The following is a 55,016-nucleotide window of genomic DNA, read 5'->3' on the forward strand; positions in this document are numbered from 1 at the left end:
GGAGACGGCGCGGTCAGGTGCTGGCGGGCGAACTCCAACGCGGCGCGCAGGTCCGCCTCGCGCACCGCCCGGCTCTTCGCGCCCCGGGTCGCCACCTCCACCGCCACTGCTCCGGAGAAGCCCCGCCCGGCCAGCGAGGAGAGCAGCTCCCCGCAGGGTTGGGTGCCGCGCCCGGGCACCAGGTGCTCGTCGCGACCCTCACCGGTGCCGTCGCCGAGGTGCACGTGGGCCAGCCCGGCGCCCATCCGGTCGGCCATCTCCAGCGGGTCGCTGTGCGACGCCGCGCAGTGCGACAGATCCAGGGTGTACGACGGGTACCCGGTGTCGGTCGGATCCCAGCCGGGCACGTACGGGACGAACCGCCGGCCCGCCATCCGCACCGGGTACATGTTCTCCACCGCGAAGCGCAGCCCGGTGAACCGGTCCTCCACCTCGGCGAGCCCCTCGGTGAACCGGCGCGCGTAGTCGCGCTGCCAGGTGAACGGTGGGTGCACCACGACGGTCGGTGCCTCCAGCGTTTCGGCCAGCTCGGCGGCCTTGCGCAGCCGCTCCCATGGGTCGGGGCTCCACACCCTCTGGGTGACCAGCAGGCAGGGTGCGTGCACCGAGAGCACCGGCACGTCGTAGTGGGCGGAGAGACCGCGCAGCGCGCCCGCGTCCTGACTGACGACGTCGGTCCAGACCATCACCTCGACCCCGTCGTAGCCGAGCGCCGCGGCCAGCTGGAACGCCGCCGCGGTCGGCTCGGGGAAGACCGACGAGCTGGACAGGAGCACCGGAACGCGGGAAGTCACATCAGCCAGGGTAGCCCGGCTGCGCCGTCGCCATCGTGACGAGCGCCGGCAAACCACCCGTTACCGCCCGCCCCGGTCACATCGGTGCGAGTTGATCGAGCCGGCGGAGGATGACCCCCTCGCGCAGCGCCCAGGGGCAGATGTCCAACGACTCCAGATCCAGACGGCGCATGACCGCCTCGGCGACCACCGCGCCGGCCAGCAACTGATGGGCCCGGCCCGTACTGACCCCTTCCAGCTCCATCAGTTGGGCCGGCGGGATGTGCCGGATGAAGCCGATGACCTGCCGCAACCCGGCGCGGGTCAGGCTGCGCCGCGCCCAGAGCCCGGCCCCGGACGGCGCCGCCCCGGCCAGCCGGGCAAGGGTGCGGAACGTCTTCGAGGTGCCCACCGCCCGGTCCCAGCCGACGCCGGTCATCTGGTCGACCACCTTGTCCAGCCGGCCGTCCACGTACTCCCGCAGCTTGTCGACGGCCTCCGCGGACGGCGGCGCCGCGCTCGCCGGGTCGACCTGCAACCGCTCCCGGGTCAGTCGGCCGGCGCCGAGTGGCAGCGAGACCGCGACGGTCGGGTCCTCGTCGATCCCGGCGGCGATCTCCAGCGAGCCGCCGCCGATGTCCAGCACCAGCAGCCGACCGGCCGACCAGCCGAACCAGCGCCGCACCGCCAGGAAGGTCATCCGCGCCTCGTCCGCCCCGGAGAGCACCGCCAGCCGTACGCCGGTCTCGTCGCGGACCCGCGCCAGCACCTCGGCGGCGTTGGTGGCGTCACGCACCGCGGAGGTGGCGAACGCGATCAGGTCGTCGGCCTCCAGCCCGGCGGCCGCCGCCTTCGACATGCCGACCGCCTTGACCAGACCGTCCGCGCCCGCGTCGGTCAACGCTCCGTCGGGGCCGATCTGCTCGGCCAGCCGGAGCACCACCTTCTCCGAGTGCGCCGGCCACGGGTGCGCGCCGTGGTGCGCGTCCACCACCAACAGGTGCACCGTGTTGGATCCGACGTCGAGGACACCCAGTCGCATGGTGAAGACCCTAGGTGCAAGACGTTTGCGCGGCTCGCCGGCCCGCAGAGGGGACCGCGCGTACGCTGGGCCGGGTGACGATGGAGCTCCGCGTAGTGGTGGACGATCCGGGTGACCCGCGCAGCCGCGAGGTGCCGCTGGACTTTCCCCGGGAGTGGATCGAGTTCGCCGACCCCGCGGACGAGGCCCACCTGATCCGGGCCGACCTGACCTGGTTGCTCTCCCGCTGGACCTGCATCTTCGGCCGGGGCTGCCACGGCATCATCGCCGGCCGGTCCGCCGACGGCTGCTGCTCGCACGGGGCGTTCTTCACCGACTCGGACGACGAGAAGCGGGTCCGCAACGCTGTCAAGACGCTCACCCCGTCGACCTGGCAGCACTTCCGGCGAGGGTTCAAGAACTGGACCGACAACGACACCATCGACGGCAAGAACCCGGCCCGCCGGACCGCGACCCAGGGTCCCGACGGTCCGTGCGTCTTCCTCAACGACGCCGATTTCGCTGGCGGGGGTGGCTGCGCGCTGCACGCCCAGGCGCTGCGCGACGGCGTGCACCCACTGGAGTACAAGCCGGACGTCTGCTGGCAGCTGCCGATCCGACGGGACCAGGACTGGGTCAAGCGTCCGGACAATAGCAAGGTGCTGGTCTCCACCCTGTCCGAGTTCGACCGGCGGGGCTGGGGTGCCGGCGGGCACGACCTGGACTGGTGGTGCACCTCCTCGACGGACGCGCACGTCGGCGCCGAGCCGATGTACCTGTCGTACGGGCCCGAGTTGACGGCGCTGATTGGCGCGGCCGCGTACGAGCGGCTGGCCGAGCTGTGCGCGGCCCGAACGAAGCAGGGCCTGGTCGCCCCGCACCCCGCCGACGAGGTCTGACCGGCATCGCCCTGGACGTGGCTGGTCTGGCGTCCGTACCCCGTGGGCCCTGTCGACCTGCCCCACATGTGGGGCTGACCGCGCGTCGCGCCGCGGGCCCGTCAAGCCTCACCGAGAGCCGCGCGGTTGGTGGCTGCCGGGCGGCTCTCGGGGGGTTGGGCGGTCCCACATCTGGGGCAGCTCTACAGGTGGGGAGGGTGATCTCCCCGGCCGGTCTGGCCCCACCGAGCGCGGGCCCTTTCGGGTACGCCGATCACGGCTCGAACTTGTAGCCCAGGCCCCGGACGGTGACGATGAAGCGCGGCGCGGACGGCTCCGGCTCGATCTTGGACCGCAGCCGCTTGACGTGCACGTCCAGCGTCTTGGTGTCACCGACGTAGTCGGCGCCCCAGACCCGGTCGATGAGCTGACCCCGGGTCAGCACCCGGCCGGCGTTGCGGAGCAGCAGCTCCAGCAGCTCGAACTCCTTGAGCGGCAGCTGCACGGCACCACCGTCGACGGTCACCACGTGCCGCTCGATGTCCATCCGCACCGGCCCGGCGGCCAGGGTGGGGGCACCCGAGTCGGCCACCTCCGGGCTCTGCCGGCGCAGCACCGCCCGGATCCGGGCCACCAGCTCGCGGGGCGAGTACGGCTTGGTGACGTAGTCGTCGGCGCCGATCTCCAGGCCGACGACCTTGTCGATCTCGCTGTCGCGGGCGGTGACCATGATGATCGGAACGGCCGACCGCTGCCGGAGCTGGCGGCAGACCTCGGTCCCCGACATCTCCGGCAACATCAGGTCGAGCAGCACGATGTCGGCGCCGGTTCGGTCGAACTCGGTGAGGGCGTCGGTGCCGGTCGCGGCGACCGAAACCTCAAAGCCCTCCTTGCGGAGCATGTACGACAGGGCGTCGGAGAACGACTCCTCGTCCTCGACCACCAGAACGCGGCTCAACGGGGATTTCCTTTCCATTGCTGTCAGACCTGCCGTAGCTCGGCCGGACCGGCCTCGATCCCAGCCGGCGGCAGTGTCGCCAGCAGGTCGTCCGGTGGACGGGCGGGCAGCCGGAGGGTGAACGTCGATCCACCACCAAGAGTGCTCGACACCTCCACCCGTCCGCCATGGTTGCTCGCGATGTGTTTGACGATGGCCAGGCCGAGCCCGGTGCCGCCGGTGGCACGCGAGCGGGCCTGGTCGGCCCGGTAGAACCGCTCGAAGATCCGGTCCACGTCCGTCGGGGCGATGCCGATGCCCTGGTCGGCGACGGCGATCTCGATGTGCTCGTCGTCGCCGTGGATGGCGACCTGGACCGTGGTGTCCGCACCCGAGTAGTTGATGGCGTTCTCCACCAGATTCGCCACCGCGGTGGCGAGTTGGGTGTCGCTGCCGTACGCGGTGAGGCCGCGCTCCCCGGTCACCGACACCTCGACGCCCCGGGCGGAGGCCGTGGTGCGGGTCCGGTCGACCACCTCGGCGATCACCCAGTCCAGCGCCACCGGTTCCGCCGGCGGCTGCGGCTCGGCGCCCTGCAACCGGGTCAGCTCCAGCAACTCCTGCACCAGCCGACCCAGCCGGGTCGACTCGTGCTGGATCCGTTCGGCGAACCGGCGGGCGGCGACCAGGTCCTCGGAGAGGTCGGGTGCCGCGGCCTCGGCCGGCTCGGTGGCGTCGAGCAACGCCTCGGCAAGCAGTTGAAGCGCCCCGATCGGTGTCTTGAGCTCGTGGCTCACGTTGGCCACGAAGTCACGTCGCACCCGCGTCAGTCGGTGCGACTCGGTCACGTCGACCGCCTCCACGGCGATGAAGCCGTTGCCGAGACCCATCGCCCGCAGGTGCACGCCGAGCGGGTTCTCCCCGGCGCTGTCGCGACCCCGGGGCAGGTCCAGCTCGATCTCGCGCCGCACCCCGGTGCGCCGCACCTGGCCAGCGAGGGTACGGATCAGCGGGTGTGCGGCTATCGAGCCCGGGGTGCTGCCGGTGCGCAGCAGACCCATCGCGCGGGCGGCCGGGTTGATCAGCACGGGCACGTCGTCGTTGTCCAGCACCACGACACCGGCCCGGAGCGAGTCGATCGTCCGGCGGCCGAGCCCGGTCTGCTGCTCGTCGGCTATCGCGGGCCTCCCCCTGCTCCAGCGGGAGCCTGCGCCCCCCGTCGACGTGGAGAGGCCCTCCCGCGCCGGCAGGAACCGGGACAGCAGGAAACCGGCGGCCAACCCGGCCACCAACGCCACGGCCACCACGACCGCCACCGCCCACTCCACCCGGCGATCGTAGGGTCATTGTTAACCTGGCTACCACACAGACCAGGACGAACCACCCTCACTTTCGCGAATGTTCACCCCCGCGTCTGGCGTCGTTCACCGGGGTTCATCAACGGTCCGCCCGCGCCACCTACCGTTGGCGGCGCACCTGCTCAACCCCTGCGCCGACACCCGTCGGCGGCGACCGACCACAGGACGTGATGATGCGCGACGAGTTCCGGGCCGATCTCCAGATCGTCAGCCAACTACTGGTGGACATGGCGGAGGGCGTCCGCGCCGCCATGCGCCAGGCCACCCGGGCCCTGCTCACCGCCGACCGGCAGGCCGCCGAGACGGTCATCGAGCGGGACGCCGAGATCGACGACCTCTACCGGCACGTCGAGGAGAGGGTCTGTGACCTGCTCGCCCGGCAGGCGCCGGTCGCCTCCGACCTGCGAGCCATGATCACCGCACTGCACGTGGCCGCCGACCTGGAGCGGATGGGCGACCTCGCCGACCACGTGGCGAAGACCGCGCTGCGCCGGCACCCCTCGCCCGCCGTACCGGCGGAGCTGCGGACGATCTTCACCGAGATGTCGGACATCGCCGACCGGATGGCGGTGAAGATCGGCTCGGTGCTGGCGAAGCCCGACGCCGACCTCGCCGGCGAGCTGGACCGCGACGACGACGCGATGGACGAGCTGCACAAGAACCTGTTCGCCATGCTGCTCGGCGACGACTGGCCGTACGGGGTGGAGACCGCTATCGACGCCACGTTGCTCGGCCGCTTCTACGAGCGCTTCGCCGACCACGCGGTCAACGCCGGTGAGCACGTGGTCTACCTGATCACCGGGGAGACCGCCCCCACCGCCAGCTGACGTGCAAGGAAGGGCCTCTTGTTATCGCTTTTCGCATAACAAGGGGCCCTTGCTAACGTCTCAGCGGCCCTGGTTGGCGACCGCGGCGGCGGCCGCCTTGGCGGCCGTCGGGTCGAGGTAGGTGCCGCCCAGGGTGAGCGGGCGCAGCTGCGGGTCGAGGTCGTAGCGCAGCGGTATGCCGGTCGGGATGTTCAGCTTGGCGATCGCCTCGTCGGAGATCTGGTCGAGGTGCTTGACCAGGGCCCGCAGCGAGTTGCCGTGCGCGGCGATCAGCACCGTCCGGCCGGCCAGGACGTCCGGCACGATCGAGTCGTACCAGTAGGGCAGCATCCGCTCGACGACGTCCTTGAGGCACTCGGTGCGCGGCATCAGCTCGGTCGGCAGCAGCGCGTACCGCGGATCGCCCACCTGCGACCACTCGTCGTCGTCGGCGATCGGCGGCGGTGGGGTGTCGTACGACCGGCGCCAGAGCATGAACTGCTCCTCGCCGTACTCGTCCAGGGTCTGCTTCTTGTTCTTGCCCTGCAGGGCGCCATAGTGCCGCTCGTTGAGCCGCCAGGACCGGCGCACCGCGATCCAGTGCCGGTCGGCGGCGTTCAGCGCCAGCTCGGCGGTGCGGATCGCCCGGCGCATCACGCTGGTGTGCACGACGTCCGGCAGCAGGCTGTGCTCGCGCATCAGCTCGCCGCCGCGCCGCGCCTCACCCTCGCCCTTCTCGGTCAGGTCGACGTCCACCCAGCCGGTGAAGAGGTTCTTGGCGTTCCAGTCGCTCTCGCCGTGCCGCAGCAGGACCAGCGTCCCGACGGTGGGCCCCTCGCTCGCAGTCATGCGGATCATCCTGCCTCAACCGCTGCGGGGACACGCGGGCACCCGTCGTGACGACCACCACGTGAAAAAGCTGGTGACCAGCGACTCCGCGCCCGACTAGGTTGTAAGGCGCTCAAGTCACATCGGTCATTACTTGCAAGCGGGGGCACCACGTGCGGACGATGCGGAGCTGGTTCCGGGATACCACCGGCGGCCTGCCAACCACTTTCTGGTACCTGTGGACCGGCACGCTGATCAATCGGCTCGGCTCGTTCGTCCTCGTCTTCCTCGCCATCTACCTCACCCAGGAGCGCGGTTTCTCCGCCTCCCAGGCGGGCCTGGTGCTCGGGCTGTGGGGCGTCGGCGGCGCGGTCGGCACCACCGCTGGCGGCACCCTGGCCGACCGGTGGGGCCGGCGACCGACGTTGCTCACCGCGCACGTGGGCGCGGCCGCCATGATGCTCGGCCTCGGGCTGGCCAAGGACCTCTGGGCCGTGGCGTTGGGCGCGCTGCTGCTCGGCTTGTTCGCCGAGGCGGCCCGGCCCGCGTTCGGGGCCATGATGATCGACGTGGTGCCGGCGAAGGACCGGTTGCGCGCCTTCTCGCTCAACTACTGGGCGATCAACCTGGGCTTCGCCTGCGCCGCCGTCCTCGCCGGCCTCGCGGCGCAGGCCGACTACCTGCTGCTCTTCGTGGTCGACGCGGCCACCATGCTGATCACCGCGCTGATCATCTTCACCCGCGTGCCGGAGACCCGGCAGAGCGGCCGTGCGGCCACCGCGGCGAAGGCCCCGCGCGGCGCCCTGCGGACGATCCTCAGCGACCGGGTCTACCTCGGCTTCGTGGCGCTGAACCTGTTGGCCGCCCTGGTGTTCCTCCAGCACATCTCGATGCTGCCGATCGCCATGAGCGACGACGGCCTCAGCCCCGCCACCTACGGCTCGGTGATCGCGCTCAACGGCGTCCTGATCGTGATCGGCCAGCTCTTCGTGCCCCGGCTGATCCGGGGCCGGAGCCGCTCGCACGTGCTCGCGCTGGCCGCCGTGGTGATGGGTGCCGGGTTCGGGCTGACCGCGTTCGCCGGCACCGTCTGGCTCTACGGGCTGACCGTGCTGATCTGGACGGTCGGCGAGATGCTGAACTCGCCGTCCAACTCCACCCTGATCGCCGAGCTCTCCCCGGCCGAGCTGCGCGGGCGCTACCAGGGCGTGTTCTCCCTCTCGTGGCAGATCGCCGGTGCCTGTGCGCCGATCCTCGGCGGCCTGGTGCGCGAGCATGCCGGCAACGCCACGCTCTGGCTCGCCTGTGCCGCGATCGGCGTCGTGACCGCGGTGGCACACCTGGTGTCCGGCCCGGCCCGGGAGCGACGCGCCGCCACCCTGCGCCGCACCGGCGAGGCGCTGGCACCGATCAGCGCCACGCCGCCGCCCGCGGCACAACCCGCGGAGGCGGCGACCGTCTGACAGGCGGACCGATCGCTGTGACGAAGAGCCCATGATCAGGTAATCGGGTAGCGGGACCCTGGTCGATTTCCTACCGTTCAGAGGAAACAGTTAGGAAACCGAACTATCGGGAGGTCGGGTGCACGCCCTGCGGCGCTGGTGGCACGACACCGCGGGTGGGCTTCCCGCCACCTTCTGGTACCTCTGGGCCGGCCTGCTCATCAACCGAGCGGGCGCGTTCGCCATGCTCTTCCTGTCGCTGTACCTCACCGACGCGCGAGGGGCCAGCGAGGCGCTGGCCGGCACGGTGGTCGGCGCGTACGGGGCCGGCGGGGCGGCCGGCGTGCTGCTCGGCGGGGTGCTGGCCGACCGGTGGGGCCGTCGGTCCACCCTGCTCGCCGCGCACCTGGTCACCGCCGTCCTGATGGTGGCGCTGGCCTTCAGTCGACCCCTGCTGTTGATCGCGGTGCTCTCGGCACTGGTCGGCGTGGTGCACTCCATGCCGAGCCCGGCCTTCGTCGCGGCGATCGTGGACGTGGTGCCCGCGCAGCGCCGCTCACGCGCATTCAACCTCCAGTTCTGGGCGTTCAACCTGGGCATGGCGGTCGCCTCGGTGCTCGCCGGGGTGCTGGCCGAGGCGAGCTTCACCGCGCTGTTCCTGGTCGACGCGGCCGCCACCCTCACCGCCGCCGCCGTGATCGGCTGGAAGGTGCCGGAAACCCTGCGGCGCAGTGCGACGACGCCGACCGCACCGCCCGCGGACCGCTCCGTCCGGTCCCGGGGACCGGGTCTGCACACCGCGCTCACCGACCGGACCTTCCTGGTCTTCGTCGGGCTCACGTTCGTGCTGGCCGTGCTCACCCTGCAGACTCAGACGATCATGCCGCTGGCCATGCGCGCGGACGGCCTGGGCCCCTCGGCGTACGGGCTGGTCGTGGCGCTCGGCGGCGCGCTGATCGTGCTCGGGCAACTGTTCGTACCCCGGCTGATCGACCGGCACCGCAAGGACGTCGTGCTGGCGGCCTCGACCGCCCTGCTCGCGGTCGGCTTCGGCGTACTCGCGGTCGCCGACGAGCTGGCCGTCTACCTGGGCGCCGCGGTCGTCTGGACGGTCGGCTCGATGCTCGCCGCCCCGCCCAACGCGCAGATCAACGCGGATCTGGCACCGCCGCAACTGCGCGCGCGGTACCAGTCGGTCTTCTACCTGACGTTCCCCGCCGCGGCGTTCGTCGCACCCACGCTCGGCGGGGTGAGCCTCCAGTACCTCGGCGACCGGCACTGGCTGATCGTGGGTGGGCTCGGCCTCCTGGCCGCGTTCGGGCATCTGCTGGCCGGGCCGTCCCGGGAGCGGCACGTCGCCGCGCTGCGCCGGGCCGCCGACCGGGAGCCGACACCGCCCGGGGACCGCGTGCCGGCCGCCTGATCGGGCCGAACCCGCCACGGGGTACGACACACGCAAAGCGCCCACCACGACCAAAGGTCGTGGTGGGCGCCCGCCGGCGGGGCCGGCGGCGGCGGGCAACACTCACCCCCGTAAGCGTCGCCCGCTCGCGCCGCCGGTCCAAACAGGTGGGCACCGTCCCCCAACGGTTGATCCACCCGTCCCCTCGCGCCTCGCCTGGTGCGCGGATCTGATCGATCCGCCGCTCCCCCGAACGTTTCCAAGCGTGGCGCGGTGCAATAAAGTTAGTTCGCCCGGATTCTGGATTCAACCCAGACCACTGTCTTGCCGGTCACAACTGGCGAGTATCCGCAGTTCGGGCCTCGGTTTGTGGCAACAGCCGCATACCCCTCGCGCATTCCCGCAAACACCTCAACCGTCCTCCCGATCGGGTGATTCGGTCCGGAAGAAGTTGCTCTGCCGGCCGTCCCGCATCTGCTCCTGGTAGATCAGGTTCAGCCGGCGCAGGTCGAAGGTGTGGAACCAGGCATCCCAGGTGATCTCACGGATCCGGCTGCTCTCCCGGTAACCGGGGATGTTGAAGGTCAGAACCCCCGCCCGGCCCTCCCGCTCGGTGCCGGCGATGGTCGCCGGCTTCGCCCCGCGCTCGCGTGCCCAGCGCTGGATCACCTCGTGGTTCGCGGTGATCAGGCTCCGTCCCGGGCGCTCCGGCCGGTCCGCGATCGACGAGATCACCTGCGAGCTGCGAACCGACCGTCCGGTGCCCCGGCCCGTCCGGATCCCGCCAGCCGTCGTACCGCCGCCGGCCGGCCGGGCCGTCGCAGCACGCTTGGCGGGCGCGGCCCGCTTCGCCGCCGACGGCCGCGCCGGGGCCTTCTTGGCCGGGGCCTTCCGCGCGGGAGCGGTCCGGGCCGTCGTCTTACGTGCGGCCGTCGTCTTGCGTGCGGCCGTCGTCTTACGTGCGGCCGCCGTCTTGCGGGCGGCCGCCGTCTTGCGGGCGGTCGTCGACTTCGCCGCGGTCGTCTTCTTCGCCGGCGCCGTCGTCCTCTTCGCGGCGGTCGTCTTCTTGGCGGCCTCCGTCGTCCTCTTCGCGGCCGTCGTCTTCTTGGCGGCCGCCGTCGTTTTCTGCGCGGCCGTCGCCTTCTTGGCCGCGGCCCGCTTCGCGGGGGCGCTCTTGTTCGCCGGTGCGGCCTTCGCGCGGCTCGGCGCCGCCCGCGCCGCCGACTTCTTCGTCGCGGCGGCACGACCCGCCGACGCCCGGGTGCCGGCGGCCCGGCCGGCCGGACCGGTGCTGCGCCGGCCCGCGCCACTGCTCTCGGCGCGCAGCGAGCGCACCAACTGTTTCACCAGGTCGGGCTTGCGCAGTGCGGAGATCCCGGAGACCCCGCGTTTGCGCAGTTGCCCGCGGATGTCGTCCACCCGCATCCCGGAGATCTCCGACTCGGAGATTCCGGGAGTGTTCGGCGTCTGGTTGCCGGTCTGTCGTTTCGTCCTGGTCGCAGTCCCGCCGCGACCTGAGCTGTTCCGCTGAGCCATGGGACGCTCACGCTCCTCGACACTCCGTCCTCGGCGCGCGGGGGTCCCTTGCCGCACCGCGCGGTGCGGCATACCCGTCAGGACCGCTCCGAACCACCAGCCGGCAACCCGCCTCCGGGCGCTGGGGTCGAGCCGGGGCGCGACGGGCGGTCAGGCCGGGTCGGAGCCGGAGGGTTCGAAGAGGTGCGCGAAAGCGGCCAGGTTGGCGGTCGACTCGCCGCGCTTGACCCGCCACTCGTACTCCCGGCGGATGGAGCTGCCGAAGCCGATCTCCAGCATGGTGTCGAAGGACTCGTCGGCGTACGTGAGCACCGCACCGAGGAGCCGGTCCAGCTCGTCGGCGTCGACTCCGGCCGGGTTGACCCGCCCGGTCAGGTACACGTCGCCGACCGCGTCAGTGGAGAAGGACACCCCGTACATCCGGGCGTTGCGCTGCAACAGCCAGGCCCACAGCTCCTCACGCCGCTCGTCCGGCTGGCGCATCACGAACGCCTCGATCCGCAGCGCGTGCTCGCCGACGATCAGGTTGCAGACCGTCTTGAGCTTGTGGGTGCCCGGCAGGGTCACCGCGTACGAGCCCGGCCCGGTCGACTCGCAGGTCAGCTCGCGCTCGGCACAGACGGACTCGATCAGGGTCGCAAGATCGCTCTGTGGGCTCACCGGACCCACTCTACGACCGGCCCGGCCGGAGCACCGGGCGGCGACCAGCGCCCGGTCACCAGGAGCAGGAGAGCGCGGGGTTGCCCGCGAGGTCCGCGACGAGGCGGGCCCGGTGCGCGGCGGTCGCCTCGCCGTAGACGGCGAGCAGGCCGGCGACCGTGCGATCCCAGGAGAAGTGCCGGGCGTGCTGCGCGGCGCCTCGGGCCAGCGCCGCCCGCAGGGCCTGGTCCGGCAGCAGGCGAGCCAGCGCGAGGGCCCAGTCCACCGGGTCGTGCCCGTCGATCAGCACCCCGCTCACCTGATCCCGTACGGCGGTGACCAGCCCGCCGACGGCGGCGGCCAGCACCGGCGTACCGGAGGCCTGCGCCTCCAGGGCGACCAGCCCGAAGGATTCGTTGTGCGACGGCACCGCGACCAGGTCGGCCGCCCGGTACAGGGCCGGCAGGTCGTCCCCGGTCTGCGGCGGCAGGAAGCGCACCCGGTCGGTGACCCCGAGCGCGGCGGCCAGCTCGATGAGCGCGGTCGGCCGGTCCAGCCCGCTGCCGCTGGGCCCGCCGCAGATTGCCACAGTCACCTGGTCGGCCAACGCCGGATCGCGCTCCCGCAGCGCGGCGACCGCGCGGATCAGCACGTCGGGTGCCTTGAGCGGCTGGATCCGACCGACGAAGGCCACCAGGTACCCGTCGACCGGAAGTCCGAGCCGTTGGCGGGCGGCCCGGGCGACCGCGGACCGGTCGCCCGGCGCGGGCCGGAACCGGTCCAGGTCGACGCCCGGCTGCACGACGGCGACCTGGTTGGGGTCCGCGTCGTACCGCTCGACGAGGTCGCGGGCCTCCACCCGGGTGTTGGCGACCAGCCGGTCGGCCTCGGCGACCACCTGCTCCTCGCCGATCACCCGGGCCTTGGGCTCCGGCCGGTCACCGGCCGCGAGCTGGGCGTTCTTGACCTTGGCCAGGGTGTGCGCGGTGTGCACCAGCGGCACCCCCCAGCGCTCCTTGGCCAGCCAGCCGACCTGGCCGGAGAGCCAGTAGTGGGAGTGGATCAGGTCGTAGTGGCCGGGCGGGCGGGACGCCTCGGCGCGCAGCACCCCGGCCGTGAAGGCGCAGAGCTGACCGGGCAGCTCCTCCTTGGTCAGCCCCTCCAGCGGGCCGGAGGTGATGTGCCGGACCTGCACGCCGGGGGCCATCTCGACCACCGGGGGCAGGTCGCCGGAGGTGGCGCGGGTGAAGATCTCCACCTCGACGTTGGCCTCGGCGAGCCGCCGGGCGACCTCCAGGATGTAGACGTTCATTCCCCCGGCGTCGCCCGTGCCGGGCTGGTGCAGCGGGGATGTGTGCACCGACAGGGTCGCGATGCGGCGGGGCCGAGGCCACGGTTGGGCACCTCGCTGACGACCGACGCCGGTGTGCAGTTCCGCCACGTCCGCTCCTCTTGTAACGGTTAATGCCGCCTCGCACGACCGGCGCTTCTCGGTCAACCCGTACGCCGGATCTCATCTTCCCCATCGGCCTACGGAAATTCGTCGGCGCGGCCCCCCGGCGTGACGGACCTCATCACCGCTCACCCCCCATGCCCGCTGCCGACAGCCGTCACGCCCGCCCGGACCGGGCTGGAGGGCCGGGGTGACAATGACGGGATGACCTCTGTCGCCATCGTGACCGGAGCCTCCAGCGGGATCGGCGCGGCCACCGCCCGCCGGCTCGCCGCCGAGGGTTTCCACGTGCTCGCCGCCGCCCGCCGCACCGACCGGCTCGCCGACCTGATCGCCGAGATCGCCGCCGCCGGCGGGCAGGCCACCGCGGTGACCTGCGACGTCACCTCGGACGAGTCGGTGGCCGGGCTGGCCGAGGCCGCCGCGCGGGCACCGGGGCCGGTCACCCTGCTGGTCAACAACGCCGGCGGCGCGCGCGGGCTGGACCCGGTGGAGTCCGGTTCGATCGACGACTGGCAGTGGATGTACGACGTCAACGTGCTCGGCACGCTGCGGGTGACCCAGGCGCTGCTGCCGGCGCTGGAAGCGTCCGGGGCGGGCACGATCGTGGTGGTCTCCTCCACCGCCGGCCTGACCGTGTACGAGGGCGGGGGCGGCTACGCCGCCGCGAAGCACGCGCAGACCGCCATCGCCGGCACGCTCCGGCTGGAGCTGTGCGGGCGACCGCTGCGGGTGATCGAGATCGACCCGGGCATGGTGAAGACCGACGAGTTCGGGCTGGTCCGCTTCGACGGCGACGCGGACCGGGCGGCCGCCGTCTACGCCGGTGTGCCCGACCCACTGGTCGCCGAGGACGTGGCGGACTGCGTCGCCTGGTGCGCCACCCGCCCCGAGCACGTCAACGTGGACCGGCTGGTGGTCCGGCCGCGCGCGCAGGCCGCCCAGCACAAGGTGCACCGGGTCGGCCAGTGAAGCGCGAGGAGTGAGCCGATTTTGCGAGCCCCGCAGTCGCGAGCCGAGGGCCGCAGTGAAGCGCCGGGAGTGAGCGGGGCGGCGCGGCGGCGGCCGCTCGGCGTGGTCACCCGGGGGACGACGAATCCGAACCGACTCCGCCGGGTGGACAACTGGATCGTCTCCACCTGCGCCGACCGGCTACGGGCGGCGGCCGATCCCCTGGTGGTCGACCTCGGCTACGGCGCCACCCCGGTGACCGCGGTGGAGCTGCGGGCCCGGCTGGCCGCCGGGGTCCGCCGGGACGTACGGCTGGTCGGGCTGGAGATCGACCCGGCCCGGGTGGCGGCCGCGACGCCGGCCGCCGACCCACCCGGGCTGACCTTCGCCCGGGGCGGATTCGAGCTGGCCGGGCTCCGGCCGGTGCTGGTCCGCGCGTTCAACGTGCTGCGCCAGTACGACGAGCGCGAGGTGCCGGACGCGTGGCGGACGATGACCGCCGCTCTGGCCCCCAGAGGGGTGCTCGTCGAGGGCACCTGCGACGAGCTGGGCCGGCTCGCCGGCTGGCTGCTGATCGACGCCGACGGCCCCCGGACGCTGACCCTGGCCGCGAAACTCACCACGCTGGGCAGCCCCGCCGAGCTGGCCGAGCGGCTGCCCAAGGCGCTGATCCACCGCAACGTCCCCGGCGAGCCGGTGCACGACCTGATCCGGGCGCTGGAGGGCGCCTGGCAGGCCGCCGCCCCGTACGCCACCTTCGGCCCCCGCCAACGCTGGCTACGCGCCGTGACCCACCTGAAAGAAGCCGGCTGGCCCGTCCTGAACCGCCCCCACCGCTGGCGGCAGGGCGAACTGACCCTCCCCTGGCCCAGCGTCGCTCCCAGCACCTGACGGGGCCGCGCCGGGGGGTCAGAGGGCGCAGTTGATGAGGACGGGTTCGGGGTGCAGGGTCACGCCGAAGCGGGTGTGCACGGTGTCCCGGATGTCGGCGGCCAGGGTGAGCAGGTCAGACGTGCTGGCTGCGCCGCTGCGGTTGGTGAGGGCCAGCGTGTGCTTGCCGGAGATCGCCACGCCGTCCGGGCCGGGGTGGCCCTTGGTGAAGCCGGCCTTGTCGATCAGCCAGGCCGCGCTCACCTTGACCGTGTCGTCGTGGCCGGGCCAGGCCGGCGGCTCGCCCAGCTCGGCGGCGCGCTCCCGGAGCAGCTCGTACGTCGCCCGGTCGAGCACCGGGTTGGTGAAGAACGAGCCGACCGAGCGAGTGTCCGGGTCGGTGGCGTCGAGCACCATGCCCTTGCCGGCGCGCAGCCGCAGCACCGCCGCTCGGGCATCGGCCAGCGGCACCCGCTCGCCCACCTCGACACCGAGCGCCCGGGCCAGTTCGGCGTAGCGCACCGGGCCGGAGAGCGGGGACCGGGCGAGCCGGAAGTCGACGGAGAGCACCACCATCCGGTCCCGGTACTTGAAGATGCTGCCCCGGTATGCGAAGCCGCAGTCGGCGGCGGGGACGAACTGGCGGTTGTCCTCGGCCCGGTCGTACACCTCGACCCCGGTGATGGTCTCGGCGACCTCCTGGCCGTACGCGCCGACGTTCTGGATCGGGGTGGCACCGGTCGAGCCGGGGATGCCGGAGAGGCACTCCAGCCCGGCCCAGCCGTTGGCCACGGTCGCGGCGACGAGGTCGTCCCACGGCTCGCCGGCCTCGACCCGTACGGTGACCGAATCAGCGTCCTCGGCGACGATCCGCAGGCCGCGGGAGCGCACCAGGACGACGGTGCCGGGGAAACCGGCGTCGCCGATCACCACGTTGCTGCCGCCGGCCAGGATCAGGAGCGGGTCGTCCGTGGCTCGAATGGCCCGGACGATCTCGTCGGCGCTGCCCGCCGCCATGATCCGCCGGGCCGGCCCACCCATCCGCAGCGTGGTGTAGCCGGCCAGTGGACCAGTGCTGGCACGATCGGCTTCGGTTGTCGGCTGGGCGTAGGCGTCTGACACGTCTTTCACCTTAGGCTGAGGGGCAGCCGTGGCACCCAGTGGTGGCCCGGCACCCCCGGGAGGATGGCGATGAGCAAATTACAGGGCAGCAAGGATTTCTGGATCGGAGCGCTCCGGACGGAGGGCCCCGCCTTCGCCTCGGCGGTGGCCGAAGCGCCGCCGGAGACGCCGGTGCTGTCCTGTCCGGGCTGGACGGTCAACGATCTCACTCTGCACCTCGCCGGCATCTACCACTGGGTTTCCTCGTTTGTCGGCTCCGGCCTGACCACCGCGCCGCCCCGCCGGGAGCCACTCGTGGCGGACCCGGGCCGGAGTCCCCTCCAACTCTGGCAGCAGGGGTACGACCAGCTGATGACCCTCTTCGACGGGCTCGACGCGGAGGCTCCGGCGTGGAACTGGGCGCCGCAGCCGAAGAAGGCCGGTTTCTGGCCGCGCCGGATGGCGCACGAGACGGCGGTGCACCGCTGGGACGCCCAGCTCGCCATCGCCGCCGGTGAGCCGGTGGAGGCGAAGCTCGCCGCCGACGGGGTGAGCGAGGTGCTGGACACCTGGCTGCCCGCGGGCCGGCGGCGGGATCCGGGCGAGTGGCACGGCGTGGTGCAGCTCTCCGCGACCGACGCCGCCCAGGAGTGGTATCTGCGGCTGCGCGGGGAGGGGGTGGCGCTGCTCGACACCGCGACCATCTTCGACCACGACGACCACCACGCCCGGGCGCAGGTCAGCGGCAGCGCGAGCGACCTGCTGCTGGCGCTCTGGGGCCGGATCAACTTCGAGACGCTGGACGTCAGCGGCGACCGCAGCCTGCTCGACGGGCTGCGCACCCGCTGACCGCCGCCCGGGCCGGCCCGGGACGACACGAGGAGGGCGTCACCCCACGGGGGGGGTGGCGCCCTCGGTCGTGTGGGCGTGCACGTCACGGACGGGCATCGATGAGAGAGCGCTCTCTTGACATTCACCACCCGCCGGTCGACCCGACGGAGCCGGCGGCGGCGGTGCGTACCCGGGCACCGAGGGCGCCGTGCAGTTCCTGCCAGCGGCCGGGCCCTTCACCGACATGGGTTGGATGATCGAACCGGCCGGGCTGACCCGGCTGCTGGAGCGGATCGCCACCGACTACCCCGGTGTGCCGCTGCTGATCACCGAGAACGGCGCCGCGTTCCCCGACAAGCCGGGCGCCGACTCGCCCGACGGGCCGGGGCAGGTGATCGACACCGACCGGATCGCCTACCTCGACGGACACCTGCGGGCCGCACACAAGGCGATCTCCCGGGGCGTGGACCTGCGCGGCTATCTCGTATGGTCGTTCCTGGACAACTTCGAGTGGGCGGAGGGCTACCGCAAGCGGTTCGGGATCGTGCACGTCGACTACCTGACCCAGCGGCGCACACCGAAGGCCAGCGCCCGGTGGTACCAGGAGGTGATCTCCCGGAACGGGCTGTGACGAGCGGGGGGAAGTCGCGATGACGACGGCGCAACGGCCGACGCTCGAGGCGGTGGCGGCGCGGGCCGGGGTGTCCCGGGCCACCGTCTCGCGCGTGGTCAACGGCTCCACCACCGTCGCCCAGCCCATCCGGGAGGCGGTCAACCGGGCGGTCGCCGAGCTGGGGTACGTGCCCAACCTGGCCGCCCGCAGCCTGGTCACCCAACGCACCGACTCGATCGCCCTGGTCATGCCGGAGGCGGCCACCCGGGTCTTCTCCGACGACCAGGTCTTCCCCGGCATCATCCGCGGGGTCAGCCAGGAGCTGGAGGCGGCCGACAAGCAGCTGGTGCTGATGCTGGCCGGTTCACCGGCGGGGCACCACCGGGTCGAGCGGTTCACCACCGGACGGCACGTCGACGGGGTGCTCTTCGCCTCGCTGCACGGCGCCGACCCACTGCCCGGCACGCTCGCCCGGCTCGGCATCCCGGTGGTGTGCAGCGGCCGTCCGCTCGGCGACGTGCCCGTGCCGTACGTCGACGTCGACCACGTCGGCGGGGTCACCGCGGCCGTCCGGCACCTGATCGACAGCGGTCGCCGGCGGATCGCCACCATCGCCGGGCCACAGGACATGGTGGCCGGGATCGAACGGCTCAGCGGTTACCGCAGCACGGTCGCCGACGCGGGGCTGCCCGAGCTGGTCGCGATCGGGGACTTCACCCGGGAATCCGGGGCGGCGGCGATGCACCGGCTGCTCACCGAGCACCCCGACCTGGACGCGGTCTTCGCCGCCTCGGACCTGATGGCGCACGCCGCCCTGCGGACGCTGCGCGAGGCAGGCCGGCGGGTGCCGGAGGACGTCGCGGTGGTCGGCTTCGACGACATCGAGACCGCCGCGTACACCGAGCCGCCGCTGACGACCGTCCGGCAGCCGATCGTGGAGATCGGCCGGCGGATGACCCGGCAGCTGCTCCGGATGGCCGCCGGCGAGACCATCGAACCGGCGGTCATGCTCCCCACCGAGCTGATCCGGCGCGCCTCCGCCTGAGCGTCTCGCCGGTCATTAATCCGTCGCCCCGGTGTTCCATCGTCGTTAGCCTCGCGGGCATGCCGGATCCTGTCGCATTGCTGCACGTCCCCGATCTCTCCGACGTTGCCGAGTACGCGTACGCCTCCACCGTCGAACCGCCCGCCCGGCTGGTGTTCACCGCCGGCGCGTGCCCGCTCGACGCGGAGGGGCGGACCGTCGCGCCCGGCGACCACGCCGCGCAGGCCCGGCAGGTGATGGCGAACCTGGAGACCGCACTCGGGGCCGCCGGCGCCCGGCTGACCGACGTGGTCAAGACCACCGTGTACGTGGCGTCGTCCGAGCAGGCCGATCTCGTGAAGGTCTGGGAGGTGGTCCGGGACTCCTTCGGCGACCACGACCCGCCCAGCACCCTGCTCGGGGTGGCCCTGCTCGGCTACACCGACCAGCTCGTCGAGGTCGAGGCCGTCGCCGCCGTACGGATGGCGGACTGACATGCGGACCCGTGTGGCGCAGCCGGACGACGCCCCCGCCGTGGTGGCGCTGCGGGCGATGGTCTACCCGTACCTGGTGCGCGGGGTGGAGTCGACCCGGAAAATGATCGCCCAACCGCCACCCGAGGCGGGCTGGACCGCCTTCGTGGCCGAGGTGGACGCCCAGGTGGTCGGCTGGGTGTCAGCCCAACGCCCCGGCTGGACGTCGACGCCGGACATCGGTGACATCGCACTGCTGCACGTCCGCCCGGAGCACCGGCGACGCGGCATCGGCACCGCGCTGCTGACGGCCGCGACCGAGCACCTCACCCCGCTGGGGGTCCGCCGGCTACGCACCTGGGCGCAGCCGGACGCGTTGCCGTTCGCCCGGCGGCACGGCTTCGAACCCAGCCGCGAGCTGCGCTACTCCGCGCTCGACCTGGATCCGGCGCCCCCGCTACCCGAGCCACCGCCGGGCGTACGACTGCGCCCGATCGCCGAGCTGGACCCGCACCTGCTGTACGAGGCCAACGCCGCCTCGTCGGTCGACGAGCCCAGCGACGTGCCGATCGACGCGATCAGTTTCCAGAGCTGGCAGTACGACGTCTGGGAGAACCTCGGCCTGGACAAGACGGCCAGCACCGCCGTCGAGGTCGACGGGAAGGTTGCCGCGTTCAGCCTCGTGAAGCGGGACGGGGACCGGATGTGGTCGGACTACACCGGCACCGTTCCGGCGTACCGGGGTCGGGGGCTGGCCCGGCTGGTCAAGAAGGCGGCGCTGCACCGGGCCGCCGCGGGCGGCGTCCGCGTCGCCTACACCTCGAACGACGAGGCCAACGCGCCGATGCTGGCGATCAACGCCAAGCTCGGCTACCGGCCGGTCGCGTCCCAGTGGTCCTGCCTGGCCGAGCTGACCTGATCAGCGTCAGTCGACGCGGGGACGGACCCAGACGAGGAACCGTTCGACGTACGCCGCCGGGTCGGGGGTGAGGCCGAGCTGCACCGCGTCGGCGAACGCCTCGTCGAGGAGCGGTTCGACCCCCAGGCGTGGCAGGGGTTCGTTGACCAGGTGAAGACCACCTTCTGACCGCTACATCCCGAAAGCCCCCGGCGTCTCCGGGGGCTTTCGCTATGCCGGAGGGCCGGCGGCGAAGACCTGGCGGGCGGTGGCGTGCGTGTCGGCGCCGAAGAGGACCAGGCGGGCCTCGGTGACGTTCACCGGCGCGGCCGGGCGCAGCACCGACAGCGCCTGGCCGACGGCGTCCTCAATCGGCCAGCCGTAAATGCCGGCGGAAATCAGCGGGAACGCCACGGTGGTCGCGCCCAGCTCGTCGGCCACCCGCAGACTGTTGGCGTAGCAGTCACGCAGCAGCGACGAGCGGTCCTCGGTGGTCGACCAGACCGGCCCGACGGTATGGATGACCCAGCGGGCCGGCAGCTCCCCTGCCGTGGTCGCCACCGCCTGTCCCGTGGGCAGGCCGTCCGGGTATCGCGATGCCCGCAGTGCCCGGCACTCGGTCAGGATGGCCGGCCCGCCACGCCGGTGGATGGCGCCATCGACCCCACCGCCGCCGAGCAGGGACGAGTTCGCGGCGTTCACGATCGCGTCCACCCGCTGGGCGGTGATGTCTCCCTCGATCAGGGTGATCTCCATGTCAGCGCTCCTCGATGGGGTGGCCTGCCGGCGGCGTGGACACCCGTTCGTCGATCGACTGGCCGAGCGAGCGGCGGGCCAGTAGCGCGGCGCCGGCAACCGCGGCCGGCATGACCAGTACCGCGCCGAGCGGGATCAGGAAGCAGACGAAGACCGCCACGCCGAAGCCGAGCGCCATGGGCCGGTCCGCCTTCAGCACCGACCGACGGTCCGGCAACCGCATGCCGCGCCGGTAGAAGGGCGCCCCGACCAGCTCCAGGGCGAGGAACCATCCGCCCACCGCCGCCCCGATCACCGGCACCACGGTCTGCCCCACCACCGGGATGAAGCCGGCCACGAAGAGCGGGATACCGACCAGCGCCGCGAGGGCCACCAGGCGTACCGAATCGGCGAGGCTGCGACGCAGCGACGACCAGAAGGGCACCTCCACCGCACCCGGGGTGCCGCCGTACCGCTCCTCCACCCGCTCGGAGATCTTCTCGTAGAACGGGTCGCCGATGACCAGGGTGACCGCGGTGAAGCTGACCACCGCGAGCAGGCCGCCGAGGCCCAGGACGGCCAGCCCGGCGATCACCCGGACCAGGTTCCGGGCGGTGGTCGACCAGTCGTCGGCGAACGGAGTGACCAGGGCGGCGATGTCGTCCACGAAGTACACGAGGGTGGCGAACGCGGCAACGAAGAGCACACCGGAGATCAGTGCCGGCACGATGCCGAGCAGCATCAGACCGGGGCTGCGGACGTAGAGACCCAGCCCCCGCAGGAGCAGCCCTGCCCCGGTGAAGAAGCGTCCGACGGCCCCGGTCACCGGGCTGGCGATTCTGCTGGCGTCCACGACCGAGCAGCCTAGCGATCAGTGCCGACCCCCGCCGGGCGGCGCGTTGACGCGGCGCGTTAATAGGGGGCCCCTGCTCTACACGAGGCGTTAACAAGGTGCCCTTCCTTGCACATCAACCGGTTGGTGGATCGCCGGGGTCAGCCGCTGCCACAAAGATCACCAACGGCTGGTCGATTCGCCGCCGTGCCGCTGCCGCCACGCTGAAGAGGTACGGGTACGACGGCGGAAGGCGGCACGATGCCGGTCATTGAGGTGACCAACCTGCACAAGCGGTACGGCGATGTCGTCGCCGTTGCCGACGTGTCGTTCACGGTCGAGGCCGGGGAGATCTTCGGCGTACTCGGTCCGAACGGCGCAGGGAAGACCACCACGGTGGAGTGTGTCGCCGGGCTTCGCGTCCCGGACGGGGGCGGGGTGTCGGTCCTCGGGCTCGACCCCCGCAGGGACGCGGCCCAACTCCGCCAGCGGGTTGGCGTGCAGCTCCAGGAGAGCCAACTGCCGGATCAACTGCGGGTCGCCGAGGCGCTGGAACTGTCCGCCTCGTTCTACCGCGACCCGGCCGACCCGGCGCAACTGATCGACAGGCTGGGTCTGGCCGAGAAGCGGAACACCGCGTACAAGAAGCTCTCCGGCGGCCAGAAGCAGCGGCTGTCGATCGCGCTGGCGCTGGTCGGCAACCCGCAGATCGCAATCCTGGACGAGCTGACCACCGGGCTGGACCCGCAGTCCCGGCGGGACACCTGGGCCCTCATCGAGCAGATCCGGGACAGTGGCGTGACGATCGTGCTGGTCACCCACTTCATGGAGGAGGCCGAGCGGCTCTGTGACCGGATCGCCGTGATCGACCGGGGCAGGGTCGTCGCACTGGACAGCCCGGCGGGTCTGGTGTCGGCGGTGGTCCCGGAGCAGCGCGTCCGGTTCCGCCCGTCCAGCCCGGTCGACGACCGGCTCCTCACCGACCTGCCCGAGGTGAGCGCGGTGCACCGCACCGGCACTCGACTGGTGGTCACCGGCACCGGTGACGTGCTGCACGCGGTCACCTCGGTGCTCGCCCGCAACCAGATCATCGCCGCCGACCTGCGGCTGGAGCAGTCCACCCTCGACGACGCGTTCGTCGAGCTGACCGGGCACCGGCCCGACGCCTGAGGGAGAACCGACATGCACGCCTTCGGGCAGATCCTCAAGATCGAGACACGGCTCTTCCTGCGGGACTTCGGCTCGCCGCTGACGACCGTCGCGTTGCCGCTCGCGCTGCTCGTGGTGTTCGGTCTGATTCCGGCCCTACGCGAACCGGATCCGGCGTTCGGTGACCGGTCCTTCATCGAGTACTTCGTCCCGTCGCTGCTGGTGATCACGCTCGCCATGTCGGCGGTGAACATCCTGCCCACGGTGCTGGCCACCTACCGGGAGCGTGGGGTGCTGCGCCGGCTGGCGACCACTCCGGCCAGCCCGGCCGCGCTGCTGGCCGCCCAACTGGTCATCTCGCTCGCCACCATCCTGGTCAGCGCCGTGCTGCTCATCGTGGTCGGTCGGCTGGCCTTCGACGTGCCGCTGCCGCAACGGCCGCTCGGCTTCGCGCTGGCCCTCGTCCTCGGCACGGCGGCGCTGCTCGCGCTGGGTCTGCTGGTGGCGGCGGTGGCCCGCACGGCCAAGGCGGCGCAGGCCATGGCGGTGCCGGTGTTCATGCTGACCATGTTCTTCGGCGGCGTCTACCTTCCCCGGTTCCTCCTGCCGGACTTCCTGGTCCGGATCGGCGACTACACGCCGCCCGGGGTGCAGGCGCTGCTCGATGCCTGGACCGGGACGTCGCCACACCCGTTGCACCTCGGGATAATGGCGGCGGTCGCCCTGCTCGCGGGTGTGGTGGCGGCGAAACTGTTCCGCTGGGAATGAGCGGGGGTCCGATGGCCAGCACCGTCGAGCAGGTCGACCGCCTGTCCGCCTGGGAGGCCCGGGAAGCGGGCCTGCACCGGTTGGCGCCGTACCTCGGGCTGGCCGTCGGAACGCTGCTCACCACCGCCGCGCCCGCGCCCGGGGGCCACTCGTTCGTCCCCCACCTGTTCGTCGCCGCCGCGACGGCGGCCTGGGTAGCCTGGTTCGTCACCCTGCACCCCGGGTGGGCGACACAGCGGGTGCTGATGGTGGTCTACTACCTCGGTCTCCTCACGTTCAGCGCCATCCTGGTGCTCGACAGTCCGTGGTACGGCTTCCTCGCGTGGAGCGGCTTCCTGCACGCGTTCGCGCTGCCCGGCAACTGGCGGTTCGCCGGGGTTGCCGTGTCGGCCGTCCTGGTGGCCACCGCGCAGAGCGGGGGCCTGCCGTCCGTGCTGTCGCACTGGCTGCTCTGGGGCGTGCTGGTGTTGTTCAATCTGGGTCTGGCCGGCGCCGTGACCTGGTTCAGCACCGTCAACGACCGGCAGCACGCCTACCGCAAGCAGCTGGTCGAGGAGCTGGCCGAGACGAACCGCCGGCTGGCCGAGACGATGCGGGAGAACGACGGGCTGCACGCCCAACTGCTCACCCAGGCCCGGGAGGCCGGGGTGACCGACGAGCGGCAGCGGATGGCTCGGGAGATCCACGACACCCTGGCGCAGGGTCTCACCGGCATCATCACCCAGCTGGAGGCCGCCGGGGTGGCCCGGGACCGGCACGCCGACTGGCAGCGGCACGTGTCGGGGGCCATCACCCTGGCCCGGGAGAGCCTCACTGAGGCGCGTCGCTCGGTACGGGCCGTCCGCCCCGAGGCCCTGGAGGGAACGCGGCTGCCGGAAGCGCTGGCGGAGCTGACCGAGCGCTGGTCGACGATCAACGAGATCCGCGCCGAGGTCAACGTCACCGGCGACGCCCGCCCGCTGCACCCGGAGGTCGAGGTGACCCTGTTGCGGACCGGCCAGGAGGCACTGGCCAACGTGGGCCGGCACGCCAGGGCGACCCGGGTCGGGCTCACCCTGTCGTACATGGGGGACGTCGTCACCCTCGACGTCCGGGACGACGGGGTGGGCTTCGCGGTTGACGACCTGACCGACCTGGGCCGACCCGACGGCGGGTACGGGCTGACCGTCATGCGGCAGCGGGTCGCCCGGGTCGGCGGCGAACTGGCCGTCGAGAGCGAGCCGGGCGTCGGCACCGCCGTCTCGGCCTCCGTGCCCGCGCTCGCCGGGAGCGCCGGATGAGCGGGCCGGTCCGGGTGCTGATCGTCGACGACCATCCGGTGGTGCGGGACGGGCTGCGGGGGATGTTCACCGGCGACCCGAGGTTCGACGTGGTGGGCGAGGCCGCCGACGGGGCCGAGGCGTTGGCGCTGGTCGCGGCGCTGCACCCGGACGTGGTGCTGATGGACCTGCGGATGCCCGGGATGGACGGGGTGACCGCCATCGGACGGTTGGCCCGCTCCGGCAGTACCGCCCGGCTGCTGGTGCTCACCACGTACGACACGGACGCGGACGTGCTCCCGGCCATCGAGGCCGGAGCGACCGGCTACCTGCTGAAGGACGCGCCCCGCGACGACCTGGTCCGGGCGGTACGGGCCGCCGCCCGGGGCGAGTCGGTGCTCGCGCCGAGCGTCGCCGGCCGGCTGATAGGTCGGCTGCGCGCGCCGGCCGAGGAGCCGCTCAGCCAACGCGAACTGGAGGTGCTCACCCTGGTGGCCCGGGGCGCCTCCAACCGGGAGGCGGCGGCCCGGCTGTTCATCAGCGAGGCCACCGTCAAGACGCACCTGCTGCACATGTACGCCAAGCTCGGGGTCAACGACCGGGCCGCGGCGGTGGCCACCGCGTACGACCGGGGGCTGCTCACCCCGAACGGGCGGTGAGCGGGCCGGGCAGGATGGGCGGGTGCGCGCCTCCCGACTGATCTCGCTGCTGTTGCTGTTGCAGGCTCGCGGGTCGATGACCGCGGGCGAGCTGGCGCGGGAGCTGGAGGTCTCCGAGCGGACCGTCTACCGGGATGTTTTGGCGCTTTCCGCCGCCGGGGTGCCGGTCTACGCCGACCGGGGTCGCGCCGGTGGCTACCGTCTGCTCGGCGGTTACCGCACCCGGTTGACCGGGCTGACCCGGGACGAGGCGGAGGCGCTCTTCCTCGCCGGCCTGCCCGGGCCGGCCGGTGACATGGGGCTCGCCGACGCGGTCGCCGCCGCCGAGCTGAAGGTGCTCGCCGCGCTGCCGCCGGCCCTGCGGGACGCCCCGGCCCGCGCCGGACAGCGGTTCCACCTGGACGTGCCGGGCTGGTTCCGGGAGACCGGGCCGCCGCCGTGGCTGGCCGAGCTGGCCCGGGCGGTCTGGCGGGACCGGGTGGTGCGGCTGCGCTACCGGCGCGGTGACCAGGAGGTGACGCGCCGGGTGTGGCCGTACGGGCTGGTGCTCAAGAACGGGGTCTGGTACCTGGTGGGACGGGTCGGCGACGACACCCGCACCTACCGGGTGGACCGGGTGACCGGGGTTGAGGTGAGCGAGGAGAGCTTCGACCGGGACGAGGCCTTCGACCTGGCCGGTTACTGGCGCGAGCAGGCCGGGTCGTTCCTGCGGACCATGCTGCGGGCCGCGGTCGGCGTCCGGTTCAGCCCCGCCGGCCTGCGCCAGCTCCGACACCTCGTCGACGCCCCCTTCGTGTACGACGAGGTGGTCGCCGCCGCCACCCAGCCCGACAGCCAGGGCTGGGTGACGGCGCGGCTGCCGGTCGAATCCGTCGAGGTGGCGTACCACCAGCTTCTCGGGCTCGGCCCCGAGGTGGAGATTCTCGATCCACCCGAGCTGCGGGAGCTGTTCGCCGGGGCGGCCGACCGGCTCCGCGCGCTCTACCGGTAGCCGGTGACGTCGGCCGGCTTACCGGTTTCGACCACCTCGACGATGTACCGGATGGCTTCCGGCTGGCTGCCGTCGAGATCGGTGAACCCGTACACCTTGGCCAGCGTGCCGGCGTCGACGGACATGCCGTTCCAGCGGGCCTTCTCCTCGTCTGCGGCGAGCGCGGCCACCGCGCGTCCGACGAAGACCGGCGTCTCCGAGATGAGGAAGTGCGGGTCGGTGGCCGCCCCGTCGCGCCAGTTCTCCTCGGTCACGCCGAAGTGCTCCAACATGGCCTCGGAGCGGAGCCAGCCGGGGGTGAGCGCGACGGCGGTGCCGCCGTGCGGCTTCAGCTCGTGCGCCTGGCTGAAGGCGAGCCGGTTGACCGAGACCTTGGCCAGGTCGTAGAAGACCGACAGCCGGTAGTTGTCGTCGTTGTAGGCCTTGGTGCCGTCGCCGATCTCCACCAGCAGGCCGCCGGGCCTGCGGATCAGCAGCGGCAGCGCGAAGTGGCTGGTGATGATGTGCGTGTCGATGGCCAGCCGCAGGGTGCGGAAACCGGCGTCCAGTGGCTGCTCCCAGACCGGCTTCTCCCAGGTGACCAGCGGGTCGCCGCCCCAGATGTCGTTGACCAGCACGTCGAGGCGGCCCTGTTCGGCGTCGATCCGGGCGACCAGGTCGCGCACCTGATCCGGCACGAGGTGGTCGACCCGGACCGGAATGCCGACGCCGCCGGCGGCGGTGACCAGCTCGGCGGTCTCCTCGATGGTCTCCGGCCGGTCCATCTCGGAGCGGCCGGCGCGGCTGCTCCGGCCGGTGGCGTACACGGTGGCCCCGGCGGCGCCGAGCTGGACGGCGATCTGCCGCCCGGCACCCCGGGTTGCGCCGGCGACGAGCGCGATCTTTCCTGTCAGCGGTTGCGTCATGTCTGTGAGGCTGTCAGCAATACCTGACAGCCGCCGTCTGAATTTCCGGACCGGCTGTCAGGCGGCGAGTGAGTACCCGCACACCACCCGGCTGGGCGTTGCCCCCAGGTCAGTCGACCAGGCGGACGCGGACCCTGCGATTGGCCCGACCCTTGCTCTCCACCTTGACCACCTGCACCTTGCCGATCTGGGCGGTGGACGCGACGTGGGTGCCGCCGTCGGCCTGCACGTCCAGCCCGACGATGTCGACGATCCGGACCTCCTGCTCGTCCGCGGGGATGAGGTTGGACTGGGTGCGGATGATGTCCGGCAGGGAGAGCGCCTCGGCGCGCGGCAGCACCCGGACGGCGACCGAACGGTCGGCGGCCACCTCGGCGTTGACCAACTCCTCGATCCGGCTCTTGAAGTCGGCCGGCACCTCGGGGAGGTTGAAGTCCATCCGGGCCTCGCCCGGTTCCATGGAGTTCCCGGTCACGAGCGCGCCGAAATCGCGGAACACCACCCCGCAGAGCACGTGCAGCCCGGAGTGGGTACGCATCAGACGGCTGCGGCGCTCGTCCTCCACCGCGCCGACGACCTCGGTGCCGGCCGGCGGCAGCGGGTCACCCTCGGCGGGGATCAGGTACGGGTCGTCGCCCTTGCGGGTGCCGACGATCCGGGTCTGCACGCCCTGCCAGAGCAGCACGCCGTGGTCCGGTGGCTGACCGCCACCGCCCGGGTAGAACGCCGAGCGGTCGAGCACGATGCCCTGCTCCGGGTCGGCGTGCAGAACCGTGCAGGTCCACTCGCGCAGGGTCGGGTCGGTGAGGTCCAGCCGGTGAGTCCGGCCATGCTGTGTGACGCCCATGACAGGCGACGTTACTCGTTGAGGAAGCCGGAGATGCGCTCGCGCAGATCCGCGCGTTCCGTCCAGAGCACGCCGGGCCGGTCGTACACGTGCAGGGTGGCCTGGGGCAGCGCGGCGGCGAGCTGCTCGGCCACCTCGACCGGATGCAGGTCGTCGCCCGCGCAGCCGATCACCAGGGCCGGCGCGGCGACCGCCGACAGGGCCGTGGCGTCGCGCAGCGGCGCCTGATCCGGCAGGGTGGCCAGGCCGTCGGCCAGACCGTCGCGGAGCAGCTGGTCGAGCCGCTGCCGCAGGTACGACCAACCGGCCGGAGTGTTACGGACCGCCGTCGGCAACTCCAGCGAGACCACGTCGGCGACCGCCGAGGCGTCGCCGCTCTCGACCGCCTCCAGCAGGTCCGTGACGCGTTCCCGGGCGACCGGGCCGCGCGGCTGGTCGAGCACCGCCGGCAGGAAGAAGACCAGTTTCTCGAAGCGCTCCGGGCTCTCGGCCAGCAGCCGGCAGAGCGCGCCCGCGCCGAGGCTCGCCCCGAACGCGCGGCTGGCTCCGCCGAGATCCGCGATGGAGCGCAGGTCCCGGGCCAGGTCCAGGTAGCTCCACGGCCCGGCCGGCGCGTCGGAGCGGCCGTGCCCACGGAACTGGAAGAACACCTTGCGGCCGGTCACCCCACTGCCGAACGGGCGGGTGGTGGCGATGCCGTTGCCCAACCCGTGCGCGAACACGGTGACCAGATCACCGGTGCCGGTGACCAGCCGCTCCAGCCGTACGCCGTGCGGGGTGGTGACCAGCTCGGTCTCGGGCTCAGGCAGCGCCGGCCGACCGGTACGCGGCCCGCCCGGGCCGGGGCCCCAGGTGCGGGGCCCGCCGTCCGGCGGGGGTGGCCAGCGGAAGCCTCTCACCAGAACCCTTTGCCGTCGCTCAGGTCGCGCAGGCCGACCCGGACGTCGAGCAGGTAGATGAGCGCGGCGGCGATGCCGATCAGTCCGAAGAGGCTGATCGGACCGAAGCCGAGCAGTGTCAGCACCAGGCACACCGCCAGGATGGCGATCCAGCCACCCTTGGGCAGCGTCCCGATTGCGGGGAAGGCGTCGGAGCGCTGCGTGACGGCGTGCACCAGCGCGACACCCTGGATGATCAGCGCGAAGACGAGCAGGATCAGCTCGATCACGTAGCGGACTTCGAACGCGAAGATCGGCGCGGCGTTGGCCATGCCGGCAAGTTTATGTCGACGACCCCGACTACGTCCGACAAGGACGCCGTCGGGGTCGTCGACAGCACGAACTACTTGGCAGCCGGACGGGTCCGCTTGGTCACCCGGGGCAGCTTCGCCGACGGAGTCACGGCGGGCTTGGCGGCCTTCGGCGCCCGGGCGGCCTTCTTGACGGCGGCCGGCTTGGCCTCGGCGATCTCGGCCACGTCGGCCGGGGTCGGCACCTCGACCGGGGTGGTGGCGGCCGAGGCGGTGGCCTCGACCGGCGTGGCGGCCGGCGTCACGGCCTCGGTCGCCTCGATGTCGGCGTTGACCGTCTCGGCGGCCTCCAGCACGCCGGCGCCGACGACCCGCTCACCGCGGGCGACCAGTGCGCCGTACGCGGCGAACGCCCGCTCCTGTGCGGCCTGGGCACCGGCGACGACCACCGCGGCGTTGCGGGTGGCGGCGGCGCGCAGCCGGTCCAGGTCGGCCGACTCGCGCAGCTTCGCCAGGTCCAGCTCGGCCTGGGCCCGGCCACGCAGGCTCTCGGCGGTCTCGTTGGCGGTACGCAGCGTCTCGGTGGCCTTCTGGCGCAGATCGAAGCCGGTCAGCACGGCCCGGCCGCCCAGGTCGGCGACGACCCGGGTGCCGAGCACGCCGACCACGGCCGGAAGCTTGCGCAGCTGCTCGAGGGCCAACTCCCCGGCGCCAGCGGCGGCGTAGATAGGGGCGGGGATGCGGTTGGTCTTCGGCTCGGTCATGAGGTCTCCTCTTCGGCCGCGTCGGCGGCCTTCCGGACCGCCGGACCGGCGGCCTTCTTCTCGGGGGTGCTGGTGCTGGTCGGGGCGGGTGTGTTGCCCGCCTCGGTGACGGCAACCGACTCGATCACGGCCTCGGTCGGGGTGCCGCTGGCGGTGGTGGGGCCGGTGGCCGCCAGGTTGGCCACATCGGCCGGCTGATCGGCGACATCGGTCGGGGTGGTCACGTCGCCGGTGGTGTCCGTGCCGACGCCCTCGGCGGCGGCCCGGGCCTCCGCCAACCGGGTGTTCTCCCGGCGGAACGTCTCGTAGATCTGGCTGAGCGACTGCTTCTGGGCCATCGTCAGGTCGGGGTCCACCGCGATGGCGGCGAGCACACCGTGGCCCTCCTTGTCGTCGAGCAGCCCGGCGCGCAGGTACATCGCGGGAGTGGAGACCCGCAGCGCACTGGCCAACTGCTGGAGCACCTCGGCGCTGGGCTTGCGCAGGCCGCGCTCGATCTGGCTGAGGTACGGGTTACTGACCCCCGCCTGCTCGGCGAGCTGCCGCAGCGAGATCTTGGCGTTGCGCCGCAGATCGCGGATGAACCCGCCGACGTCGGGGAGGTCCTTCGGTGTGGCCATGACAGCGACGCTAACCGCCCTTGCTAACTCTTGCAAGCAAAATGCTAGCCAGAGTTAGCAAGGTCTCAGCAACCTGCTTGCGTGCGGCTCGCACGATCCGTACCGTCCGTCCGTGGACAAGATCACAGTCAATGGAGCAGTCATCGCGTACGACGAGGCCGGCAGCGGTTCACCCGTCGTGCTGCTGCACGCCGGCATCGCCGACCGCCGGATGTGGCGGGGCCAGCTGCCCGCGCTCGCCGCCCGGCACCGGGTGATCGTCCCGGACCTGCGCGGCTACGGCGACTCCGAGCTGCCTCCGACGCCGTTCGCCCACCACGACGACGTGGTCGGCCTGCTGGACGCACTCGACCTGCCCCGGGCCGCCCTAGTGGGCTGCTCCTTCGGCGGGTCGGTCGCCATCGACACCGCCCTGGCCCACCCGGACCGGGTAAGCGCGCTCGCGCTGTTCGACACGGCGGTCTCCGGGAACCAGTGGTCCGAGGAGGCCAACGACCTCTGGGACGGCCTGGTCGGCGAGGTCGACCCCGACGACTTCGTCGCCGGTGCGGCCGGCGAGGTGCGGTTCTGGGTGGTCGGCCCGGGTCGTCAGCCGGCCGACGTCGACCCCGGGCTCATCGCGTTCGCGCAGGAGATGGACCAGCGCGCGCTAGCCGCCGAGTTGGCGCTCGGCGCGGTGGAGGTGGGCGAGCTGACGCCGCCGGCGATCGGCCGCCTCGGCGAGCTGCGGATGCCCGTCCTGGTCACCGCGGGAGCCGCCGACGTGCCGGACATCAGCCGCCTCGCCGACCGGATCGCCGCCGAGGTGCCCGGCGCGGTACGCCTGCCCGACGTGCCGGACGCGGCGCACCTGCTGCCGCTGGAGCGCCCCGAGCCGGTCAACGCCGCCCTGCTCGACTTCCTGAGCTGATCCACCCGGCTCCGCCCGCCGGCCCGGCACACCGGACCGGCGGGTTGGCGGTCACCAGAGCGGGCGGACCGCGCCGACCGGGACGCCGCCGCCGAAGAGCGGCATCTCGGCGTACTCGGCCAGCACCGGAGCGTCCACGCCGAGCCGGCGCAGCGCGGAGACCAGCACCGGCATCCTGGCCCGGTCCGCGCCATCGTCGATCTTCAGCGCGACGGCGCCGACGCCCGGCAGCCCCACCGCGATCACGCCCTCGGCGCCGACCTTGGCCAGCAGGCCCGGTACGCCGCGCATCAGCCGGGTGTCGTCGGCCCGGGTGCCGCCGACGATCTCCGGGTGGGCGCGCATGGCATCGGCCACCGCACGCGGCACCGAGCCGGGCTCGGCCTCGACCAGCCGGAGGTACGCCCCGGCCAGGCCGGTGAGCGACACCGCCAGCACCGGCGCTCCACAGCCGTCCACTCCCACCGCTGCCGCCTGCTCAGCGGTGAACTCCTCGATGGCCGCCCGCAGCCGCTGCTGCAACGGGTGCTCCGGCCGCCAGTAGCCGTCCAGCGGCCACCCGGCCGCCTGGCAAGTCAGCAGCATGCCGCTGTGCTTGCCGGAGCAGTTCATCTGCACCCGGGTCGGGCCGCCACCGGCTCGCAGCACGGCCTCGCGGGCCGCCGCCCCCACCGGCAGGTCGGGCGGGCAGTGCAGGGCCGAGGCGTCCAACCCGGCCCGGTCCAGCAACGCGCCGACCCGAGCCAGGTGGAACTCCTCACCCGCGTGGCTGGCCGACACCAGCGCCAGGTCGGCCGGGTCGGTCAACGGCAGGCCGGCGCGGAGCATCCCGATCGCCTGCATCGGCTTGCTGGCCGAGCGGGGAAAGATCGGTGCGGTCACGTCCCCGGCGGCGGCCACCGGCACACCGACGGCGTCCAGCACCACCACCGAGCCGCGGTGCATACCCTCGACGAACCCGGACCGGACCACCTCGGCGAGCGGCGCGCCGCCCTCGTACGTCTTTCCCACGTGCTGGACGGTACCGACGGTCCGGAGGTGCCCGTCGGCGGGGTGACCTGGTCGTCCACCGCCCGGGTGACAGGGGCGCCGGACGGGCTCGGCCTTACAGCCCCAGCAGCTCGCGGGCCTCGGCGGTGGTCAACGGGGGACGCTGGGCGAGCTGGGCGAAACCGACCGCGCGGGCGACCAGTTGCATGTTGGACTCCACCGGGCGGCCCTTGGCGTACGTCACGGTGTCCTCCATACCGACCCGCAGGTGCCCGCCCGTCGACAGCGACGTCAGCATGACCGGAATCGTGCTGCGGCCGATGCCGGTGGCCGAGAAGGTGGTGCCCTCGGGCAGGTCACGCAGCATCCGGTGCGCCGCCACCAACGTCTCGGTGGTGCCCGGCATGCCGCCCGGCACACCCATCACGAAGTCGACGTGCACATGCCCTCCGGCCGGCGGTCCGTACTTGCCGAGCAGCCGCTGCAACGCGGACAGGTGGCCGAGGTCGAAGATCTCGTACTCCGGAACGATTCCGCGTTCCTGCATCCGGGTGTGCAGGTCGACGATGAACTCCCAGCGGTTGAGGAAGACGTCGTCGCCGAAGTTGACCGTGCCCATGGTGCACGAGGCCATGTCCGGCGCGGCGTCGAGCACGGCGAGTCGGGAGGCTTCCGGGTCGGTCACCGCACCGCCGGAGGAGAGCTGCACGATCAGGTCGGTGCTCTCCCGCAGCGCCGCGACCGTCTCCCGCAGGCGCACCGGGTCGAGGGTCGGCCGCGCCGCGTCGTCGCGGATGTGGACGTGGATCACGGCGGCGCCGAGCGCCTCGCACTCCTTGGCGGTGCGCAGCAGCTCGTCGAGCGTCACCGGCAGCGCCGGCACCTCCGCCTTGGCCGACTCCGCGCCGGTCGGGGCCACCGTGATCAACGTCCCTGTCGTCATGCCGGCGATCCTAGACGGCCCGGTCAGGACGGGTCGATCGCCGCCACCGTCGCACCGATCAGCAGCGCGGCGTCCTCCGGGACGTTCCGCTTCAGCACCGCGAGCGCGATCTGGCCGAGCTCGTGGTGCAGCACGGCGGTGCCGACGAAGCCGACGGCCCGGCCGTCGAGGGTCACCGGAGTGCCGGCGGTCGGCGGCTGGTCGGTGGTCACCCCGTCCAGGTGCAGCAGCACCAGGCGGCGCGGCGGTCGGCCCATGTTGTGCACCCGGGCCACCGTCTCCTGCCCCCGGTAGCAGCCCTTGTCCAGGTGCACCGCCGGGCCGATCAGGTCGACCTCCGCCGGGATGGTCCGGTGGTCGGTGTCCACCCCGACCCGGGGTCGCCGGGCGGCCACCCGGATCGCCTCGTACGCCCAGAGCCCCGCGACCGGCACGCCCGCGCCGCGCAGTTCCGCCACCACCTGGTCCATCGCCGATCGCGGGACCAGCAGATCCACCCCGAGCGGGCCGCGCCGGGCCCAGCCGCCGACGGGCAGCGGCCGTACGTCGTACCGAACGCTCGCCCGCGGTGGCACGGCGCCGGCCGCGAACTTCGGACCGGGCACCGCGACCAGGTCCGGTGCGGCCAGCCCGGTCACGCCGAGCGTGCCCAGCGCGTCCGGCGCCGCCGGCCCGACCAGCGACAGCAGAGCTCGCTCGCCGGTGGCGTCGCGGGGCTCGACCTTGCTGAAGAACCGCATCTTCTCCAGGTACGCCAGCAGGTCGGCGGTCGCGCCCGGCTCGGTGTCCAGCCAGGTGGTCTCGCCGTCCTCGGCGACCAGGGCGTGCTGCTCGACGTGCCCGTGCGGGGAGAGCACCAGCAGCTCGGTGCCCTCGCCGGCGGCCAGCGTCGCCAGGTGCTGCGAGGTGATCGTGTGCAGCCAACCGGCCCGTTCCTCCCCGGGCACTGCGAGGATCCCCCGGTGCGACCGGTCGACCAGGCCGACCTCGGTGTCCAGGATGCGCTGCTCGCGCAGCGGGTCACCGTAGTGCGCGGCCACCCCCCGCACGCCGGCCGCGGCGTGCGCCGGCTCCGGCTGGTCGCGGCTGGCCTCGTCGATGCTCTCGACGGCCACCGCTCCCGCGATGTCGATCATTTCTGGTCCCCGTTCTCGCAGCGTTCGCAGACGCCGAAGAGCGACACGTGCCCGATGTCCACCCGGAACCCCCGTTGCGCGGCCAACTGGTCGGCGAGCGGACGGAGCAGCTCCGGATCGATCTCGTCGATCGCGCCGCACTCCCGGCAGACCAGGTGGACGTGTTGGTGCTCACCGGCCGCGTGGTAGGTCGGCGAGCCGTGCGAGAGATGGGTGTGGGTCACCAGGCCGAGCCGTTCCAGCAGCTCCAGCGTGCGATAGATGGTGGTGATGTTGACGCCGGCGGCGACCTCCCGGACCGCGGTGTGCACCTGCTCCGGGGTGGCGTGGCCCAGATCGAGCACCGCCTGGAGGACGAGCTGCCGCTGGGCCGTCAGCCGCAGCCCACGGGCCCGGAGCATTTCCGCGAGGGAGGATTCGGACACCGTCCGATCATAGTTCGGCAACCATGCCGACCGCCGCACGCCGACGGACCGCCGCTACGCTCGACGGTCATGGTGCTGTCGTCCGTCGGAAAGGTCGCGGCCGATACGACCGCGCGGATCGCCATGCTCGGACACGGCCCGGTGCCAGCCCGCGAGCCCGTGCTCCGCGGCGACGACCTCGGGGTGCTCCGCGGCGACGGCCTCTTCGAGACCATGCATCTGCGCCGGGGCCGGCCGTGGCTGCGCGACGAGCACCTCGCCCGGCTGGCCGCGGCGGCCGCCGCCGTCGAGCTGCCCCTGCCATCCGCCGCCGCGCTGATCGAGCTGCTCGACACGGTGTGCGCGGGGTGGCCGGCGCAGGTGGAGGGGGCTCTGCGGCTGGTCTGCACCCGGGGCCCGGAGGCCGGCGGCCCACCGACCGTCTACGCCACCCTGGCCGAGGTGCCGGCGTCGTCCCGCGCGGCCCGCCGGAACGGGATCAGTGTGGCGACCCTGCCGCTGGGGGTGCCCGCCGACGCGCGCACCGGGCTGGACTGGCTGCCGGCCGGGATCAAGTCCACCTCGTACGCGGTCAACAGCGCCGCCCGCCGTTGGGCCAACCGGGCGGGGGTGGACGACGTGCTCTGGATCTCGTCGGACGGCTACGCGCTGGAGGGCCCGACCGCGAACGTGGTGTGGCTCACCGGCGACACGCTCTGCACGGTGCCCGCCGCCACCACCGGCATCCTGCCCGGCACGACCGCCGCCTGGCTGCTGGGCCATGCCGGCGAGTTGGGCCTGACCGCCGCCGAGCGGATGGTCACCTTGGCCGAGCTGCACGACGCGGACGGCATCTGGTTCAGCTCATCGGTGCGCGGGATCACCGAGGTGCGCACCCTGGACGGGGTACGCCGGGACCGGTCCCCGCGCACCCCCGCCCTGCACGCTCTGTTGGGTTTCGCCGTCGCCTGAGGGTCAGCCGCCGACCCGAACGAGCCGGGCGGAGAGGTGAGCGCTGAGCGGGTGCCCCATCGCGGCCATCTCCTGGGCGTAGAGCAGCGCACCCTCGACGATGCCGAAGAGCCGCTGCCCGCCGGTCACCTCCTTGGCGGTCGCCGTCCGGACCACCGCGTCGGTGGCGAACTCGACCTGGGTGCCGGTGCGCTTGCCGAGGTGCAGCTCCATCACCCCGTTCGGGGTGGTCAGCAGGGCCTCCAGCTCGTCGGTGGCCCGGCCGTCCACCAGCACCGGCCGCCACCAGCCGACCTCGCGCCCGGCCGGGCGGACCGGCTGGCTCTGCTCGTCGAGGATCCAGGCCCGCGACTCGTAGTGCAGGAACGGCCGACCGTCGTGGCTGATCCGGATCTCCTGCGCGTAGTCGAAGTCCTCGATGGTGGGGAAACCGCCCTTGCCGCGGCCGCGCCACAGCCCGATGTAGGGCAGCAGGCCGTCCAGCGCGGGGTGCAGCTTCGGACCGACCCGCAGGTCGTGACTCTCCTCGAACGGGTACGGGTCGACCGGCGGCGCGTTCAGCCACGGGGGCTGCAGCGGGTTCTCGTCGCTCACCAGTGTCACCAACGTCCTCTCGATATGCGTACGGCGAGGTAGACCAGGCCACCGGCGAGCCCGCCCAGGCCGGCGACCAGCAGGCTGACGAACCCGATCTCGGTAACCATCCCGGCCATCCTATGCTGGGCCCCATGGCCCGCTCTCTCGTCGTCAAGGCCACCGCTGGGGCGGACGCCCCGGAGCGGTGCGCACAGGCGTTCACGGTCGCCGCGACCGCGGTCGCGGCCGGGGTGGACGTGTCGCTCTGGCTGACCGGCGAGTCGACCTGGTTCGCGCTGCCCGGCCGCGCCCAGGAGTTCGAGCTGCCACATTCGGCGCCGCTGGCCGAGCTGCTGCACGTCATCCTGACCAGTGGCCGGGTGACCGCCTGCACCCAGTGCGCGGCCCGCCGCGAGATCGGACCGGACGACGTGCTGCCCGGCGTCCGGATCGCCGGCGCCGCGGTCTTCGTCGAGGAGTCCCTGGCCGAGGGAGCGCAGGCGCTGGTCTACTGACCGGCGGCACGCCTCGGCGGCCGGTCGGGGCGGAGTGCGGATACCGACCCGACATCTCGGACGGCTGCCTACGATTCGGGTGTGACCGAGGTGACGGAGAGGTTCTTCGAATCGCTGCCGGCGCGGGCCCCGGCGGTCCTCGGTGGCCTGGCGGACGGCACCCTTCAGATCGACCTCACCACCGACGACGCGACCGAGCACTGGCTGGTTCGGATGCGGCCGGGATCGGTCCAGGTCAGCCGTCACCGCGGGCCGGCCGACGCCATCTGGTACAGCAGCGCGGCCCTGTTCGACCGGCTGGTGACCGGCGAGGCCCAGGGGGTCGCGGCGGTGCTGCGCAACGAGAGCACGTTCAGCGGGAACGTGGTGCTCTTCCTGGCCTTTCGGCGGTTCTTCCCCGACCCGCCGGGCACCCGCGACCCGCGCGAGGTGGCCCGGAAGCAGGCCGGGCGGCAGGCGTGAAGGATCTGGTCAGCATCCTGGACGGCAACACCTTCCTGGTCAGCGACCGGACGGGAGACATCGAGCCGTCCTATGACTTCCCGACCGGGCTGTTCTCCTTCGACACCCGGTTCCTGTCCAACTGGGTGCTGACCGTGAACGGCGAGCGGCTGCACACCCTCTCGATGGACGACTCCGAGTCGTACCGGACGAAGTTCTTCCTCGCTCCCGGCGAACCCACCCACTACCTCGACGCCAAGACATCGGTGATCCGCAACCGGGCGATCGTCGGCAGCTTCGAGGAGGTGCTGACCGTGCTGAACCACGCGGGAGAGGAGGTCGAGTTCACCGTACGGATGGAGATGGGAGCCGACTTCGCCGACCTGTTCGAGATCAAGAACGCCCGGCAGAAGCGGGGGCGGACGACGGTCACGGCGGCCGACAACGAGCTGCGGCTGACGTACCGGCGGGAGGCGTTCCACCGGGAGACGGTGATCAGCTCCAGCATGCCGGCAACGGTCGACGCGGCCGGAATGACCTTCCGGATCCGAATCCCCCCCAACAGCGAGTGGCAGACCCGGTTGCACGTGTCCACCATCGTGTACGGGGCGCGGGGGGAGGACATCCGGGCCACCCTGCCGTACGGCGGCAGCCGTAGCGCGGACGTCATCCGCGCCGAGCAGCAGGAGCTGATCGACCGCGCGCCGAAGCTCGGCTGCGACTGCGAGCCGCTGGCCGGGGCGTACCGGCGCAGCCTCAACGACCTGGCCGCGCTGCGCTACGAGTCGATCACCCTGGGCGTACGGCTGCTCGCCGCCGGGCTGCCGTGGTTCATGACCCTGTTCGGCCGGGACAGCATCATCACCTCGTTGCAGGTGCTGCCGTTCCTGCCGGAGCTGATCCCGCCGACCATCCTGATGCTGGCCGGGTTGCAGGGGCACCGGGTGGACGACTTCCGCGACGAGGAGCCGGGCAAGATCCTGCACGAGCTGCGATACGGGGAGACGGCCGGTTTCGAGGAGCAGCCACACTCGCCGTACTACGGGTCGGCCGACTCGACGCCGCTGTTCATCATCCTGCTCGACGAGTACGAGCGCTGGACCGGCGACGCCCAACTGGTCCGGCGGTTGGAGCCGCACGTGCGGGCGGCACTGAATTGGATCGACACCTACGGTGACCTGCTCGGCACCGGCTACCTCTGGTATCAGACCCGCAACCCGGAGACCGGCCTGAAGAACCAGTGCTGGAAGGATTCCTGGGACGCCATCTCGTACGCCGACGGTCGGATGCCCGGCTTTCCCCGAGCCACCTGCGAGTTGCAGGGCTACGCGTACGACGCGAAGATGCGGGCCGCCCGGCTGGCCCGGACGTTCTGGGGGGACCCGGCCTACGCCGACCGGCTGGAACGGGAGGCGGCCACCCTCAAGCAGCGGTTCAACCACGACTTCTGGATCGCCGACCGCGGGTACTTCGCGCTCGCCCTGGACGCCGACGGCCGGCAGGTCGACGCGCTGTCGTCGAACATCGGGCACCTGCTCTGGAGCGGCATCGTCGACGAGTCCCGGGCCGGCAAGGTGGTCGAACACCTGCTCGGGCCGCGACTGTTCTCCGGCTGGGGGGTGCGGACCCTCGCCGAGGACCAGAGCCGGTACAACCCGATCGGCTACCACGTGGGCACCGTCTGGCCGTTCGACAACTCGATCATCGCCTGGGGGCTGTGGCGGTACGGCTTCCGGGACGAGGCCGGGCAGATCTGCAGCGCGATGCTGGCCGCCTCGCGCTACTTCGGCGGACGGCTGCCGGAGGCGTTCGCCGGCTACGCCCGTGACCTCACCGACTACCCGGTGGAGTACCCGACCGCGTGCAGCCCGCAGGCCTGGTCGACCGGCACCCCGCTGCTGCTGCTGCGGGTGATGCTGGGGCTGGAGCCGCAGGGCGAGCACCTGATCATCGATCCGGCCGTGCCCCCGGGCCTGGGCCGGGTCGAGTTGCTGGACATTCCCGGCCGGTGGGGTCGGATCGACGCGCTGGGCCGCAGCCGCGACCCGGAGTAGCCGCCGGGCGGCTGACCCTGCCGGGGGCGCCCGGCTCAGCCCGGACAGCCGACGGTGGCGGCCAGCCGGGCGGCGTCCGGCGTGAGTTCGGCCAGCACCGTGACCGGGCCCGCGCGGTACGCGTACACCGGAGGGTTGTCCAGCAGTGGGGCGCCGCCGGCCAGCGGGGTGAGCCCGCCGGCCGACCCGGCGGCGCCGGGACCGGCGGCGGACCGCGCGGTACGGGCCAGCACGCCGCCCGGGCAGGGCGCGGTGACCAGCTCCGGGGCGGCGTCGGCAGGCTGGCCGAGTGCTCGCAGCGCGGCCGTCAGGGCGGTGGCCTCCGGGCCGGCGTCGGTGGCCGGCGGCGGCGCGTAGCCGGAGCCGACCGGCCGACAGCCGGTGTCCACGGTCAGGCGGATCCGACCGTCCCCGGTCGGCCGGCCCTCGACGGCGACGAACTCCCCGGCGTCGGCGCGCAGCTCCGGGCCGTCCAGCCCGGGCCCGACCCCGGCGCGCCAGCTCGCGGGAAGTCGATCGGCGATCCCGGACAGCACGGCCCGCTCGGTGCCGACGGCCGCGAGCACGCCGACCTCACGCCGCAGCGTGGCGCCGTCGGCCAACGGGGTGACGCGGCAGCCTGACTCGACCCGCGCCGGCCCCAGCTCCAGCAGCCCGGCCGCGCCGGACGCCCGGGCCAGCTCTCCGACCGCCCGGTCGACCACCGGACCGGCCTGGTCGAGGGAGCGCTGCTCCCGCACGGTCGGTGCGTCGTCGCGGACCGACGTCCAGGCGAGCACGGCCAGCAGTACGGCCCAGACCGCGGTCGCGACCAGCAGCCAGCGCCGCCGCCAGGCAGGTGCCGGGGCGGCGGGACCGGTCGACGGGGCCCACCCCGTCCGGACAGCTCCGCTCACCCGGCCATGGTGTCACGGGCGGTCCGACGGCGATCGACGGAGTCGGGCGCGCTGGCGGTCAGGCGGGCCGGGGCGGCGGATCGATGCGGTAGCCGACCCCCCGCACGGTGTGCACCCGCGGCCCGCCCGGCAGGGCGCGCAGCTTGTGCCGGAGTCGCTTGACCGCGGAGTGCAGGATCGCGGTGTCCCCCAGGTACGCGCCGTTCCAGATGGCTGCGAAGAGCTGTTCGTAGCTCCACACCACCAGCGGCGGGCCGATCAGCCGGGCGAGCAACTCCCGCTCGGTGCGGGTGAGCGGGAGCGGATCGCCACACCAGGTGACCAGGTGACCGGCGCGGTCGACGACCAGCTCACCCCAGCTGACCGGCCCATGCTGGGCCGCGGGTGGGCCTACGGGCGCGATGGTCAGGGCCGCACCCCGGGGCGGCGACGGGAGCAACATCGCCCGCAGCTCGGTCAGGTCGGCGCAGCTCACCACCGGGCCGACCCCGTCGAGCTGGCGCACCACCCGCTCGCGCATCGAGACGTCCGCACTCACGCAGACGACGATCGGGACCTCTTCACCGGACACGCCGCCTCCACCCGCACCAACCGTATTGAGCGTGACTTCCACCCGACGATAGTGACGCATGCCGATGGATTCTGGGGGGCCGACCCGCGATCAGGATAGCGCCGCGTCACTGACCAGGCACTGACCGGCGTTATGCATTGAGCACCGCCAGGGACACGGCGCCGGTGGCGCAGACGCCACCGGTATCTGAGGCGAAACCTCCGGGGCCGCTCACCCTCGCGGGTGAACGGCCCCGGCCGAGCGGAGGGTGGGTTGTCAGGCGACGGTGACGCTGACCTCGTTGATGCCCCGGCCGGCGGTGACGGCGGTGTCGCCGTTGCCGTGCCGGGACAGGGCCCGCAGCGTCCAGGCACCCGGCGCGGCGAAGAACCGGAACTGGCCGGCCGCCGAGGTGACCACCTCGGCCGTGAACTCGCCGGTCGAGTCGAGCAGCCGGACGTACGCGCCCGGCACCGCCTCGTCCGCCGCCGAGCGGACGATGCCGGTGATCACGGTTTCCTTCTCCAGGTCCAGGCTGGCCGGCAGGGGCGCGGCCTGGTCGGGTGCGGCGCAACCCGCAGCGGTGGGAGCGGTCATCGTCAGGCCTCCCCGGGCTCGTCGCCGAGCGCGACCGGCACGCCGACCAGCGAGCCGTACTCGGTCCAGGATCCGTCGTAGTTCTTGACGTTGCGGTGGCCGAGCAGCTCCTGGAGGACGAACCAGGTGTGCGAGGAGCGCTCACCGATCCGGCAGTAGGCGATGGTCTCCTTGCCGTCGTCGAGGCCGGCGTCGCCGTAGATCTTGCGGAGCTCGTCGTCGGACCGGAAGGTGCCGTCCTCGTTGGCCGCCTTGGACCACGGGACGCTGATCGCGGTGGGGATGTGACCGGCCCGCTGCGCCTGCTCCTGCGGCAGGTGGGCGGGGGCGAGCAGCCGACCGGCGAACTCGTCGGGGCTGCGTACGTCGACCAGGTTCTTCGTGCCGATCGCGGCGACGACCTCGTCGCGGAAGGCCCGGATGGAGGTGTCCGGCTCCTGCGCGACGTACTGCGTCGCCGCGCGGGTCACCGTCTCGGTGACGAGCGGGCGCGCGTCCAGTTCCCACTTCTTGCGACCGCCGTCGAGCAGCTTCACGTCGCGGTGGCCGTAGAGCTTGAAGTACCAGTAGGCGTACGCGGCGAACCAGTTGTTGTTGCCGCCGTACAGGATGACGGTGTCGTCGTTGCTGATGCCCCGCTCGGAGAGCAGCGCCTCGAACTGGGTCTTGTTGACGAAGTCCCGGCGGACCTGGTCCTGCAGGTCGATCTTCCAGTCGATCTTGATGGCACCGGCGATGTGGCCGGTGTCGTAGGCCGAGGTGTCCTCGTCGACCTCGACGAAGACGACGCCCGGGGCGTCGAGGTTCTTCTCGGCCCACTCGGCCGAAACGAGTGCGGTGTCGCGACTCATCGAATCACTCCCTGGTGAGGATGGATGGTGAGCCAACGCGCGAGATCGATGGATTGAACTGTCGCACCACGCGGGGGACCCAGCGGAAGGACGGGATCACGGGTTCGTGCGACGGCGCCGCTGCCGGGCTTTCGGTGGGATCACCGGAGGGTGCAAGGACCCTGCGTGCCGGTGGCCGCCGTCAGGCGGCCGGAAACAGCCCCGCCGTCAGATGACGGGGCGACACAGGCAGGTGGCCACGCGGCACAGGTCGACCGCGCGCCGTTTGGTGAGGTGGGTCCCCATGGCCACAGAGCCTACCAGCCAGTGACGGGGCTGCCACCGGGTCGACCAGCATCCGGGAATCGCCCGGGCGGCAGGCAGGGCCGGCATCTGATCGCCGGCGGCGCGCTCAACCCGCGGAGTTGATCGGCACGTTCTTCGCGTCGGCGGTGACCGCGAGCCCCTCGGGCAGCGGCCGGACCTCCCGGACGGCGAGCTGGAACGGCAGGTCGGGCAGGGGCACGTCGACGGAGATGCCCTTGGCGTAGTTGTTCAGCAGGGTGCGGGCCAGCGGCAGGTTCGGCAGGCCTGCGGCGTCCAGATCGTTGAAACGCAGGGCGACGGCACCGCTCTCGGCGACGGTGACGTCGGCGGTGCCGCTGACGGTGAGCTTCTGGCCGAGGATGTCGACCGGGGCGGTGACGGTGAGCTTGCCGCCCTGCTCGCCGAGGGTGAGCCCGGGTCGGTCCAGCAACGCGGCGAGACTGTCGTAGCTGATCGTGCCGGTGCCGTCGACGGTGTCCGCCACGACGTCGCCCTGACCGGTGCGCAGGGTGTCCAGTGACGCCCGCACGTTACGGGCGTCCACATCCAACACCGGCAGCCGCACGGCGTCGCCCTCCACCGAGGCCTGCACGTCCCGCAGCTTGATGGAGATCCGCTGGTAGCGGCCGTCCAGCACCTGGGTGAGGAACGGAGTCCCGCCGACCTCGACGTCGGGCTCGGCGGACTGCGCGCCCTGCTTGGTGACCTCCTGGCTCACCCGGTCGGCGATGGCCCGCTCGGCCACCCCGACCGCCACCCGGTCGGCGATCACCAGCAGCACCGCCACCAGCACGAGCAGGACGACCAGGCCGACGAGCAGCTTGCGACCGCGCCTTCGGGGACGGGCTTCGTCCGCCGGATACTCCTGGGCCACGCCGCCGCCTCCTGTCTCCTGCCGCCGCGGTGCGACGGGCCGTTCGTACCGGCGCCGCAGGGCGGCGCACCCGTAGGTACCCGACCGGCTCCGGGCTCAACCGTGGCTCAGAGGAAGAGCATGCACATGGCGTACGCGGCCGGGGCGGCCAGGGCGAAGCCGCCGAGCGGACCCTGCATGTGCCGGGCTACCCACATGGTGGGTGGTTCGCCGGCCATCAGCCGGCCCGCCTCGGCGTACCCGACAGCGAGGTCGGAGAGCACGGCGGTGACCGCCGCGACCAGGCCGATCACCGCGGCCCGGGTGGGCGTGAAGGGGGCCACCAGGTAGCTGCCCAGAAGCGCGCTGATCAGCGTGCCGACCATCGCGCCGACGACCACGCCGGCGGCGCCCCGGGGCACCTGCGGGGCCAGCCGGGGCCAGGGCAGCACCGCGTCGGTGAGCCGGGCGACGGTCAGCGCGACTCCGCTCGCGGTCAGGCAGACCGTGATCGCCTGGGTGCCGGCGGGGATCCGGCTGAGCACGATCAGGGTGCCGAAGGCGACCACTCCGACCACGATGAGCAGCGTGGCGCCGAGCGAGTCGGTGACCCGGACCCGGTCGACCCGGCGGACCAGCTGACCGAGCACCGCGGCGAGGAACCCGCCGGCTGCCAGGTAGCCCAGCGGCGCCAGGCCGGCGATGTCGGTCTGCACCGCGGCGATGTCGGCGACCGCGGCGACCGCGGCGCTGATCCCGGCGACCAGCAGCAGCGCGGGTGGGCGCATGGCCATCGTCCAGGCGAGCACGAACAGCAGCTGGACGCCGAAGATGATGAAGGCGAACGGCAGCCGGTGACCGGGGCCCGAGGTCTGCGCGCCGAGCACCAGGCCGACACCGAGCAGCGCCGCGAAACCGGCGATCGTCAGCGCCAGCGGGCGGCGCACCTCGACCGGGGGTACGACCTCCTCCTCCGGCTCGTCGATCTCGTCCTCGGAGCGGCGGGCCGGCTCCCCGGCTCGGCGGGCACGGCGGGGCCCACCCCGTTCACGGCGTTCGCCGTCGGTGACGGGCGGCCCGGTGCGCGGCACGGGCGGGTGGCCACGGGTCGGGGCGGCCGGGCCCGGGCGGGGCCCGTCGGGCGAGGTGGAAGGAAACACGCCCCGATCGTGCCAGACCGACCGCCCGACGCGGTGGTCACGGGTTTCAGCAGCGTTAAAACCTGCGCCACGATCAGGGGCAAGGGCGGACAAACGGGAAACGATCCGAGGGCGCAACCGAGGCGATCAGTTACGCTCAACCCGTTACCCGCCCGTCAGCGACGCCGGGACCACGCAAATTTCTCAGCGCACGTTCCGTGAGTGTGTCTGGTCGCGTGCGGCCGCGTGCCGCCGGGACGGAGGTGATCGTGGAGATCCTGCTGCTGGTGACCGCACGCGCAGGGGAACCGTCCGCTGTGCTGCCGGCACTCGACCTGCTGCCGCACTCGGTCCGCACCGCGCCGCGTGACGTCCGCACCCTGGTCGCCGGCCCCAGCCCGGACGCGGTCATGGTGGACGCGCGGTCGGAGCTGAGCGAGGCCCGCGCGACCTGTCGCATGCTGCACGCCACCGGGCTCGGCGTGCCGCTGGTCGCGGTGGTGACCGAGGCCGGTCTGATCGCGTTGAACGCCGACTGGGGGGTCGACGACGTCATCCTCGCTTCGGCCGGCCCCGCCGAGGTGGAGGCGCGGCTGCGGCTCGCGGTGGGTCGGCTGAGCAACGCGACCGCCGGCGCCGGCGGCTCGATCCGGGCGGGCGAGCTGACCATCGATCCGGACACCTACGCCGCGAAGCTGAAGGGCCGTCCCCTCGATCTCACCTACAAGGAGTTCGAGCTGCTGAAGTTCCTCGCGCAGCACCCGGGCCGCGTGTTCACCCGGGACCAGCTGCTGCGCGAGGTCTGGGGGTACGACTACTTCGGCGGCACCCGCACGGTGGACGTGCACGTCCGGCGGCTGCGCGCCAAGCTCGGCTCGGAGTACGAGTCGATGATCGGCACCGTCCGCCAGGTGGGTTACAAGTTCGTCGTTCCGCCGTCGCGGTCGCTGCCCGAGGCGGAGCACGCGCCACTGCCCGTCTGACCTCACGTCACTCGGGGGACGGTTCCCCGTATGCCCTTTTTGCGCAGCTCGTCAGTTCTATTCTGACTGCCGGGTTTGTCGGAGAAAGGGGCGACGGTGCGCGCAGTGACCACGGGGGCGACGGGCCGGCGTGACCGGCCAGCCGGGCGGAAGCCGTGACGCCGAGCAACCCGACCGTCCGGGCGGCGGGAATCGTGACGGTGGTGACGGTGGCGCTGCTCGGCTCGGCGTACGTGCTGGGCCGCAGCCTCATCCCCGACCAGCCCCAGCGGCAGGCCACCGGGGTCACCGCGAACGCCGACGAGCCGCACTACGCCGACCAAGCCCCCGGCGACAAGCCGAGCGGGACCCCGACCTCCGGTCCCAGCGGCGGCCCCACCGACGCGGGTCAGGACGGGTCGGGGCGGGACGCCCAGGGTGACCAGCTGTTCGGCGCGCACTCCACCACCGGCAGCGAGCGGCTCGCGCTGACCTTCGACGACGGACCGGACCCGCGCTACACCCCGCAGGTGCTCGCCACGCTGCGCGAGTTCGACGTCAAGGCCACGTTCTGCGTGGTCGGCGAGAACGCGCAGGACCACCCCGATCTGATTCAGGCGATCGTGGCCGACGGACACACCTTGTGCAACCACTCCTGGCACCACGACGTCACGCTGGGCAACCGTTCGGCGGACATGATCCGCGCCGACCTGTCGCGGACCAACGAGGCGATCCGGGCAGCGGTGCCGGACGCGCCGATCGTCTGGTACCGCCAGCCCGGCGGCGCCTGGACCTACCCCGTCGTGTCGGTGGCGCAGCAACTCGGCATGACTCCGCTGCACTGGTCGGTGGACCCGTCGGACTGGGAGGCACCCGGCGCCGGCAAGATCGCCGCATCGGTTGTCACCCAGGTCGAACCGGGCTCGGTGGTCCTGCTGCACGACGCCGGCGGGGACCGGCAGGGCACGGTGGACGCACTGCGCCGGATCCTGCCCGATCTGACTCAGCGGTTCGAGCTGGAGGCGCTGCCCGCCGATCCGACGTGAGCCGCCCCGCACCACGGCCTGGGATCCCGGCGGACCGCGGTTCCCGGCGACTACGGTGACGGGATGAGCAGCGCCGAGCCGACCAGCGACCAGGTGACCCGGACCGACCGACTGGCTCCGGCGGAGATCGCCGACGTGTTGACCCTCGCCCGTTCCGCAGGCGACACCGACGGCGCGGACCCGCTCGACGAGCACGTCCTGCTCCGGCTGCGCGACCCGGACGCCCCGGCCGTGCACCTGATCGCCCGCGGCGACGACGGCGTTCTCACCGGGTACGCGCACCTGGACACGACCGACCCGGTCGGCGGGATCGGGGTGGAGCTGGTGGTGCACCCCGCGTACCGGCGGCGGGGCACCGGGCGGGCTCTGGCGCGGGGCGTGCTCGCCTCGGCCACCGGGCCATTGCGGGCCTGGGCACACGGTGACCACCCCTCGGCGGCCGCACTCGCGGTCGACCTCGGGTTCACCCGCGCACGGGTGCTCTGGCAACTGCGCCGACCACTGGCCGCCCCGCTGACGTTGCCGCGACTGCCCGACGGAGTGGTGCTGCGCGCGTTCCGGCCGGGGGCCGACGACGCCGCCTGGCTGGCCCTCAACGCGCGGGCCTTCGCCGAGCACCCCGAGCAGGGCCGCTGGACCTCGGACGACCTCCGGGTCCGCCTCGCCGAGCCATGGTTCGACCCGGCCGGCTTCCTGCTCGCCGAGGAGACCGCCACCGGCCGGCTGCTCGGCTTCCACTGGACCAAGGTGCACGAGCGCCCCGGGTCGGCCCGGATCGGCGAGGTGTACGTGCTCGGTGTGGAGCCGACCGCGCACGGCGGTGGGCTCGGCCGGGCGTTGACCAATGCCGGGCTGGCGTACCTGCGGGACCGGCGCGGGCTGGACCGGGTGATGCTCTACGTGGACGAGTCGAACACCGGGGCGGTCGCGCTCTACGAGCGGCTCGGCTTCGCCCGCTGGTCCGCGCACATCAACTATCACCTCGGCTGACCGCCGGTCGCCGCCGCGGCCGGGTCACTGGCGGGTAACGGCCGCGCGTCGGCGAGATAACACCGTACCGGAAATATAGCCATACTTCTGACAGGTGTACCCGGGTTCATTTAACGGACAACTCACCCTCAGCAAGCGGTCACCTCGGCGGCCGTACGTGTTCACCTTGCGTTCACTTGCGACCGGCGAACCGGCTACCTGGCACTTCTAACTTTCGTGTCAGCCGGTCAGTGCCGGTCCTCGGGCCCCGGGATCGGGGCGCCAAGTCAGACGCGAAGGGAAACCCCTCAGGTGAAGCTCCAGCGGTACGGCACTATTGCCTGCCTCGCTCTTGCCGCGACGCTCGGCCTCAGTGCATGCGGCTCGGACAACAACGAGCCCGCCTCCGGCGCCAGCGCTTCGGGCTCGGCCGCCGCGGTCGACTGCGCTACCGGAACGCTGAACGCCCAGGGCTCGTCGGCGCAGAAGAACGCCATGGCCGAGTGGATCAAGGCGTACCAGCAGAAGTGCCAGGGCACCACGATCAACTACGAGCCGACCGGCTCGGGCGCCGGCATCCAGGCGTTCATCGCCGGGACCGCCGACTTCGCCGGCTCCGACTCCGCGCTCAAGCCGGAGGAGCAGCCGCAGGCGGACGCCAAGTGCGTCGGTGGCAAGGCCATCCACCTGCCGATGGTGATCGGCCCGGTGGCCATCGCCTACAACGTCAGCGGCGTGGACAACCTCCAGCTCAAGCCGGCCACCCTGGCGAAGATCTTCGCCGGCAAGGTGACCAAGTGGGACGACGCGGCGATCAAGGCCGACAACCCGGGTGCCACGCTCCCGGCGATCACCATCCAGACCGTCCACCGCTCGGACGAGTCGGGCACCACCGACAACTTCACCAACTTCCTGTCTAAGACCGCCGAGGCCGACTGGACCCTGGGCAAGGCCAAGGCGTGGAAGGCCCCGGGCGGTACCGGCGCCAAGGGCTCGGACGGCGTGGCCAGCTCAGTAAAGGGCGCCGACGGCTCCATCGGCTACATGGAGTGGTCGTTCGCTGAGAACGCCGGCCTGAAGATGTCCAAGATCGGCAACGGCAACGGTGAGTTCGCCGCGCTGACCGCCGAGGCGGCTGGCAAGACCATCGCCGGTGCCAAGGTCGAGGGCCAGGGCGACGACCTCAAGCTGTCGATCGACTACAACACCAAGGAGGCCGGGGCCTACCCGATCGTCCTGGCGACGTACGAGATCGTCTGCAGCAAGGGCCTCGCGGCCGACAAGCTGAAGCTGGTCAAGGGTCTGCTGGGCTACGCCGCCAGCGCCGAGGGCCAGAACTCGCTGACCGACCTGGGCTACGCCCCGCTGCCGGAGACGGTCCGCACCAAGGTCGAGACCGCGGTCGAGAACCTCTCCTGACCCGACCCCACCACCTCCGCAACCGAATCGAGCGAGCAGATGGGTGAAACCCCTCACCGCTCGGCCGACGCCGGCACCGGCGGGACGCGCGTGACCCAGAGTCACGAGTGGCCCGCCGGTGCCTCGGCGCGTGTGGCCGAGGCACCAGTCAGCACCCGTTCCCCGGGCGGCGCCGGGCTGGGCGGCGGCGGCGCGCTTCCGCGCAGCCGGAAATTCGGCGCCGAGCGGGCCTTCCGCGGTCTCACCCTGGCCGCCGGCACCGCCGTTCTGGTCATCATCGCCGCCATTGCGATCTTCCTGATCGCCAAGGCGGTGCCGGCCCTGCGCGCCAACACCGAGAACTTCTGGTCCTACGAGGGCTGGTCCCCCAACGAGACGCAGCCCAAGTTCGGCATCGGCACGCTCGCCTTCGGCACCGTGCTCAGCTCGGCGCTGGCGCTGCTCATGGCAGTGCCGGTGGCGCTGGGCATCGCGCTCTACCTCTCGCACTACGCGCCGCGCCGGCTGGGCACCGCGCTCGGCTTCCTGGTCGACCTGCTCGCCGCCGTGCCGAGTGTGGTCTTCGGTCTCTGGGGGCGGGACATCTTCATCAACCCGGTCCGGGACTTCTCGGTCTGGCTGAACGAGTACTTCGGCTGGATCCCGATCTTCGGCGGTGACGGCCCGTTCGGTAAGTCGATCATGCTGGGCGCCCTGGTGCTCGCGATCATGGTGCTGCCGATCATCACCTCGCTCTCCCGCGAGGTGTTCCTCCAGACGCCGACCGCGAACGAGGAGGCCGCCCTCGCCCTGGGCGCCACCCGCTGGGAGATGCTCCGCACCGCGGTGCTGCCCTACGGCCGCCCCGGCATCATCGCCGCGGTGATGCTCGGCCTCGGCCGGGCGCTCGGCGAGACCATCGCCCTGGCGCTGACCCTCGGCATCACCTTCGGCATCTCGTTCAACCTGATCCAGAACGGCGGCAACACCATCGCCGCCAACATCGCCAACGCGTTCGGCGAGGCGAACGAGACCGGCCGCGGCGCGCTCATCGCCTCCGGCCTGGTGCTGTTCACCATCACGCTGATCGTCAACATCACGGCGCGGGCGATCATCTACCGCCGCCGGGAGTTCACGGAGTCGGCCGCATGACCACCACCGTCACCTCCCACCGCACCCGCCCGCCGGCCCAGCCCGCCTCGCTGCGGGCCCGGCGGCTGCCCTGGTACGCCGCACCGGCAATCGCCGTTGCGGCCCTGGCGCTCTCCACCGTGATCGTCTACGGCACCGACATCGGCGGCCCGGTCCTCGTGGTCGCCCTCGGCGCGGTGCTCTACCTGATCGGGCTCTTCGCCGCGGCCAACGCGGTCGAGGGGCGCCGCTCGGCCCGCAACCGCACCTGGAGCGCGCTGATCCACTCCGCGTTCGTGCTGGCGGTCCTGCCGCTCGTGTCCGTGGTGTGGACGCTGGTCAGCAAGGGCGCCGATCGGCTGGACGCCAACTTCTTCCAGACCTCGATGAACAACATCGGGGCCCGCGACGCCAACGGCGGCGCCTACCACGCGATCGTCGGCACGCTGGAGCAGGTCGGCATCGCCACCCTGATCACCGTGCCGCTCGGCATCCTCTGCGCCATCTACATCGTCGAGTACGGCCGGGGCAAGTTCGCCTTCGCGATCCGGTTCTTCGTGGACGTCATGACCGGCATCCCGTCGATCGTCTCCGGCCTCTTCGTGCTGGCGTTCTGGGTGCTCGTCGTGTCGCCTTGGTTCAACGACGGTCGGCCGAGCTTCTCCGGCTTCGCCGCCGCGCTCGCGCTGAGCGTGCTGATGCTGCCCACCATCGTCCGGTCCACCGAGGAGATGCTCCGCCTCGTCCCGGCGCCGCTGCGCGAGGGTGCCTACGCGCTCGGCGTACCCAAGTGGAAGACCATCCTGCGGGTGGTCCTGCCGACGGCGCTGCCCGGCATCGTCACCGGCGTCATGCTCGCCATCGCCCGTGCGGCCGGCGAGACCGCGCCGGTGCTGCTGGTCGCCGGCGGTGGCGCCGCGATCAACACCAACCCCTTCGAGAACAACCAGTCGTCGCTGTCCCTCTTCGTCTACCAGCAGGCCGGTGATGCGTCGAGGTACGCGCCGGCACGGGCGTGGACCGCGGCACTCACCCTGGTCGCCCTCGTGCTGATCCTGACGATCGCGGCGAAGCTGCTGGCCCGCCGAAACCGGCTCAGCCGATGAACCCCGGAGGTACCACCATGGCCAAGCGCATCGAAGCCTCGAACGTCACCGCCTACTACGGTGCCTTCAAGGCCATCGAGAACATCAACCTGACCGTCGAGCCGAAGACGGTCACCGCCCTGATCGGCCCGTCCGGCTGCGGCAAGTCCACCTTCCTGCGGTCGATCAACCGGATGCACGAGGTGCTGCCGGGAGCCCGGGTCGAGGGCAGCCTGACAATCGACGACCAGGACATCTACGACCGGGACGTGGACGTCACCGCGGTCCGGCGCACGATCGGCATGGTCTTCCAGCGGCCGAACCCGTTCCCCACCATGAGCATCTTCGAGAACGTGGTGGCCGGGCTGAAGCTCAACGGCGTCCGCCGCAAGTCGATCCTGGAGGACGCGGCCGAAAAGGCGCTGCGCTCGGCGAACCTGTGGGACGAGGTCAAGGACCGGCTGGGCAAGCCCGGCGCGGGCCTCTCCGGCGGTCAGCAGCAGCGGCTCTGCATCGCCCGGACCATCGCGGTCGAGCCGCAGGTCGTGTTGATGGACGAGCCCTGCTCGGCCCTGGACCCGATCTCCACGCTGGCCATCGAGGACCTGATGTTCCAGCTCAAGGACAAGTTCACGATCATCATCGTGACGCACAACATGCAGCAGGCCGCTCGGGTGTCGGACCGGACCGCCTTCTTCTCCATCGAGAAGACCGGCGACCCGGGCCGGCTGATCGAGTACGACAACACCCAGAAGATCTTCAGCAACCCGAGCGTGAAGAAGACCGAGGACTACATCACCGGCCGCTTCGGCTGAGCCGCTGGTTCCCGCTCTGCGTGGGGCGTCGGTCGACCTGACCGGCGCCCCTCGGCGTACCCCGGGTGGTTCAGCCGAGCACGAAGCGGGGCTCGCCGTCGGCCGGGAAGTCCATTCGCGGGGTGATCGGGGTGGCGGCGTCCCGGTCGGCCGCCGCCTGGGCAACCCCGGCCAGGTCGCCGGCGGCCGCCACCTGGGCCAGCGTGACGAGGGTCGGCGGCAGCATGGTCAGCTCACCCGCCTCGGCCCGGGCCAGCGCGTCCGCCGGCCGGATCCACAGCGTGTGGTCGGCCTCCCCGGAGACGTCCCGGGTCCGCTGCCCGGCCGGCAGCAGGGCGACGAAGAAGTACGTGTCGAAGCGTCGCGGCTCGAACTCCGGCGTGATCCACCGGCTCCACGGCAGCAGCAGGTCCGAACGCAGCGTCAGGCGCCGGTCGGCGAGCAGCGCGGCGAAGCCCAGCCGGCGCCCCTCCAGGTCCTGCCGGGCCGCCTCCCAGTCGTCACCGCTGACGTCACCCACCACGGTCGCCGGGTCCGGGCCGGCGAGCAGCACGCCGGACTCCTCGAAGACCTCCCGGGCGGCGGCGCAGACCACCGCTTGGGCGGCGTCCGGGGCAACCCCGAGCCGCCCCGCCCACTCACTCGGCGTTGGGCCGGCCCAGTCCAGGTGTGCGGCGGAGTCGGAGCGGTCCACGCCACCGCCGGGGAAGGCGTACATCCCGCCGAAGGTCATCGCGGCGACCCGACGGATGACGTACACCTCGAAGTCGGCGCCGGTCGGACGCAGCAGCAACACGGTGGCCGCGACCCGGGGCACCGCCGGGATGCCGCCCTCGGCCTGGAACCGCCGCGCGTGCTCGACCAGGGCGGCCGGGGCGGCGAAACCGTCACTGTCGATCGTCATGTCGCGAGCCTAGGGCCTGCCCGGCCGCCCCGGCCCGGCCGGTGTGCCGGTCGGCGCCACCCGGACCGCCCTTTGCTCTGCTTCAGCCCACGCAACAGAAGTGATCGGTAACTGTCGCGCCCGCGTAAGCAGAGCAAAGGGGGACGCGCAGGGGCGGCCGGCCGGAGCGGACGAGCCGACCGGGACGTGCACCAGGGTCCCGACGGATGAGCCGGCGGCTGCCGGGCGCCCGGTCGTTCACCCGGCTCGGCTAGCGTGCCGACATGACTCGTTGGGGCATCCTGGCCACCGGCCACATCGCCAGCCGTTTCGCCGAAGACCTCCGGCTGGTGCCGGACGCCGAACTGGTCGCGGTCGGCTCCCGCGCCGCGGACAGCGCGCAGCGCTTCGCCGACAAGCACGGCGCGAAGCGCGCCTACGCCTCCTGGGTGGAGCTGGCCGCCGACCCGGAGGTCGACGTGATCTACGTGGCCACCCCGCACGCCGCGCACTACGAGGCGGCGATGACCTGCCTGACGGCCGGGCGGGCGGTGCTCCTGGAGAAGCCGTTCACTCTCGACCTGGCCAGCAGCACCGAACTCGTGGACACCGCCCGCGCCGCCGGGGTCTTCCTGATGGAGGCCATGTGGATGCGGACCAACCCGTTGGTCATGCAAGCTGCCGAGCTGATCGCGGAGGGCGCGATCGGCACGGTGAGCAGCGTCCGGGCCGACTTCGGGGTGTCCGGGCCCTTCCCACCCGAGCACCGGATGCGGGCCCTGGCGCTGGGCGGAGGCGCCCTGCTCGACCTGGGGATCTACCCGGTCAGCCTGGCCCACCTGCTGCTCGGCACGCCGCAGCACATCCGGTCCTGGGCGAAGCTCGGCCCGGAGGGGGTGGACGAGAACACCGGCATCCTGTTCGGCTACGACACCGGCGCGCTGGCCACCCTGAGCTGCGGCATGGTCGGCTCCAGCGGGCAGTCCGCCTCGATCACCGGCAGCACCGGCCGGATCGACCTGCCGGAGCCGTTCTTCCGGCCGGGTTCGCTGACCCTGTGGCGGGACGGCGCCGAGCCGGAGACGATCACCGCCGACACCGCCGGCAACGGCTACCAGTACGAGGCGATCGAGGTGCAGCGCTGCCTGGCGGCCGGGTTGACCGAGAGCCCGCTGGTGCCGCACACCACCACCCTCGAGGTGATGGCCCTGCTGGACGCCGTACGCGAGCAGATCGGCGTGCGCTACCTGTGATGAAAGGAGGGGCCCCTTCGTTGAGAAGGGGCCCCTCCTTTTACTTGATCAGCCGAAGAGCGGGCGGACCAGCAGGTACGACACGCAGGCGATGAGCGCGGCGGCCGGGAACGTGATGATCCAGGCGATCACGATGTTGCCGGCGACGTTCCAGCGGACCGCGGAGAGCCGCTTGGTCGCGCCCACACCCATGATCGCCGAGGTGATCGTGTGGGTGGTGGAGATCGGCGCCTTCAGCACCAGTGCGTTGAAGTAGAGCACCGCGCTGGCCACCGTCTCGGCGGCGAAGCCCTCCGGCGGACCGAGGTCGATGATCTTGCGTCCGAGCGTGCGGATGATCCGCCAGCCGCCGGCGTACGTGCCCAGGGCCAGCATTGTCGCCGAGGTCCAGAACACCCAGCCGGGGATGTGCGTCTTGTCGTCCTGGAAGCCGCCGGTGTAGAGCGCCAGCACCACGATGCCCATGGTCTTCGCGGCGTCCTGCATACCGTGGCCAACCGACATGGCCGCCGCCGAGGCCGTCTGCGCCCAGCGGAAGCCCCGGTTGAGCTTGCCCGGCTGCCCCTTCCGGAACAGCCAGAGGATGGCCAGCATCAGCAGGTAGCCGAGGGTGAGGCCGACGATCGGCGACAGCACCATCGGCAGGAGGATCTTCTCGCCGATGGTGACCCACTGCACGACGCCGCCGGTGGACAGCAGGGTCGCGCCGACCAGGCCGCCGAAGAGCGCGTGCGAGGACGACGAGGGCAGGCCGAAGTACCAGGTGATCAGGTTCCAGGCGATGGCGCC

At 72.3% G+C, this 55,016-nt stretch carries 60 protein-coding genes and 1 pseudogene (2 of these 61 running past the window's edge); 29 read left to right on the top strand and 32 right to left on the bottom strand.

Translation table 11 applies throughout. The features are described 5' to 3' along the window. A protein-coding gene (locus ACWD6N_RS17755; RefSeq protein WP_354963609.1) for a sugar phosphate isomerase/epimerase family protein crosses the window boundary here: on the bottom strand, window positions 1-794 show its 5' portion. It extends 13 nt beyond the left edge of the window; 794 of the gene's 807 nt are visible here — the first part of the coding sequence; the start codon lies at window positions 792-794; its stop codon lies beyond the left edge, outside the window. 76 nt (window positions 795-870) lie between these two features. Beyond that, window positions 871-1,815, bottom strand: a complete 945-nt coding sequence (locus ACWD6N_RS17760; protein ID WP_354963608.1) for a Ppx/GppA phosphatase family protein — start codon at window positions 1,813-1,815, stop codon at window positions 871-873. 80 nt (window positions 1,816-1,895) lie between these two features. Here ACWD6N_RS17760 and ACWD6N_RS17765 point away from each other — a divergent pair, with 80 nt between their 5' ends. Then, window positions 1,896-2,693 (top strand): hypothetical protein, encoded by a 798-nt coding sequence (locus ACWD6N_RS17765; protein WP_354963670.1) that lies wholly within the window; start codon window positions 1,896-1,898, stop codon window positions 2,691-2,693. Between the two features lie 253 nt (window positions 2,694-2,946). Here ACWD6N_RS17765 and ACWD6N_RS17770 read toward each other — a convergent pair whose 3' ends face one another. Together ACWD6N_RS17770 and ACWD6N_RS17775 are read right to left on the bottom strand one after the other, a co-directional pair. Next, entirely contained in the window at window positions 2,947-3,630 is a 684-nt protein-coding gene (locus tag ACWD6N_RS17770) for a response regulator transcription factor (RefSeq protein ID WP_074314832.1), read from the bottom strand. A 23-nt stretch (window positions 3,631-3,653) separates the two neighbouring features. Next, window positions 3,654-4,937 carry a sensor histidine kinase gene (locus tag ACWD6N_RS17775; RefSeq protein ID WP_354963607.1) on the bottom strand — a complete coding sequence of 428 codons (1,284 nt, stop codon included), beginning with the start codon at window positions 4,935-4,937 and terminating at the stop codon, window positions 3,654-3,656. Between the two features lie 203 nt (window positions 4,938-5,140). Between ACWD6N_RS17775 and phoU the strand changes: the two genes are divergently transcribed. Next, window positions 5,141-5,794 carry a phosphate signaling complex protein PhoU gene (phoU, locus tag ACWD6N_RS17780; protein WP_354963606.1) on the top strand — a complete coding sequence of 218 codons (654 nt, stop codon included), beginning with the start codon at window positions 5,141-5,143 and terminating at the stop codon, window positions 5,792-5,794. A 60-nt stretch (window positions 5,795-5,854) separates the two neighbouring features. Here the strand turns inward: phoU and ACWD6N_RS17785 are convergent, their stop codons facing one another. Continuing rightward, a complete protein-coding gene (locus ACWD6N_RS17785; protein WP_354963605.1) occupies window positions 5,855-6,622 on the bottom strand; it encodes a phosphoglyceromutase in 768 nt (255 codons plus the stop codon). 161 nt (window positions 6,623-6,783) lie between these two features. Here ACWD6N_RS17785 and ACWD6N_RS17790 point away from each other — a divergent pair, with 161 nt between their 5' ends. Then, window positions 6,784-8,064: an MDR family MFS transporter gene (locus tag ACWD6N_RS17790; protein WP_354963604.1), complete on the top strand. Its 1,281-nt coding sequence runs from the start codon at window positions 6,784-6,786 to the stop codon at window positions 8,062-8,064. 118 nt (window positions 8,065-8,182) lie between these two features. Then, window positions 8,183-9,466 carry an MFS transporter gene (locus ACWD6N_RS17795; protein ID WP_354963603.1) on the top strand — a complete coding sequence of 428 codons (1,284 nt, stop codon included), beginning with the start codon at window positions 8,183-8,185 and terminating at the stop codon, window positions 9,464-9,466. A gap of 390 nt (window positions 9,467-9,856) precedes the next feature. On the opposite strand, the gene ACWD6N_RS17800 is transcribed toward ACWD6N_RS17795, so the two are convergent. The 3 genes from ACWD6N_RS17800 to mshA form a co-directional block, all read right to left on the bottom strand. Next, a complete protein-coding gene (locus tag ACWD6N_RS17800; protein WP_449935329.1) occupies window positions 9,857-10,771 on the bottom strand; it encodes a hypothetical protein in 915 nt (304 codons plus the stop codon). A 360-nt stretch (window positions 10,772-11,131) separates the two neighbouring features. After that, the gene (locus tag ACWD6N_RS17805) at window positions 11,132-11,641 is read right to left on the bottom strand and encodes a type III secretion system chaperone family protein (RefSeq protein ID WP_354963602.1); all 510 of its coding nucleotides are present in this window, start codon (window positions 11,639-11,641) and stop codon (window positions 11,132-11,134) included. Window positions 11,642-11,696: 55 nt separating this feature from the next. Next, complete coding sequence (gene mshA, locus ACWD6N_RS17810) at window positions 11,697-13,061, bottom strand: D-inositol-3-phosphate glycosyltransferase (protein ID WP_354963601.1); 1,365 nt, start codon at window positions 13,059-13,061, stop codon at window positions 11,697-11,699. 216 nt (window positions 13,062-13,277) lie between these two features. On the opposite strand from mshA, the gene ACWD6N_RS17815 reads away from it, so the two are divergent. Then, entirely contained in the window at window positions 13,278-14,045 is a 768-nt protein-coding gene (locus tag ACWD6N_RS17815) for an SDR family oxidoreductase (RefSeq protein ID WP_354963600.1), read from the top strand. Window positions 14,046-14,114: 69 nt separating this feature from the next. Then, the gene (locus tag ACWD6N_RS17820) at window positions 14,115-14,915 is read left to right on the top strand and encodes a class I SAM-dependent methyltransferase (RefSeq protein ID WP_354963599.1); all 801 of its coding nucleotides are present in this window, start codon (window positions 14,115-14,117) and stop codon (window positions 14,913-14,915) included. Between the two features lie 18 nt (window positions 14,916-14,933). On the opposite strand, the gene ACWD6N_RS17825 is transcribed toward ACWD6N_RS17820, so the two are convergent. After that, a complete protein-coding gene (locus ACWD6N_RS17825) occupies window positions 14,934-16,016 on the bottom strand; it encodes a UDP-N-acetylmuramate dehydrogenase (RefSeq protein ID WP_354963598.1) in 1,083 nt (360 codons plus the stop codon). Window positions 16,017-16,085: 69 nt separating this feature from the next. Here ACWD6N_RS17825 and ACWD6N_RS17830 point away from each other — a divergent pair, with 69 nt between their 5' ends. The 5 genes and pseudogenes from ACWD6N_RS17830 (at window position 16,086) to ACWD6N_RS17850 (ending at window position 19,855) form a co-directional block, all read left to right on the top strand. Continuing rightward, a complete protein-coding gene (locus ACWD6N_RS17830) occupies window positions 16,086-16,844 on the top strand; it encodes a maleylpyruvate isomerase family mycothiol-dependent enzyme (protein ID WP_354963597.1) in 759 nt (252 codons plus the stop codon). 133 nt (window positions 16,845-16,977) lie between these two features. Continuing rightward, window positions 16,978-17,457: pseudogene (locus ACWD6N_RS17835) on the top strand (family 1 glycosylhydrolase); the annotation flags it as partial. 19 nt (window positions 17,458-17,476) lie between these two features. Continuing rightward, window positions 17,477-18,484 carry a LacI family DNA-binding transcriptional regulator gene (locus ACWD6N_RS17840; protein WP_354963596.1) on the top strand — a complete coding sequence of 336 codons (1,008 nt, stop codon included), beginning with the start codon at window positions 17,477-17,479 and terminating at the stop codon, window positions 18,482-18,484. A gap of 59 nt (window positions 18,485-18,543) precedes the next feature. Continuing rightward, window positions 18,544-18,957, top strand: a complete 414-nt coding sequence (locus tag ACWD6N_RS17845) for a RidA family protein (RefSeq protein WP_354963595.1) — start codon at window positions 18,544-18,546, stop codon at window positions 18,955-18,957. A 1-nt stretch (window position 18,958) separates the two neighbouring features. Beyond that, the gene (locus ACWD6N_RS17850) at window positions 18,959-19,855 is read left to right on the top strand and encodes a GNAT family N-acetyltransferase (RefSeq protein WP_387324454.1); all 897 of its coding nucleotides are present in this window, start codon (window positions 18,959-18,961) and stop codon (window positions 19,853-19,855) included. Between the two features lie 210 nt (window positions 19,856-20,065). Here the strand turns inward: ACWD6N_RS17850 and ACWD6N_RS17855 are convergent, their stop codons facing one another. Then, a complete protein-coding gene (locus tag ACWD6N_RS17855; RefSeq protein ID WP_354963593.1) occupies window positions 20,066-20,590 on the bottom strand; it encodes an O-acetyl-ADP-ribose deacetylase in 525 nt (174 codons plus the stop codon). A gap of 1 nt (window position 20,591) precedes the next feature. After that, window positions 20,592-21,422: an EI24 domain-containing protein gene (locus tag ACWD6N_RS17860; protein ID WP_354963592.1), complete on the bottom strand. Its 831-nt coding sequence runs from the start codon at window positions 21,420-21,422 to the stop codon at window positions 20,592-20,594. 240 nt (window positions 21,423-21,662) lie between these two features. Between ACWD6N_RS17860 and ACWD6N_RS17865 the strand changes: the two genes are divergently transcribed. The 5 genes from ACWD6N_RS17865 to ACWD6N_RS17885 are packed head-to-tail and all read left to right on the top strand — an operon-like array spanning window position 21,663 to window position 26,227. Beyond that, window positions 21,663-22,571, top strand: coding sequence for an ABC transporter ATP-binding protein (locus ACWD6N_RS17865; protein ID WP_354963591.1), 909 nt, complete (start codon window positions 21,663-21,665; stop codon window positions 22,569-22,571). Window positions 22,572-22,583: 12 nt separating this feature from the next. Then, window positions 22,584-23,318: an ABC transporter permease gene (locus ACWD6N_RS17870; protein ID WP_354963590.1), complete on the top strand. Its 735-nt coding sequence runs from the start codon at window positions 22,584-22,586 to the stop codon at window positions 23,316-23,318. Between the two features lie 11 nt (window positions 23,319-23,329). After that, on the top strand, window positions 23,330-24,598 hold the full coding sequence (locus tag ACWD6N_RS17875; RefSeq protein ID WP_354963589.1) for a sensor histidine kinase: 1,269 nt from the start codon (window positions 23,330-23,332) through the stop codon (window positions 24,596-24,598). Further along, entirely contained in the window at window positions 24,595-25,236 is a 642-nt protein-coding gene (locus ACWD6N_RS17880) for a response regulator (RefSeq protein ID WP_387324447.1), read from the top strand. The genes ACWD6N_RS17875 and ACWD6N_RS17880 overlap by 4 nt, the downstream gene beginning before the upstream one ends. Before the next feature lie 22 nt (window positions 25,237-25,258). Next, complete coding sequence (locus ACWD6N_RS17885) at window positions 25,259-26,227, top strand: helix-turn-helix transcriptional regulator (protein WP_387324444.1); 969 nt, start codon at window positions 25,259-25,261, stop codon at window positions 26,225-26,227. On the opposite strand, the gene ACWD6N_RS17890 is transcribed toward ACWD6N_RS17885, so the two are convergent. The 6 genes from ACWD6N_RS17890 to ACWD6N_RS17915 form a co-directional block, all read right to left on the bottom strand. After that, window positions 26,218-27,132 carry an SDR family oxidoreductase gene (locus ACWD6N_RS17890; RefSeq protein WP_354963586.1) on the bottom strand — a complete coding sequence of 305 codons (915 nt, stop codon included), beginning with the start codon at window positions 27,130-27,132 and terminating at the stop codon, window positions 26,218-26,220. The genes ACWD6N_RS17885 and ACWD6N_RS17890 overlap by 10 nt on opposite strands. Window positions 27,133-27,241: 109 nt before the next feature. Continuing rightward, the gene (locus ACWD6N_RS17895; protein WP_354963585.1) at window positions 27,242-27,979 is read right to left on the bottom strand and encodes an alanyl-tRNA editing protein; all 738 of its coding nucleotides are present in this window, start codon (window positions 27,977-27,979) and stop codon (window positions 27,242-27,244) included. Between the two features lie 11 nt (window positions 27,980-27,990). After that, the gene (locus tag ACWD6N_RS17900) at window positions 27,991-28,878 is read right to left on the bottom strand and encodes an alpha/beta fold hydrolase (protein ID WP_354963584.1); all 888 of its coding nucleotides are present in this window, start codon (window positions 28,876-28,878) and stop codon (window positions 27,991-27,993) included. Then, complete coding sequence (locus ACWD6N_RS17905; protein WP_030327754.1) at window positions 28,875-29,189, bottom strand: DUF2516 family protein; 315 nt, start codon at window positions 29,187-29,189, stop codon at window positions 28,875-28,877. The genes ACWD6N_RS17900 and ACWD6N_RS17905 overlap by 4 nt, the downstream gene beginning before the upstream one ends. Window positions 29,190-29,260: 71 nt before the next feature. Further along, window positions 29,261-29,932 (bottom strand): hypothetical protein, encoded by a 672-nt coding sequence (locus ACWD6N_RS17910; protein WP_354963583.1) that lies wholly within the window; start codon window positions 29,930-29,932, stop codon window positions 29,261-29,263. Further along, window positions 29,929-30,552, bottom strand: a complete 624-nt coding sequence (locus ACWD6N_RS17915) for a helix-turn-helix domain-containing protein (RefSeq protein ID WP_354963582.1) — start codon at window positions 30,550-30,552, stop codon at window positions 29,929-29,931. Before ACWD6N_RS17915 ends, ACWD6N_RS17910 begins: the two co-directional genes overlap by 4 nt. 112 nt (window positions 30,553-30,664) lie before the next feature. Here ACWD6N_RS17915 and ACWD6N_RS17920 point away from each other — a divergent pair, with 112 nt between their 5' ends. Continuing rightward, window positions 30,665-31,462: an alpha/beta fold hydrolase gene (locus tag ACWD6N_RS17920; protein WP_354963581.1), complete on the top strand. Its 798-nt coding sequence runs from the start codon at window positions 30,665-30,667 to the stop codon at window positions 31,460-31,462. Between the two features lie 51 nt (window positions 31,463-31,513). On the opposite strand, the gene ACWD6N_RS17925 is transcribed toward ACWD6N_RS17920, so the two are convergent. The 4 genes from ACWD6N_RS17925 to ACWD6N_RS17940 form a co-directional block, all read right to left on the bottom strand. Further along, entirely contained in the window at window positions 31,514-32,473 is a 960-nt protein-coding gene (locus ACWD6N_RS17925; RefSeq protein WP_354963580.1) for an asparaginase, read from the bottom strand. A 94-nt stretch (window positions 32,474-32,567) separates the two neighbouring features. Then, window positions 32,568-33,395, bottom strand: a complete 828-nt coding sequence (locus ACWD6N_RS17930) for a BKACE family enzyme (protein WP_354963579.1) — start codon at window positions 33,393-33,395, stop codon at window positions 32,568-32,570. A 23-nt stretch (window positions 33,396-33,418) separates the two neighbouring features. Then, entirely contained in the window at window positions 33,419-34,531 is a 1,113-nt protein-coding gene (gene ygfZ / locus ACWD6N_RS17935; protein ID WP_387324439.1) for a CAF17-like 4Fe-4S cluster assembly/insertion protein YgfZ, read from the bottom strand. After that, window positions 34,528-34,956 (bottom strand): Fur family transcriptional regulator, encoded by a 429-nt coding sequence (locus ACWD6N_RS17940; protein WP_089018784.1) that lies wholly within the window; start codon window positions 34,954-34,956, stop codon window positions 34,528-34,530. The genes ygfZ and ACWD6N_RS17940 overlap by 4 nt, the downstream gene beginning before the upstream one ends. Window positions 34,957-35,025: 69 nt before the next feature. On the opposite strand from ACWD6N_RS17940, the gene ACWD6N_RS17945 reads away from it, so the two are divergent. After that, the gene (locus tag ACWD6N_RS17945; RefSeq protein WP_354963577.1) at window positions 35,026-35,907 is read left to right on the top strand and encodes an aminotransferase class IV; all 882 of its coding nucleotides are present in this window, start codon (window positions 35,026-35,028) and stop codon (window positions 35,905-35,907) included. 3 nt (window positions 35,908-35,910) lie between these two features. On the opposite strand, the gene ACWD6N_RS17950 is transcribed toward ACWD6N_RS17945, so the two are convergent. Together ACWD6N_RS17950 and mtfM are read right to left on the bottom strand one after the other, a co-directional pair. Beyond that, window positions 35,911-36,501, bottom strand: coding sequence for an FABP family protein (locus tag ACWD6N_RS17950; protein WP_354963576.1), 591 nt, complete (start codon window positions 36,499-36,501; stop codon window positions 35,911-35,913). A 5-nt stretch (window positions 36,502-36,506) separates the two neighbouring features. Next, complete coding sequence (gene mtfM, locus ACWD6N_RS17955; protein ID WP_030327764.1) at window positions 36,507-36,611, bottom strand: small membrane protein MtfM; 105 nt, start codon at window positions 36,609-36,611, stop codon at window positions 36,507-36,509. A gap of 12 nt (window positions 36,612-36,623) precedes the next feature. On the opposite strand from mtfM, the gene ACWD6N_RS17960 reads away from it, so the two are divergent. From ACWD6N_RS17960 to ACWD6N_RS17970, 3 genes are all read left to right on the top strand, one after another. Beyond that, on the top strand, window positions 36,624-36,998 hold the full coding sequence (locus ACWD6N_RS17960) for a DsrE family protein (protein ID WP_387324435.1): 375 nt from the start codon (window positions 36,624-36,626) through the stop codon (window positions 36,996-36,998). An 81-nt stretch (window positions 36,999-37,079) separates the two neighbouring features. Next, a complete protein-coding gene (locus ACWD6N_RS17965) occupies window positions 37,080-37,460 on the top strand; it encodes an SCP2 sterol-binding domain-containing protein (protein WP_354963574.1) in 381 nt (126 codons plus the stop codon). Further along, window positions 37,457-39,493 carry an amylo-alpha-1,6-glucosidase gene (locus ACWD6N_RS17970; protein ID WP_354963573.1) on the top strand — a complete coding sequence of 679 codons (2,037 nt, stop codon included), beginning with the start codon at window positions 37,457-37,459 and terminating at the stop codon, window positions 39,491-39,493. The genes ACWD6N_RS17965 and ACWD6N_RS17970 overlap by 4 nt, the downstream gene beginning before the upstream one ends. A gap of 35 nt (window positions 39,494-39,528) precedes the next feature. Here the strand turns inward: ACWD6N_RS17970 and ACWD6N_RS17975 are convergent, their stop codons facing one another. The 7 genes from ACWD6N_RS17975 to ACWD6N_RS18005 form a co-directional block, all read right to left on the bottom strand. Beyond that, a complete protein-coding gene (locus ACWD6N_RS17975) occupies window positions 39,529-40,389 on the bottom strand; it encodes a hypothetical protein (RefSeq protein WP_354963572.1) in 861 nt (286 codons plus the stop codon). Window positions 40,390-40,447: 58 nt separating this feature from the next. Next, the gene (locus tag ACWD6N_RS17980; RefSeq protein WP_354963571.1) at window positions 40,448-40,960 is read right to left on the bottom strand and encodes a winged helix-turn-helix domain-containing protein; all 513 of its coding nucleotides are present in this window, start codon (window positions 40,958-40,960) and stop codon (window positions 40,448-40,450) included. A gap of 255 nt (window positions 40,961-41,215) precedes the next feature. After that, complete coding sequence (locus ACWD6N_RS17985) at window positions 41,216-41,536, bottom strand: DUF1416 domain-containing protein (protein ID WP_089018777.1); 321 nt, start codon at window positions 41,534-41,536, stop codon at window positions 41,216-41,218. 2 nt (window positions 41,537-41,538) lie between these two features. Next, complete coding sequence (locus tag ACWD6N_RS17990; RefSeq protein WP_354963570.1) at window positions 41,539-42,387, bottom strand: sulfurtransferase; 849 nt, start codon at window positions 42,385-42,387, stop codon at window positions 41,539-41,541. Between the two features lie 207 nt (window positions 42,388-42,594). After that, a complete protein-coding gene (locus ACWD6N_RS17995) occupies window positions 42,595-42,759 on the bottom strand; it encodes an Ms5788A family Cys-rich leader peptide (RefSeq protein WP_450004986.1) in 165 nt (54 codons plus the stop codon). Between the two features lie 19 nt (window positions 42,760-42,778). After that, window positions 42,779-43,567 (bottom strand): LmeA family phospholipid-binding protein, encoded by a 789-nt coding sequence (locus tag ACWD6N_RS18000; protein WP_354963569.1) that lies wholly within the window; start codon window positions 43,565-43,567, stop codon window positions 42,779-42,781. 107 nt (window positions 43,568-43,674) lie between these two features. After that, entirely contained in the window at window positions 43,675-44,706 is a 1,032-nt protein-coding gene (locus tag ACWD6N_RS18005) for a hypothetical protein (RefSeq protein WP_387324427.1), read from the bottom strand. Between the two features lie 242 nt (window positions 44,707-44,948). Here ACWD6N_RS18005 and ACWD6N_RS18010 point away from each other — a divergent pair, with 242 nt between their 5' ends. The 7 genes from ACWD6N_RS18010 (at window position 44,949) to pstB (ending at window position 52,091) form a co-directional block, all read left to right on the top strand. Then, window positions 44,949-45,668: a winged helix-turn-helix transcriptional regulator gene (locus ACWD6N_RS18010; protein WP_181518701.1), complete on the top strand. Its 720-nt coding sequence runs from the start codon at window positions 44,949-44,951 to the stop codon at window positions 45,666-45,668. 155 nt (window positions 45,669-45,823) lie between these two features. After that, window positions 45,824-46,693, top strand: coding sequence for a polysaccharide deacetylase family protein (locus ACWD6N_RS18015; RefSeq protein ID WP_354963568.1), 870 nt, complete (start codon window positions 45,824-45,826; stop codon window positions 46,691-46,693). Between the two features lie 63 nt (window positions 46,694-46,756). Further along, window positions 46,757-47,683, top strand: coding sequence for a mycothiol synthase (gene mshD, locus ACWD6N_RS18020; protein WP_354963567.1), 927 nt, complete (start codon window positions 46,757-46,759; stop codon window positions 47,681-47,683). A gap of 291 nt (window positions 47,684-47,974) precedes the next feature. Continuing rightward, window positions 47,975-49,081 carry a phosphate ABC transporter substrate-binding protein PstS gene (gene pstS, locus ACWD6N_RS18025; protein ID WP_450004987.1) on the top strand — a complete coding sequence of 369 codons (1,107 nt, stop codon included), beginning with the start codon at window positions 47,975-47,977 and terminating at the stop codon, window positions 49,079-49,081. A gap of 39 nt (window positions 49,082-49,120) precedes the next feature. Beyond that, the gene (pstC, locus tag ACWD6N_RS18030) at window positions 49,121-50,212 is read left to right on the top strand and encodes a phosphate ABC transporter permease subunit PstC (protein ID WP_074314909.1); all 1,092 of its coding nucleotides are present in this window, start codon (window positions 49,121-49,123) and stop codon (window positions 50,210-50,212) included. Further along, window positions 50,209-51,297, top strand: coding sequence for a phosphate ABC transporter permease PstA (gene pstA / locus ACWD6N_RS18035; protein WP_354963565.1), 1,089 nt, complete (start codon window positions 50,209-50,211; stop codon window positions 51,295-51,297). The genes pstC and pstA overlap by 4 nt, the downstream gene beginning before the upstream one ends. 17 nt (window positions 51,298-51,314) lie before the next feature. Further along, window positions 51,315-52,091, top strand: a complete 777-nt coding sequence (pstB, locus tag ACWD6N_RS18040) for a phosphate ABC transporter ATP-binding protein PstB (RefSeq protein WP_089018767.1) — start codon at window positions 51,315-51,317, stop codon at window positions 52,089-52,091. Window positions 52,092-52,161: 70 nt separating this feature from the next. Here the strand turns inward: pstB and ACWD6N_RS18045 are convergent, their stop codons facing one another. Beyond that, window positions 52,162-52,995, bottom strand: a complete 834-nt coding sequence (locus ACWD6N_RS18045; RefSeq protein ID WP_354963564.1) for an NUDIX hydrolase — start codon at window positions 52,993-52,995, stop codon at window positions 52,162-52,164. 263 nt (window positions 52,996-53,258) lie between these two features. Between ACWD6N_RS18045 and ACWD6N_RS18050 the strand changes: the two genes are divergently transcribed. After that, window positions 53,259-54,227 (top strand): Gfo/Idh/MocA family protein, encoded by a 969-nt coding sequence (locus tag ACWD6N_RS18050; protein ID WP_387324415.1) that lies wholly within the window; start codon window positions 53,259-53,261, stop codon window positions 54,225-54,227. 48 nt (window positions 54,228-54,275) lie between these two features. On the opposite strand, the gene ACWD6N_RS18055 is transcribed toward ACWD6N_RS18050, so the two are convergent. Continuing rightward, on the bottom strand, window positions 54,276-55,016 hold the 3' portion of the coding sequence (locus ACWD6N_RS18055; protein WP_354963562.1) for an inorganic phosphate transporter. Its footprint extends 267 nt past the window's final position; the window shows 741 of its 1,008 coding nt (coding positions 268-1,008); its start codon lies beyond the right edge, outside the window; the stop codon is at window positions 54,276-54,278.

Source organism: Micromonospora sp. NPDC005163 (assembly GCF_053599835.1).

What these genes read in the sequence shown, in the direction of transcription:
- ACWD6N_RS17865 (WP_354963591.1), top strand. Translation starts at nt 21,663, where the DNA reads ATGCCGGTCATTGAGGTGACCAACCTGCACAAGCGGTACGGCGATGTC.
- pstB (WP_089018767.1), top strand. Translation starts at nt 51,315, where the DNA reads ATGGCCAAGCGCATCGAAGCCTCGAACGTCACCGCCTACTACGGTGCC.
- ACWD6N_RS17790 (WP_354963604.1), top strand. Translation starts at nt 6,784, where the DNA reads ATGCGGAGCTGGTTCCGGGATACCACCGGCGGCCTGCCAACCACTTTC.
- ACWD6N_RS17855 (WP_354963593.1), bottom strand. Translation starts at nt 20,590, where the DNA reads ATGGAGATCACCCTGATCGAGGGAGACATCACCGCCCAGCGGGTGGAC.
- ACWD6N_RS17850 (WP_387324454.1), top strand. Translation starts at nt 18,959, where the DNA reads ATGCGGACCCGTGTGGCGCAGCCGGACGACGCCCCCGCCGTGGTGGCG.
- ACWD6N_RS17910 (WP_354963583.1), bottom strand. Translation starts at nt 29,932, where the DNA reads ATGACCGAGCCGAAGACCAACCGCATCCCCGCCCCTATCTACGCCGCC.
- ACWD6N_RS17905 (WP_030327754.1), bottom strand. Translation starts at nt 29,189, where the DNA reads ATGGCCAACGCCGCGCCGATCTTCGCGTTCGAAGTCCGCTACGTGATC.
- pstA (WP_354963565.1), top strand. Translation starts at nt 50,209, where the DNA reads ATGACCACCACCGTCACCTCCCACCGCACCCGCCCGCCGGCCCAGCCC.
- ACWD6N_RS17895 (WP_354963585.1), bottom strand. Translation starts at nt 27,979, where the DNA reads ATGGGCGTCACACAGCATGGCCGGACTCACCGGCTGGACCTCACCGAC.
- ACWD6N_RS18045 (WP_354963564.1), bottom strand. Translation starts at nt 52,995, where the DNA reads ATGACGATCGACAGTGACGGTTTCGCCGCCCCGGCCGCCCTGGTCGAG.
- ACWD6N_RS17875 (WP_354963589.1), top strand. Translation starts at nt 23,330, where the DNA reads ATGGCCAGCACCGTCGAGCAGGTCGACCGCCTGTCCGCCTGGGAGGCC.
- ACWD6N_RS17830 (WP_354963597.1), top strand. Translation starts at nt 16,086, where the DNA reads ATGAGCAAATTACAGGGCAGCAAGGATTTCTGGATCGGAGCGCTCCGG.
- ACWD6N_RS17960 (WP_387324435.1), top strand. Translation starts at nt 36,624, where the DNA reads ATGCTGGGCCCCATGGCCCGCTCTCTCGTCGTCAAGGCCACCGCTGGG.
- ACWD6N_RS17815 (WP_354963600.1), top strand. Translation starts at nt 13,278, where the DNA reads ATGACCTCTGTCGCCATCGTGACCGGAGCCTCCAGCGGGATCGGCGCG.
- ACWD6N_RS17890 (WP_354963586.1), bottom strand. Translation starts at nt 27,132, where the DNA reads ATGACGCAACCGCTGACAGGAAAGATCGCGCTCGTCGCCGGCGCAACC.
- ACWD6N_RS17995 (WP_450004986.1), bottom strand. Translation starts at nt 42,759, where the DNA reads ATGCCGGCCCTGCCTGCCGCCCGGGCGATTCCCGGATGCTGGTCGACC.
- ACWD6N_RS17785 (WP_354963605.1), bottom strand. Translation starts at nt 6,622, where the DNA reads ATGACTGCGAGCGAGGGGCCCACCGTCGGGACGCTGGTCCTGCTGCGG.
- ACWD6N_RS17840 (WP_354963596.1), top strand. Translation starts at nt 17,477, where the DNA reads ATGACGACGGCGCAACGGCCGACGCTCGAGGCGGTGGCGGCGCGGGCC.
- ACWD6N_RS17870 (WP_354963590.1), top strand. Translation starts at nt 22,584, where the DNA reads ATGCACGCCTTCGGGCAGATCCTCAAGATCGAGACACGGCTCTTCCTG.
- ACWD6N_RS17985 (WP_089018777.1), bottom strand. Translation starts at nt 41,536, where the DNA reads ATGACCGCTCCCACCGCTGCGGGTTGCGCCGCACCCGACCAGGCCGCG.
- ACWD6N_RS17760 (WP_354963608.1), bottom strand. Translation starts at nt 1,815, where the DNA reads ATGCGACTGGGTGTCCTCGACGTCGGATCCAACACGGTGCACCTGTTG.
- ACWD6N_RS17945 (WP_354963577.1), top strand. Translation starts at nt 35,026, where the DNA reads ATGGTGCTGTCGTCCGTCGGAAAGGTCGCGGCCGATACGACCGCGCGG.
- ACWD6N_RS17915 (WP_354963582.1), bottom strand. Translation starts at nt 30,552, where the DNA reads ATGGCCACACCGAAGGACCTCCCCGACGTCGGCGGGTTCATCCGCGAT.
- ACWD6N_RS17880 (WP_387324447.1), top strand. Translation starts at nt 24,595, where the DNA reads ATGAGCGGGCCGGTCCGGGTGCTGATCGTCGACGACCATCCGGTGGTG.
- ACWD6N_RS17990 (WP_354963570.1), bottom strand. Translation starts at nt 42,387, where the DNA reads ATGAGTCGCGACACCGCACTCGTTTCGGCCGAGTGGGCCGAGAAGAAC.
- ACWD6N_RS18050 (WP_387324415.1), top strand. Translation starts at nt 53,259, where the DNA reads ATGACTCGTTGGGGCATCCTGGCCACCGGCCACATCGCCAGCCGTTTC.
- ACWD6N_RS17930 (WP_354963579.1), bottom strand. Translation starts at nt 33,395, where the DNA reads ATGACGACAGGGACGTTGATCACGGTGGCCCCGACCGGCGCGGAGTCG.
- pstC (WP_074314909.1), top strand. Translation starts at nt 49,121, where the DNA reads ATGGGTGAAACCCCTCACCGCTCGGCCGACGCCGGCACCGGCGGGACG.
- mshD (WP_354963567.1), top strand. Translation starts at nt 46,757, where the DNA reads ATGAGCAGCGCCGAGCCGACCAGCGACCAGGTGACCCGGACCGACCGA.
- ACWD6N_RS17845 (WP_354963595.1), top strand. Translation starts at nt 18,544, where the DNA reads ATGCCGGATCCTGTCGCATTGCTGCACGTCCCCGATCTCTCCGACGTT.
- phoU (WP_354963606.1), top strand. Translation starts at nt 5,141, where the DNA reads ATGCGCGACGAGTTCCGGGCCGATCTCCAGATCGTCAGCCAACTACTG.
- ygfZ (WP_387324439.1), bottom strand. Translation starts at nt 34,531, where the DNA reads ATGATCGACATCGCGGGAGCGGTGGCCGTCGAGAGCATCGACGAGGCC.
- ACWD6N_RS17765 (WP_354963670.1), top strand. Translation starts at nt 1,896, where the DNA reads ATGGAGCTCCGCGTAGTGGTGGACGATCCGGGTGACCCGCGCAGCCGC.
- mtfM (WP_030327764.1), bottom strand. Translation starts at nt 36,611, where the DNA reads ATGGTTACCGAGATCGGGTTCGTCAGCCTGCTGGTCGCCGGCCTGGGC.